Annotated in this window: 46 protein-coding genes (2 of these 46 cut by a window edge); 23 read left to right on the forward strand and 23 right to left on the reverse strand. The window is 71.8% G+C overall.

Features of this window, described 5'->3' with window-relative positions:
- Positions 1-293 carry the 5' portion of a helix-turn-helix domain-containing protein gene (locus tag ACFWYM_RS23620; RefSeq protein ID WP_384840511.1) on the reverse strand. 7 nt of this gene lie to the left of the window's left edge, so 293 of the gene's 300 nt are visible here — the first part of the coding sequence; its start codon is at positions 291-293; its stop codon lies off the left edge, out of view.
- Positions 294-726: 433 nt separating this feature from the next.
- Here ACFWYM_RS23620 and ACFWYM_RS23625 point away from each other — a divergent pair, with 433 nt between their 5' ends.
- The 4 genes from ACFWYM_RS23625 to ACFWYM_RS23640 all read left to right on the forward strand — a co-directional run bounded on the left by ACFWYM_RS23625 (position 727) and on the right by ACFWYM_RS23640 (position 5,455).
- Positions 727-948, forward strand: a complete 222-nt coding sequence (locus ACFWYM_RS23625; protein ID WP_384840514.1) for a helix-turn-helix transcriptional regulator — start codon at positions 727-729, stop codon at positions 946-948.
- Positions 949-1,507: 559 nt separating this feature from the next.
- Complete coding sequence (locus tag ACFWYM_RS23630; RefSeq protein ID WP_384840738.1) at positions 1,508-2,833, forward strand: DUF3631 domain-containing protein; 1,326 nt, start codon at positions 1,508-1,510, stop codon at positions 2,831-2,833.
- Between the two features lie 323 nt (positions 2,834-3,156).
- Positions 3,157-3,786: a hypothetical protein gene (locus ACFWYM_RS23635; protein ID WP_384840517.1), complete on the forward strand. Its 630-nt coding sequence runs from the start codon at positions 3,157-3,159 to the stop codon at positions 3,784-3,786.
- Positions 3,776-5,455 carry a relaxase/mobilization nuclease domain-containing protein gene (locus ACFWYM_RS23640; RefSeq protein ID WP_384840519.1) on the forward strand — a complete coding sequence of 560 codons (1,680 nt, stop codon included), beginning with the start codon at positions 3,776-3,778 and terminating at the stop codon, positions 5,453-5,455. Before ACFWYM_RS23635 ends, ACFWYM_RS23640 begins: the two co-directional genes overlap by 11 nt.
- Positions 5,456-5,474: 19 nt before the next feature.
- Here ACFWYM_RS23640 and ACFWYM_RS23645 read toward each other — a convergent pair whose 3' ends face one another.
- Genes ACFWYM_RS23645 through ACFWYM_RS23665 form a run of 5 tightly spaced genes read right to left on the reverse strand, consistent with a single transcriptional unit; the run spans position 5,475 to position 10,000 of the window.
- Entirely contained in the window at positions 5,475-5,999 is a 525-nt protein-coding gene (locus tag ACFWYM_RS23645; protein WP_384840522.1) for an AAA family ATPase, read from the reverse strand.
- A 38-nt stretch (positions 6,000-6,037) separates the two neighbouring features.
- Positions 6,038-6,913 (reverse strand): glycosyltransferase family 2 protein, encoded by an 876-nt coding sequence (locus ACFWYM_RS23650; RefSeq protein WP_384840524.1) that lies wholly within the window; start codon positions 6,911-6,913, stop codon positions 6,038-6,040.
- Positions 6,907-8,145, reverse strand: coding sequence for a hypothetical protein (locus ACFWYM_RS23655; RefSeq protein ID WP_384840527.1), 1,239 nt, complete (start codon positions 8,143-8,145; stop codon positions 6,907-6,909). Before ACFWYM_RS23655 ends, ACFWYM_RS23650 begins: the two co-directional genes overlap by 7 nt.
- Positions 8,142-8,846, reverse strand: coding sequence for a hypothetical protein (locus ACFWYM_RS23660; RefSeq protein ID WP_384840530.1), 705 nt, complete (start codon positions 8,844-8,846; stop codon positions 8,142-8,144). Before ACFWYM_RS23660 ends, ACFWYM_RS23655 begins: the two co-directional genes overlap by 4 nt.
- The gene (locus ACFWYM_RS23665) at positions 8,843-10,000 is read right to left on the reverse strand and encodes a glycosyltransferase family 1 protein (RefSeq protein WP_384840533.1); all 1,158 of its coding nucleotides are present in this window, start codon (positions 9,998-10,000) and stop codon (positions 8,843-8,845) included. Before ACFWYM_RS23665 ends, ACFWYM_RS23660 begins: the two co-directional genes overlap by 4 nt.
- A 146-nt stretch (positions 10,001-10,146) precedes the next feature.
- Here ACFWYM_RS23665 and ACFWYM_RS23670 point away from each other — a divergent pair, with 146 nt between their 5' ends.
- Entirely contained in the window at positions 10,147-11,121 is a 975-nt protein-coding gene (locus ACFWYM_RS23670; RefSeq protein WP_384840536.1) for a multiprotein-bridging factor 1 family protein, read from the forward strand.
- Positions 11,118-11,687: a peptide deformylase gene (locus ACFWYM_RS23675; protein WP_384840539.1), complete on the forward strand. Its 570-nt coding sequence runs from the start codon at positions 11,118-11,120 to the stop codon at positions 11,685-11,687. Before ACFWYM_RS23670 ends, ACFWYM_RS23675 begins: the two co-directional genes overlap by 4 nt.
- Positions 11,688-11,750: 63 nt before the next feature.
- Here the strand turns inward: ACFWYM_RS23675 and ACFWYM_RS23680 are convergent, their stop codons facing one another.
- The 4 genes from ACFWYM_RS23680 to ACFWYM_RS23695 form a co-directional block, all read right to left on the reverse strand.
- Positions 11,751-12,146 carry an STAS domain-containing protein gene (locus tag ACFWYM_RS23680; protein WP_384840542.1) on the reverse strand — a complete coding sequence of 132 codons (396 nt, stop codon included), beginning with the start codon at positions 12,144-12,146 and terminating at the stop codon, positions 11,751-11,753.
- A 95-nt stretch (positions 12,147-12,241) separates the two neighbouring features.
- The gene (locus ACFWYM_RS23685; RefSeq protein ID WP_384840545.1) at positions 12,242-13,240 is read right to left on the reverse strand and encodes an anti-sigma factor RsbA family regulatory protein; all 999 of its coding nucleotides are present in this window, start codon (positions 13,238-13,240) and stop codon (positions 12,242-12,244) included.
- Positions 13,233-13,580, reverse strand: coding sequence for an STAS domain-containing protein (locus ACFWYM_RS23690; protein WP_384840548.1), 348 nt, complete (start codon positions 13,578-13,580; stop codon positions 13,233-13,235). The genes ACFWYM_RS23685 and ACFWYM_RS23690 overlap by 8 nt, the downstream gene beginning before the upstream one ends.
- A 678-nt stretch (positions 13,581-14,258) precedes the next feature.
- The gene (locus ACFWYM_RS23695; RefSeq protein WP_384840551.1) at positions 14,259-17,600 is read right to left on the reverse strand and encodes a BTAD domain-containing putative transcriptional regulator; all 3,342 of its coding nucleotides are present in this window, start codon (positions 17,598-17,600) and stop codon (positions 14,259-14,261) included.
- Between the two features lie 204 nt (positions 17,601-17,804).
- Here ACFWYM_RS23695 and ACFWYM_RS23700 point away from each other — a divergent pair, with 204 nt between their 5' ends.
- Positions 17,805-18,566, forward strand: a complete 762-nt coding sequence (locus tag ACFWYM_RS23700) for an SDR family oxidoreductase (RefSeq protein ID WP_384840553.1) — start codon at positions 17,805-17,807, stop codon at positions 18,564-18,566.
- Between the two features lie 92 nt (positions 18,567-18,658).
- Here ACFWYM_RS23700 and ACFWYM_RS23705 read toward each other — a convergent pair whose 3' ends face one another.
- Both ACFWYM_RS23705 and ACFWYM_RS23710 read right to left on the reverse strand, forming a co-directional pair.
- A complete protein-coding gene (locus tag ACFWYM_RS23705) occupies positions 18,659-19,426 on the reverse strand; it encodes an ANTAR domain-containing protein (protein WP_384840556.1) in 768 nt (255 codons plus the stop codon).
- A gap of 1 nt (position 19,427) precedes the next feature.
- Positions 19,428-19,748: an ANTAR domain-containing protein gene (locus ACFWYM_RS23710; protein ID WP_384840559.1), complete on the reverse strand. Its 321-nt coding sequence runs from the start codon at positions 19,746-19,748 to the stop codon at positions 19,428-19,430.
- Positions 19,749-19,908: 160 nt separating this feature from the next.
- Between ACFWYM_RS23710 and ACFWYM_RS23715 the strand changes: the two genes are divergently transcribed.
- On the forward strand, positions 19,909-20,223 hold the full coding sequence (locus ACFWYM_RS23715; RefSeq protein ID WP_384840562.1) for a hypothetical protein: 315 nt from the start codon (positions 19,909-19,911) through the stop codon (positions 20,221-20,223).
- 270 nt (positions 20,224-20,493) lie between these two features.
- Here ACFWYM_RS23715 and ACFWYM_RS23720 read toward each other — a convergent pair whose 3' ends face one another.
- Both ACFWYM_RS23720 and ACFWYM_RS23725 read right to left on the reverse strand, forming a co-directional pair.
- Positions 20,494-21,456: a hypothetical protein gene (locus ACFWYM_RS23720; RefSeq protein WP_384840565.1), complete on the reverse strand. Its 963-nt coding sequence runs from the start codon at positions 21,454-21,456 to the stop codon at positions 20,494-20,496.
- 75 nt (positions 21,457-21,531) lie between these two features.
- Positions 21,532-23,082, reverse strand: a complete 1,551-nt coding sequence (locus ACFWYM_RS23725) for a hypothetical protein (RefSeq protein WP_384840568.1) — start codon at positions 23,080-23,082, stop codon at positions 21,532-21,534.
- Between the two features lie 167 nt (positions 23,083-23,249).
- Here ACFWYM_RS23725 and ACFWYM_RS23730 point away from each other — a divergent pair, with 167 nt between their 5' ends.
- Genes ACFWYM_RS23730 through ACFWYM_RS23750 form a run of 5 tightly spaced genes read left to right on the forward strand, consistent with a single transcriptional unit; the run spans position 23,250 to position 31,825 of the window.
- A complete protein-coding gene (locus tag ACFWYM_RS23730; protein ID WP_384840571.1) occupies positions 23,250-25,127 on the forward strand; it encodes a trypsin-like peptidase domain-containing protein in 1,878 nt (625 codons plus the stop codon).
- Positions 25,124-27,931 carry a tetratricopeptide repeat protein gene (locus ACFWYM_RS23735; RefSeq protein WP_384840574.1) on the forward strand — a complete coding sequence of 936 codons (2,808 nt, stop codon included), beginning with the start codon at positions 25,124-25,126 and terminating at the stop codon, positions 27,929-27,931. The genes ACFWYM_RS23730 and ACFWYM_RS23735 overlap by 4 nt, the downstream gene beginning before the upstream one ends.
- The gene (locus ACFWYM_RS23740) at positions 27,853-29,328 is read left to right on the forward strand and encodes a VWA domain-containing protein (protein WP_384840577.1); all 1,476 of its coding nucleotides are present in this window, start codon (positions 27,853-27,855) and stop codon (positions 29,326-29,328) included. The genes ACFWYM_RS23735 and ACFWYM_RS23740 overlap by 79 nt, the downstream gene beginning before the upstream one ends.
- A gap of 47 nt (positions 29,329-29,375) precedes the next feature.
- Positions 29,376-30,578 (forward strand): hypothetical protein, encoded by a 1,203-nt coding sequence (locus ACFWYM_RS23745; RefSeq protein ID WP_384840580.1) that lies wholly within the window; start codon positions 29,376-29,378, stop codon positions 30,576-30,578.
- Positions 30,575-31,825, forward strand: a complete 1,251-nt coding sequence (locus ACFWYM_RS23750; protein ID WP_384840582.1) for an extracellular solute-binding protein — start codon at positions 30,575-30,577, stop codon at positions 31,823-31,825. Before ACFWYM_RS23745 ends, ACFWYM_RS23750 begins: the two co-directional genes overlap by 4 nt.
- Before the next feature lie 24 nt (positions 31,826-31,849).
- Here the strand turns inward: ACFWYM_RS23750 and ACFWYM_RS23755 are convergent, their stop codons facing one another.
- A complete protein-coding gene (locus ACFWYM_RS23755) occupies positions 31,850-33,682 on the reverse strand; it encodes an MFS transporter (RefSeq protein ID WP_384840585.1) in 1,833 nt (610 codons plus the stop codon).
- A 233-nt stretch (positions 33,683-33,915) separates the two neighbouring features.
- Positions 33,916-36,807, reverse strand: coding sequence for a D-alanyl-D-alanine carboxypeptidase (locus tag ACFWYM_RS23760; RefSeq protein ID WP_384840587.1), 2,892 nt, complete (start codon positions 36,805-36,807; stop codon positions 33,916-33,918).
- 205 nt (positions 36,808-37,012) lie between these two features.
- On the opposite strand from ACFWYM_RS23760, the gene ACFWYM_RS23765 reads away from it, so the two are divergent.
- The 3 genes from ACFWYM_RS23765 (at position 37,013) to ACFWYM_RS23775 (ending at position 39,534) form a co-directional block, all read left to right on the forward strand.
- Positions 37,013-37,783: a GPP34 family phosphoprotein gene (locus tag ACFWYM_RS23765; protein ID WP_384840590.1), complete on the forward strand. Its 771-nt coding sequence runs from the start codon at positions 37,013-37,015 to the stop codon at positions 37,781-37,783.
- Between the two features lie 442 nt (positions 37,784-38,225).
- Complete coding sequence (locus ACFWYM_RS23770) at positions 38,226-39,083, forward strand: helix-turn-helix domain-containing protein (protein ID WP_384840593.1); 858 nt, start codon at positions 38,226-38,228, stop codon at positions 39,081-39,083.
- A 241-nt stretch (positions 39,084-39,324) separates the two neighbouring features.
- Positions 39,325-39,534, forward strand: a complete 210-nt coding sequence (locus tag ACFWYM_RS23775) for a DUF397 domain-containing protein (protein WP_384840596.1) — start codon at positions 39,325-39,327, stop codon at positions 39,532-39,534.
- Positions 39,535-39,661: 127 nt separating this feature from the next.
- Here the strand turns inward: ACFWYM_RS23775 and ACFWYM_RS23780 are convergent, their stop codons facing one another.
- Complete coding sequence (locus tag ACFWYM_RS23780) at positions 39,662-40,501, reverse strand: hypothetical protein (protein ID WP_384840599.1); 840 nt, start codon at positions 40,499-40,501, stop codon at positions 39,662-39,664.
- A 93-nt stretch (positions 40,502-40,594) separates the two neighbouring features.
- On the opposite strand from ACFWYM_RS23780, the gene ACFWYM_RS23785 reads away from it, so the two are divergent.
- Positions 40,595-41,377 (forward strand): SDR family oxidoreductase, encoded by a 783-nt coding sequence (locus tag ACFWYM_RS23785; protein ID WP_384840601.1) that lies wholly within the window; start codon positions 40,595-40,597, stop codon positions 41,375-41,377.
- Between the two features lie 271 nt (positions 41,378-41,648).
- Positions 41,649-43,247 carry a sodium:solute symporter family protein gene (locus ACFWYM_RS23790; protein ID WP_384840604.1) on the forward strand — a complete coding sequence of 533 codons (1,599 nt, stop codon included), beginning with the start codon at positions 41,649-41,651 and terminating at the stop codon, positions 43,245-43,247.
- Between the two features lie 78 nt (positions 43,248-43,325).
- On the opposite strand, the gene ACFWYM_RS23795 is transcribed toward ACFWYM_RS23790, so the two are convergent.
- Both ACFWYM_RS23795 and ACFWYM_RS23800 read right to left on the reverse strand, forming a co-directional pair.
- Entirely contained in the window at positions 43,326-43,667 is a 342-nt protein-coding gene (locus ACFWYM_RS23795) for a hypothetical protein (RefSeq protein ID WP_384840607.1), read from the reverse strand.
- 143 nt (positions 43,668-43,810) lie between these two features.
- Positions 43,811-44,929, reverse strand: coding sequence for an ADP-ribosylglycohydrolase family protein (locus tag ACFWYM_RS23800; RefSeq protein ID WP_384840609.1), 1,119 nt, complete (start codon positions 44,927-44,929; stop codon positions 43,811-43,813).
- Positions 44,930-45,140: 211 nt separating this feature from the next.
- Here ACFWYM_RS23800 and ACFWYM_RS23805 point away from each other — a divergent pair, with 211 nt between their 5' ends.
- A complete protein-coding gene (locus ACFWYM_RS23805) occupies positions 45,141-46,286 on the forward strand; it encodes a tyrosine-protein phosphatase (protein ID WP_384840612.1) in 1,146 nt (381 codons plus the stop codon).
- Here ACFWYM_RS23805 and ACFWYM_RS23810 read toward each other — a convergent pair.
- Complete coding sequence (locus ACFWYM_RS23810; RefSeq protein ID WP_384840615.1) at positions 46,283-48,814, reverse strand: tetratricopeptide repeat protein; 2,532 nt, start codon at positions 48,812-48,814, stop codon at positions 46,283-46,285. The genes ACFWYM_RS23805 and ACFWYM_RS23810 overlap by 4 nt on opposite strands.
- A 176-nt stretch (positions 48,815-48,990) precedes the next feature.
- On the opposite strand from ACFWYM_RS23810, the gene ACFWYM_RS23815 reads away from it, so the two are divergent.
- Together ACFWYM_RS23815 and ACFWYM_RS23820 are read left to right on the forward strand one after the other, a co-directional pair.
- Positions 48,991-50,454, forward strand: coding sequence for an FG-GAP-like repeat-containing protein (locus ACFWYM_RS23815; protein ID WP_384840618.1), 1,464 nt, complete (start codon positions 48,991-48,993; stop codon positions 50,452-50,454).
- A 112-nt stretch (positions 50,455-50,566) separates the two neighbouring features.
- The gene (locus tag ACFWYM_RS23820) at positions 50,567-51,622 is read left to right on the forward strand and encodes a hypothetical protein (RefSeq protein WP_384840621.1); all 1,056 of its coding nucleotides are present in this window, start codon (positions 50,567-50,569) and stop codon (positions 51,620-51,622) included.
- A gap of 10 nt (positions 51,623-51,632) precedes the next feature.
- Here ACFWYM_RS23820 and ACFWYM_RS23825 read toward each other — a convergent pair whose 3' ends face one another.
- Positions 51,633-54,257 (reverse strand): bifunctional FO biosynthesis protein CofGH, encoded by a 2,625-nt coding sequence (locus tag ACFWYM_RS23825; RefSeq protein ID WP_384840624.1) that lies wholly within the window; start codon positions 54,255-54,257, stop codon positions 51,633-51,635.
- Between the two features lie 95 nt (positions 54,258-54,352).
- On the reverse strand, positions 54,353-55,207 hold the full coding sequence (locus ACFWYM_RS23830; protein ID WP_384840627.1) for a TIGR03619 family F420-dependent LLM class oxidoreductase: 855 nt from the start codon (positions 55,205-55,207) through the stop codon (positions 54,353-54,355).
- A gap of 83 nt (positions 55,208-55,290) precedes the next feature.
- Between ACFWYM_RS23830 and ACFWYM_RS23835 the strand changes: the two genes are divergently transcribed.
- Both ACFWYM_RS23835 and ACFWYM_RS23840 read left to right on the forward strand, forming a co-directional pair.
- Complete coding sequence (locus ACFWYM_RS23835) at positions 55,291-55,626, forward strand: hypothetical protein (RefSeq protein ID WP_384840629.1); 336 nt, start codon at positions 55,291-55,293, stop codon at positions 55,624-55,626.
- A 101-nt stretch (positions 55,627-55,727) separates the two neighbouring features.
- On the forward strand, positions 55,728-57,284 hold the full coding sequence (locus ACFWYM_RS23840) for a CehA/McbA family metallohydrolase (RefSeq protein WP_384840632.1): 1,557 nt from the start codon (positions 55,728-55,730) through the stop codon (positions 57,282-57,284).
- Here ACFWYM_RS23840 and ACFWYM_RS23845 read toward each other — a convergent pair.
- A protein-coding gene (locus ACFWYM_RS23845; protein ID WP_384840635.1) for a hypothetical protein crosses the window boundary here: on the reverse strand, positions 57,281-57,671 show its 3' portion. 158 nt of this gene lie beyond the right edge of the window; only the last 391 of its 549 coding nucleotides appear in the window; its start codon lies off the right edge, out of view; its stop codon occupies positions 57,281-57,283. The two genes, ACFWYM_RS23840 and ACFWYM_RS23845, sit on opposite strands and share 4 nt — an antisense overlap.

Genomic DNA, 57,671 nt, shown 5'->3' on the forward strand with positions numbered 1-57,671 from the left:
TCCTGCCGAACGGAGCTGGGCCGCACGTGCGCGGGAACCGGTGGGGAGAGCGGCTGGAGCAAAGCGATCGGTGAGACGCCGAGGGCAGTGGCGATGATGACGAGGTCGTCGACGTCGCAGCGGCGGCGGGCGCGTTCGGTGCGGCTGAGCGCAATGTTGGACAGAGGGCGGCCGAGGGCGGTGCAGCGCTCGGCGAGGCGGTACTGGGAAAGTCCGCGCAGCAGGCGCAGGCGCTCGATATTGCGCGCGGTTTGGATTCCAGCGGGGCCTATTTCTACGGGTCGGGTTGCCATGACAGATAGCCTTAACTCGAAATGCACATCCGTGGCAAGGGTTTACTCAAGAGGTTGAGAAAAGTTGTTGGCGCCGCCTATCGACAGTTTTGCGCAGGTGGTTCGGCGGAGCCGGATTTCCGTGCTACGGTGCCGCGCCGCTGCGCCCGGGGGACTTAGGACACACGCTCCCATTCGGGCACTGACCTTGCACCTTGACCTCAGACTGTGTGCCACATGGGGTCGAGATGATCCGGGGAAAATCGGACAGATTCACCTTGAATTCCGACTTGATTTCGGCAACCGGGGATCGTGCCCTATCGTTCTGGGACCCATCCCCGCCCCTGACCGTTTGGGGCGACCGCGGAAATTCCCCAGAATGCCGCTGGATGGATCGCCAAAGGCGTGGCTATGTTGCCCACGCCGCATCTCGGCACTCAACCAGGAGGTCTCTTTGCCCAACCACACCCCGCACCGTGCTGCCGCGGAGCGCGGTCGGCTCGCCACTCCCGCCGACGTCGCGAGCTACCTCGGCGTGCCCGTGAAGACGCTCTACCAGTGGAAGTACCGGGGCACCGGCCCCAACGTCCACAAGGTCGGCCGCCACCTGCGCTACCGCTGGCAGGAGGTGGACGCGTGGCTGGACGCCCAGACCTCGTACGACCTCACCGCCTGACCGGCGGACTCATGGCGAAGCCCCCGGCGCGCCAACGCCGAGGGCCCCAGATTCCCCAACTGATTGCCCATCCCTGAACGAACGAGCTGGTGAGGGGCGGGACCTTGCCCGTCCTGCCTCTCACCGGAGAGGAACGTCTATGGAGGACTCTACGTCCTCGCCTATTTCGAGTGCATCCCCCGCCTCCTCCGCCGAGGGGACCGGGCCCAAGGTGGTCTGGCCTCCGGTGGCAGTGCCTGGCCAAGGGTTTGGTCCGCGCGATGCGGACCACGACAACGGCCGGTCCGCCGGACCACACGCGCCGGATGGCTCTGGTCCGCAGGATGGTCCGCAGCGTGCGGCAGTCGCGGACCGGTCCGCCGAAGCTACGCCGACCGCATTCCCGTCGCCGGACCGGATATCCACACCTGTGGAGGAGGCGCAGGTCAGCGACGCGCGGACCGGACCGGGCGCTGCGGACCAGGCTGGTCCGCACGAGGTGAAGCGGTCCGCTCCTTCTGGTCCGGTGGTTCGCGACGGTGCGGACCAGGCGCCGGATGCTGGTCCGCACGACCGGAACCTGGTCGGTGTCCCCGCCGCTGAGCGGACCAACGTCCCCTCACCGGACCACACCGACGGACCGGACCAAGGCCCGCGGACCGGTCCGGGGAAGCCGTTCGGACCGGCGGACCACACGGAGCCGTCTTCCGGTGACGGGGCCGCGCTGCTGGATGAGTTGCGGTCAGCGGTCGGCAAGTACGTGGTGCTGCCCAGTGAGGAGGCGCTGACCGCGGTCACCCTGTGGGTGGCGGCCACGCACATCCAGACCGCTCTGCAGCACGCGCCGCGTCTGGCGATAGTGAGCCCGACGAAGGGCTGCGGCAAGTCCCGCGTCCTGGACGTGCTCCACGAGACCGTGCACAAGCCGATGATGACCGTGAACATCTCCACGGCGGTCGTCTACCGCGTCATCGGCAAGAACCCTCCCACCCTGCTGGTGGACGAGGCCGACACCATCTTCGGTCCCAAGGCAGGGGACAAGGAGGACCTGCGCGGCCTGCTCAACGCCGGGCATCAGCGCAACCGGCCCGCCTGGCGCATCTCCGGCCCCGAGCACAAACCGACCCCGTACCCGACCTTCGCCATGGCCGCGCTCGCGGGGATCGGCGACCTCCCGGACACGATCATGGACCGGGCGGTCGTGCTGCGGATGCAGAAGCGCAAGACGGGCGAGAAGGTGGCCTCGTTCCGGCTGCGGGATTCGGTGCCGGAACTCAATGCGCTGCGCGACAAGCTGGCCGCCTGGCTGGGTCCGCTGCGCGGGCAGGCGGCGCGCATGGTGCCCACGATGCCGGTGGAGGACCGGGCGGCGGACACCTGGGAGCCGCTCGTCGTCATCGCCGACCTGGCCGGCGGCCACTGGCCCGCACGCGCCCGCGCCGCGTGCGTGGCCATGACTCGGCACGAGGCGGTCCAGGACGAGCAGAGCAGCCTGAAGACGCGGCTGCTGCGCGACATCCACCGCATCTTCGCGCAGGCGGACAATCCCGAGGCCCTGGCCACCCAGGACCTGGTCGCTGCCCTGATCCAGGACGCCGATGCTCCGTGGGCGGAGTACGGCACCAAGGGCCTGAACGCCTACCACCTGGGCAACCTGCTGCGGGACTTCAACATCGGCTCGGCCAACTACCGGTTCGAGAAGGGCAGGCAGGCCAAGGCGTACATGCGCAACCGGTTCCTGGACGCCTGGGCACGCAACTGCCCCGACCTCATCGAGGCAGCACCTGAGCCCGCACCCGGCAACGCGGCTGCCCGCCCGGCCCTGGGCAAGCCGCCCGCCGCCCCGACCGGGTCGCTACCCGTCGGCCCGCCCGGCGGCCCCGCCGGGCCCAAGCGCACTCTCTGATCCCACCAGGGGCGTAGTCCGTAGCACTGCGTCGCGTCCGTCCCCGCGCAGGTCAGCGCGGGGACGGACTTTCTCGTCGGGACGCACTTCTCCGTACCTGCCCGGCCGTCCGTACCTGTGCTGACCAGCCATGCGACGCATGCGACGCACGTGACACCGCCCCAGCCGATTGCCTCCGGAGCACCACGATGCACACTGACAACGACAGCGACACCGCTTCCTCCCGCCGCCGGGGATGGTTCGGCCTGGGCCGACGAACAGCAGCAAGCTGGAGCGTTCGAGCCCCTAATGGGGCTTCGTCCGCGCTTGCCTCCGCCCCTGGGGTGGCGGAGGAGGGGGAGGCCGGGCGCCAGCGGGCGCCCGAGCCAGAGGTGGGGGTGACCGAGCCCAGCACCACGCCCTCCGTCGCCAACGCCGAGCAGCCCGCTGCCGACTCCACCGCCCCACACACCGAACCGCCCGTCGACAACACCGACACCACACCGCCCTCGGGCAACCCCCCGCTCCTCGAGCAGCCCTCCTGGCGTGAGCCCGATGCCCGCACGCCGCCCGCACGGAGGAACCGCAAGCGCACCACCGAGAACCGCGACCAGGACAAGAAGATCCGCTTTACCCCGACCGCGGTCCGGATCATCGACGAGGCAGCCAAGCGGCGACGTCTGACGTTCGCCGGGTTCGTCGGCGACGCCGCCCTCGCGGTCGCGCTCGACAAGGCGAACATGGTCGGCAGCCCGGAGGACGATCCGATCCGCCCGCTGGTGGAGGCCGTCGAGGCGCACACCAAGGCGCTGAACCGCATCGGCACCAACCTCAACCAGATCATGGGCGCCATCCACTCCAGTGCGATACCCGAGCGCACCGAGGCCGTCCTCGGCCTCATCGAGCAGGCCGCCAAGGCCAGTTACGACCTGATGGACCAGCTCATAGAGGAAAGTGCCGCCCATGGTGCCTGACGTCTCCACCGGCTCCGACACCCGCGGCCTGATCAACTACCTCTTCGGGCCGGGCCGTCGGGACGAACACACCGACCCGCACATCGTGGCCGCCTGGGACATGGCCGGCGCCCCCGACCCCGGCCGCAACCCCGAGACCACCTACACCCAGCTCGCCAAGCGCCTCGACCACCACGTCGACCTGCGCACCCGCGAGCTGGGCGGGAAGAAACCGCCCAAGCACGTGTGGCACTGCCCGGTACGCACCGCGCCGGGCGACCGCTACCTGACCGATACGGAGTGGGCTGAGGTCGCTCACCGCGTCGTCGCGGCCACCGGCATCGCGCCCGAGGGCGACGACCAGGCGTGCCGGTGGATCGCGGTGCGGCACGCGGATGACCACATCCATATCCTGGCCACCACCGTGCGCGCCGACGGCCGCCGACCGCGCACGAACCGGGATGGCTGGCGGGCGCAGAAGGAATGCCGCAAGATCGAGGCCGAGTTCGGGCTGCGTCAGCTCAAGTCCGGTGACCTGACCGCACCCAAGACGCCCACCGGGGCGGAGCGGGCAAAGGCCGAGCGCCTGGGCCAGGAGACACCTGCGCGGGAGTGGCTGCGCGAGCGCGCGTACGAGGTCGCCGCCGCCGTGCGCAGCATCGACGACTACTTCACCGTGCTCAGCTCGCTCGGCATCCAGGTCAAGCCGCGTATCAGCGCCAAGACCGGCGAGGTGGACGGCTACAGCCTGGCCGCCCCCGGTGACACCATCTTCTTCGGTGGCTCCAAGCTCGCCCCCGACCTGTCCTACAAGCGCCTCTGTGAGCGCCTCCCCACCCAGGAGGTGGCCGACCGCCCGCAACCGGTGGCCTCCGACCCGGCCGAGCCGTGGCGTCGTACGGAGACCGCCGCGCGTACGGCTCTGGCGGCACTCGATGCGGGCGACGACGCCATCGCTCAGGGCCACCTGGATGCCTTCGCCGACACCCTCCACAACCTGGCCCGCGCCGCCCCAGGCCCGCACCAGGCCGAACTGCAAGCCGCAGCCCAGGCGTTCAACCGGGCACGCCGCTCGGCGATCCGGGCCGACCGCCAGGCCGCCGCCGAACTACAGCAGGCCGCCAGGGAACTCACCCAGGCTTCCAACATTCCGGGCGGCCTCGCCATCGCTCTCATCTTCACCGCCCTGCACCTGGCCCGAGCCGCCGCCAAGTGGCACCAACAGCGCGGACACGAGCAGCAGGCCGCCGCAGCGGAAGAAGCCTGCCGCCACCTCCAGGAGACCTACCGCCAAACCGCCGAGCCCGTCCTGGCGGACCTCACCCGCCGCGCACCCCGCCGTGCCGCAGCCCGGCGATTCGAGGCCGACGTGCGGGCAGCCATCCCCGACCAGGCCGACCGCATCCTCGCCGATCCATCCTGGCCCGCCCTGACCACCACCCTCGCCCGCGCCGAGACCGCCGGCCACAGCCCTCGCCGCCTCCTGGCCGAAGTGGCTGCCAGCCGAGAACTCAACACCGCCGAACGCCCCGCCGACGTTCTCAACTGGCGCATCGCCGCCCAGCCGAACAGGCGCGCACAGGCAGCACGGACCAGCAGCACCCGCCACACGACGCCGGCCGCGTGGGCGCCACAGCCCGCAACAGCTGCAGTGAACGAACAGCCTGCGGATCGCCGCCGACGCCGATAGCGGTCACGAGCCTGCTTCTTCAGCTCGGCCTGGCCGAGGCGAGCGCCATCAGGAGCTGGCTCGGATCTCCGGTGTATACGATCACCTCTTCGTCCTCGGCCGGGGCATCGAAGCGGGCGAAGAAGTCGTCGAGGGCTTCCGGGGTGACGGTGAGGGCGTTGGCGTCCTCGCGCTGGTTGCGCTCGGCCAGGCGTCGCAGCAGCTCGTCGCGGTCGGCGGGGAGGTAGACGACCACAGGATGGCCGCCCGCTTCGCGGGCGGCCTGTCGCCAGGCATCGCGCTCGTGGCGGCGCCACAGTCCGTGGTCCAGGACGACGTCGTTCCCGGCCTCGATCTCCTTGGTGAATCGCTGCCGGATCGCCTCGACGACGGGCCGTTCGCGCTCGAAGTAGGTGTGTTCGGGGTAGTCCACGCCGTAGCGGCCGTGGAGGCGGTGGACCTCCTCGTCGACGGACAGCCGGGTGAAGCCTTGGCTGGCCAGGGCCCGGGCGACGGTGGTCTTGCCGGAGCCGGTCAGTCCGGCCAGGAGGACGGCGAGGGGCACGTGGTCATCCCTTCCGCGACGAGCGTGCGCGAGCGCGGTCATTGTCTCCGATCCTGGCCGATCTGCACGTGCGGCCGCCACGTGGTGAAGAGGCCACGGGCCTCGGCGGGCCAGCCGAAGGGCATCCGGTCGAGGCTCACCCGGCGGAAGGCGAACCGCGGGTCGCTGATGTTGATCACGCCGCCGTGCTGACCGACATGCGTCAGGAGACGGCTGGCCTCCTCGCGCACGGCCGGGGTCTGTTCCTGCCAGGTACCGGAGGAGAAGTGCTGGATGCGGCGGCGGAGGTCATCGAGGACACCCGAGCGCCACTTGAAGTGGTGCACCGCGCAGATGCGGTGCACATCCGGCTTGTGGCCGGGTGCCCGGTGATTTCCGGAAGCCACCGTGACGTCGTGGCGAGCGAGGACGATCTTCCTGGGGTCGCCGTGCAGGAGCCGGTGGGTGAGGTAGCCGCCGAGGGGATAGGCAAGGTCCAGTCCGCCTTGAGGCTGCCAGCCGGTCAGGCGCCCGCTCGCGGTGACGCGGTCGAGCATCAGCCCGCCCACCACGCGGTGCCCGGACTTGTCGGCCTGGGCGATCGCCTCGTCCAGTGGAGCGGGGAACTGCTGGAACTCGTCAGCGTCCGCGAGCAGGTGCCAGCCGGGCCCGGCTCGGTGCCGCAGAGCGTCTCTGAGCTGGGTGTTGGTGTGCTCGTGCCACGGGCCGGCGCTGGTACCAGTGGGGGTGATGCCCAGCTCGCGGCTGGCGGCCTGGAGTTCGTGCCGCTGCTGGTCGGGGACGTGCTCGGGGAAGTGGAAGGCGATCAGGAATCGCTCGATGCCCAGTCGTCGGTAGTGGCGGACCCAGGCGGCCAGCAGCGGAGGTTCGACGGGCCCGATGACCGCGATCAGGGCCGGGGGTGTGCTCAGCATCGCGGCTCCTTCGTACGCAGGCAGGCGAAGGTGCAGGTGAGGAAGTCGGCCTGATCGGCGGCCGACGGCACCCCCAGCAGGCCGGGCGCCTCCGGGGCAGGGTGCTCGGGCGGCTGCCGGACCACGGTGTGCAGGGCGTCGGCGAGGCCGTCCGGTTCACCGGCGGGGAAGGTCAGTGCCCAGGGCAGGCCGTGCAGGCGGGCGGTCAGTTCGGAGTCGTGGTCGGAGACGACGAGGGGAACGCCGAGGCGTACGGCGTCCATCACGAGCCCGGATTCCTTGCCTACCCCGGGATGCCTGGCCACCAGGGCGGCGTCAGAGGCGCCGTACACCAGCCGCAGCACGCTCTCCGCGACGGGGCCGGGCACCGTGTGCAGTTGGAGATCGGGCAGGGATCGCCACCGCTCCAGCACAGAGTCATCGAGCGGGGCGCCCGCGACCACGAGGTGCAGCGGCTCCTTCAGCCGGGACAGGGCGGCGTCGATGGTGGCGATGTCCTTGTACGGCCACCAGCCGCCCACCAAGCACACCACGGCTTCGGCTGCGGGGATACCGAAGGCGGCTCGACCGCCGTCGCGTTCGGCATCGGTGAGTCGGCGGCCGTCGTCGACCGCGAAGGCGCGCACCACCGCAGGCAGGTTGGGGAAAGCGGTGGCGAACTGCTCGCCCACGGCCTGGGTCGGGTAGAGGGCGATCACCCGTTCCTCACCACGGCGGGCAAGTCGGCCGAGCAGCCGCACCGCGGCGTCCTCGGCGGTGACCGCTTCGTGGACGAACCGCAGGTGCGGCTGGCCGCCAAGGAGGGCGGCAGCCCCGTGCAGGGCCTCGCTCGCGGTCAGGATCACGACCGCCTCGGCGGCGGGCTCCAGGCGACGGGCGGTCCGCAGCGCGGCTGCCTCGGCCAGGCAGCGGGCGATCAGGGTGACCTGGTGCGGCAGGCGTCGCAGAGGGCGGGGCCAGCGGCGCGAACGGAACAGACACTGCCCGACTGCGGAGAGCCTGGCTACCAGTCGGGAGGCGACCAGCAGGACGCCCGCTCGGCGCCCGGCCGGGGAGGCCACCAGCCGGGCGCCGGCTTCGCGCAGAGCCGTGACCGCCTCGCGGGCGATCCCGTGCGGGGTGATGACCAGACTGCCGAGCCGGGCCTGGGCGAGAGCTACCAGCGTGCGCTGGTGGTGCCCGCCCAGCCGGTTCGCGTACGGCTCGATGAGCACGAGCGGGCAGTCAGTCATCCGGACACCGCCTGGTCCCCGTGGGCGGCGGTGAACCTCTCCCGAAGCCAGGTGGGGTCGTTGAGGTGGTCGAACCGCTTTGCGTCGCGGGCGGCCTCTCGGGCGAAGGTGACACCCTCACGGGCCCCTGCGGCGGCGTAAGCAGCGAACTCGCCGCTGTGACTCGTCGTCCACGCCTCCACCCGCTGGCGGGCATCGTCGTCGGCCATGTCGTACTCGCTGCCGCGGGCGAGCATCGCGCACTCCCGAAAGCCTGCCTTCCAGGCATGGAAAGGGCTCTGGTTGAACCGCGTGATGCCAGCGGTCCGCTCGGCGAACTCGATGCGGCCCGGGAGGGCGGCGAGCGCGTCCACGGCCTCGCCCATCTCGCGCAGGGCACTGCGGCGGATCAGCTTCAGCCCGCCGTAGCCGTAGGACAGGCCGTTGAGCGGGTTGACCGCGCGCCACACCCGCATCGACACCCCCTCGTCCAACGGCTCAACGGCAACCGGGGCGAAATCCGTATTGATGGCGAAGTCCCCGTCAGCGAGGAAGAACTGCTCGCGGTCGACGACCTCGGCGCACAGCCGGTAGGCCCGGCGCATCCCGTGCACCCCATGCAGGCGCTTGACCGAGCCGCCAAGAGTCCGCTGGAGCCGGGAGTGCAGGGAGTTGGCCATCGGCTCGTCGTAGGACAGGAACACCGCATCAAAATCGGTCACGAGATCGCCTCCAGGTAACGCGCAGCGACCAGGACGGGAGTGAAATCGGCCGTGGAGGCATGGGCCCGCTTGGCGTGCAGAGCGTGGAACTCGTCATCCGTGGCGAGCCGTTCGGCCAGGGCGACTGCCTCAGCCGGGGTGGTGAAGCACAGCTCGGGATCGATGTGCTCGGCAAGCCAGCCCAACTTGGGTGAGATGACCGGCAAGCCCATGCCCTGGCAGTCGATCACGCTCATCGACCATGGGCAGCCTGGGCGGAACGGGGCGATACCGAAGCGCGCACCGGCCAGCAGGTTCTTGTAGCGGACCCGGTCGCCCCGGTCGGAAACGACTTGGACGTGCGGCAGGGCGGCGAGTTGGTCGCGCATCTTCTCGGGGCTGTCGTCCAGCCCTTTGCGCTCGGCCCGGCGCTGGCCGAACAGGTCCATGACCCGTAGCCGCACCGTGCCGGACACGGTCAGATCGCGGGCCAGGTCCACGAACTGCTCAGTGCCGTAGTGCGCGTACAGCCGGTGGTTGTAGATCCCGATCGCCCCGGCGCCGGATACGGACTGGGTGGCGGTAGGGGCACGGACCAAACGCTCGTCGCGCGGAGCAGGCACCACTCGTAGCTTCTCGCCGAGTTCCACGGTCATGCGAGCGACAGCGGCCGACACCCACGAGGCGGCCGTGGAGGAGTGGACCATCACGCGGTCGCAGGCAGCCAGTCCGGCAGCGAACGCCAGCAGCACCGACCGCCCGAGCCCCGCGTCGTTCAGAGACGGATCGAGCAGGAGCTGTCCGCCAGCGGTGAAGGCGAACGGCAGGTAGTGGCAGTACCCGGCAAGCAGCGCGTCCGATCCGGCCTCCAGCAGGGCCGTACGGATCGCAGGGGCCTCCTCGATCTGGTTGGCCACCACCACTTCCGGCCTCTCCGTCCGGATCAGCGCCACCAACTCGTCGATGTCCGCGGAGAACCGAGCTCGGTACTTCGTGCCCGGCGCCCTTGTCTGGCGGAAGCCGCAGCGAGCATCCCCGGCCGCCGCCGGAGCCGCGACGGTCACCTTCGCCCCGGCGTCCGCGAGCGCTGGGGCGAGTAGGTCCGCGAAGATCCATCCCGAATCCGCCGACAGACGGTCGGGGTTGGAGATGTTGAGCAGGTACAGCACGCGCATGGTGCGTCGCCTCCCTTATCTGCCCGAAGGATCGATCCGGGCCCGTGAGGGAAGGAAAACGGCGACGAAGGCCGTGACGGGATGATGAACTTGGATCACTCACGGTTCATTCATGCTCACCAACGAGGACGCGGGGCGGAGCTTCGATGGACGCGCGCAGCGAGGAGATCACCGTCGAGCAGGCGGCCGAGGACTACGCGGCCGAGGTGGCCCGGTGGCGGGAAGTACGAGGCATGTCCAAGCGGGCGTTGGCGCGGGCCATGGGCTTCGACCCGTCCTACGTCAGCCACGTGGAGTCGGGCCGCGCCAAGCCCAGTGAGGAGTTCTCACGCCTCGCCGACGAGGCCCTCAACGCAGGGAAGGCCATCTGGCGGCGCTGGTGCGACTACGAACAGGCCAAGGCCCGCACCCGGCGCCCAGCAGCGTCACCGCCAGCCCAGCGCAGGTCCGAGCAGCCGTACGCCACCGGGTCGGCCCTCGTCGTCGAGCACGACGCTGCCAGGCTCCAGTACGACGGCAGCAACTACCGGCTCACCATGCGCCGAAGGCTGCGGAACACCGGGGAGGACCCGGTGACCCGCTACCTGATCCGTATCTCCGTCGACCGCTACCCCGGCGACCCCGAGCGGTCCAACGCGCACTATCGGGCCCACCCGCTGACCTGGGACGAGCTCGACCTGACGGCCACCTGCCGGGGCGAGACGATGCGGTGGGAAGCCAAGCACGACCGCGACGCCTTCAAGGAGGTCTGGCTGCTGTTCGACAACGAACAGGGCCGCTTCCCGCTCTACCCCGGCGAGTCCGTGTGGATCGAGTACACCTATACCGTCGGCGACAACAAATGGGGCAACTGGTTCCAGCGAGCCGTCCGCCTGCCCACCGAACAGCTCGAAGTCCAACTCGCCTTCCCCGCAGTCCTCGACCCGGTCATCTGGGGCACCGAGACCTCCATGACTGCCGAAGCCTCTCCGCTGCGCACCCCTCCCGTCCGCAGCGACGACGGCGAACTGCGGCAATTCACGTGGATCACGACCGCACCCGCGCTGCACGCTCGGTACCGTCTGGAGTGGCGGTTCCGGGCACGACCCGAACCCGACACGGACCAAAGGGAGTTCAGGTGATTGACGTGCGGCCCAGCCAGCGAATGCGCGACCTCGGAGTCGTCCAGCACGGCGCCGGCATCCTCGCCGAACCGGCCCGCGCCTTCGACCTGCCCGCCGAGCGCGACGAGGCCGAGCGCATCACCGACGAGTTGTTCGCAGCGATGGACCGGATCGGCCAGGTCCACCCCTTCGCCAAGGGCATGGGCATCGCCGCCCCGCAGATCGGCATCGCACGCGCCGCCGCAGTCGTCCAGCCGCCGGGCGACGCCCCCGCCATCATCCTGCTCAACCCGAAGATCACCACCCGCTCCGACGAGACGGACGAGCAGTACGAGGGCTGCCTCAGCTTCTTCGATGTCCGCGGCCTCGTCCCCCGCCCTCTGAAGATCACGGTGGAGACCATGGCCCTGACCGGCGAGACCGTGACCACCGTGTACGAACGCGGCCTCGCCCGCCTCATCCACCACGAATCCGACCACCTCGACGGCCTCCTCTATACCGCCCGCATGCGAACCGGAGTCGAGCCGATCCCGGTGGAGGAGTACCGACAGACCGGCCGTGCCTGGGTCTACGACGGAGCCTGACAGGCGTTGACTCACACGCGGGCCCCCATCTGCCGGGGAGGCACTGTGCCGCATCGCCCTAAGCTAAGCTGCGGGACCGAGCTCATCGTGGAGCGGAAACACTTGCCGCAACAGGCTGCGCTCGAAGGCGAGTCGGACCTCCGTGCTGGGCCTGCTCAGGCTAAGGCTGCCTCCGGCGTGGTGGAGAGCCTGCCGCACGCCAAGCAGGACATAGAAACTGGCGTTGTCGCACTGGGTCACCCCGTGCAGCACAAGCGTCACATGCCGACTGCCCTCGGCCAGCACGACGGAGACCAGTTCGCACAGTACGGGGACGCTGGCGGAATCCAGCTCGCCGGTCACGTACAGCGTCATGGAATGGCAGGGACCAGCGGGCACCCGCCGAAGCAGCAACCGTTGACCACCGCGCGGCTCGACATCCATCAGGATCACATGCCCCCGCAGTGAGAGTTCGTCCATCGTCTCACCTCTCGGGCCACCGCACGAGGGACGATATCCGTGGGAACACGGGGTCACCGGGGGCAAGATCCGGCGAACAGTGGCCATCGATCGACTCAGGGGCTGCCTCCCGTTCGGGTTGGAGGCGCGGGTATGGTCGAGCGCCGTCGGCTCATGCGGATGCGGATGACGGTGCCTGAGTGCGTGCTGCGCATGTCAGCGGCGTCGCTGAGCTGGCGGATGATCCACAGTCCCCGGCCGTCGAGTTGGGCGGTGCCAGGCGGCAGGTATCCGGCCAGGGCGGTGTTCAGAGTGCCGTTGGGGTCGGTGACCTCGCAGAACACTTCCTCGGCAGTGGTCCAGATCCGGCAACGGCCACCTCCGGCGCCATGCCGGACAGCGTTGCCGGCGGCCTCGTCCACACAGACCAGCAGGCTGTCGATCCGCTCGGGGGCCAGGGCCGCGTCGCGGGCGAGACGGGCGGTGAAGGCGCGGAGCTCGGAAAGCCTCCGGGTGCCGTCGAAACGGAACTCCGCGCAGCCTTTCGGCGGGTCGGGCAGGGGCACGGTGTCGCAGGCGGCGCTGAACTCCTCGGCGGCGATATGGGCGGGGTTGGGCCGGTGGGTCTGGCCGGTGGTCAAGGCCGGGTGAGTGAGCTGGGCGGCGTGCAGAACGCCGGTGGGCAGAGCGCGGGTGTCATACGGGCACAGGTGCCAGGCGCCGGTAGAGGCCAGGGCGAGGTTGAGCAGAGCGTCATAGCGGGTCCACTCACGGGCCTGGTCCTCACTCAGTCCGGCCCAGGGCGTCTCACCCAGGACCCGGGAAGGGCCCGCAGTGGTGTGGGCCCTGTCGTGGAAGGCCAACAGAGCCTGCGCCGGAGTGCGGTACCAGTGCGCGGGGGCGAAGACCACCTGCGCGGCCCGCCTCCCCAGATGCCGCCTGAGCAAGGCGGCGTTGTGCCGGGAAGTGGCGATGAAGACCGGTTCCCCGGCGGCCAGCCCGTCACGGGCGAACGGCAGGGCCGCGGCCAGGAACTGCTCGTCCCCGCCGTAGAGGAGCAGGTGGTGTGCGTGCGGCGCCGCCCCCGGCCGGGACGGTGCGCGGGAGTCACTCATCAGGGACCTCCTCAAGAAGCGTTAGGGGCAGCTCGGGCCGGTCCCAGCCGCAGGCCAGCAGCATCGCGGCGATCACCGGGGTGCGGGTGTGGAGGATCAGGCGCCGACCGGGCTCGAGCAGGGTCGCGAAGGACACCAGCGCATGCAGGGAGGAGAAGTTGAAGAACGTCACCTCGCGCAGGTCCACAGTGAGGTCGGCCGGAGTCCCGTCCACGGCGAGAAGGTGGCTCATCAGCACGGTCTGATTGGTCAGGTCGACCTGACCGCAAAGCCGCAGGCCCGGTGGGTCAACGGTGTGCCAGATCCGCAGCAGAGCATCGGAATAGGAGGGGCGGCGCACGCTGAACCTCATCCCTGCGCAGACCGCGCCCGGAGCTGGTGTTCCGCGCTCGGGACCGGCCGTCCATGGCCGTCCTGAGGCTTAGACAGGTGCGCAACCTGGCGGTTGACCGGCCGCTGGGGACCGGAGAAGTGTCCGCTGGCGGCATGGGCCCCCCTCGACAAGACCGCCGAACACCCGCATCAGCACGGTGCTCGTACCGGTGGAGGCATCCACGGATGCACCTCGAGCCTACGCCGAACCCCCGACACAAAGCGGACTTCGCCCCATCGGATCCCTCCCCGGCAAGCCCCTGTGAGCACCAGGGCCCCATGCCTGTGAGCGCCCCTCGGTGGCATCTGCCCCACCGCTGACGGAACGGATTCAGCACACATGAGGACGGGAAACCCCGCGAACACATGAGAACTACGGAGGGGAGTTTCCCCAGGCCAGACGTCACACGGCCAACGTTTTCCCAGGTCACAGCCTTGTTCAGGGAAAACTCCTAAAGCGGGTGTCGCAGGTTCGAATCCTGCCGGGGGCACACTTGAAGTAGGACGTCAGAAGCTCCTTCCTCCCTTTCGGGCGGAAGGAGCTTCTGATGTCCGGCACGGACTCCTCAGGGTCGGGGCCCTCGTCGTGCTCTCGGCACTATGGCGAATCCGCACCACGGCAGATCCGCACTACGACAGATCTGCACTACGGCAGATCCGCGTCCCTCGCGTACGCGGCCGCGAAGTCGGCGTCTTTCAGAGCTCTCCGTACGGCGGCCGTGATGCGGTTGACATCGCCGCGTTCGGCCGGTGGCAGCGGTGCTCCCACCGCGACGCGTGACCGGGCAGCGGTGCCGAGCAGACTGGCGGCGAGTTCCAGGTCGCCTGCGAGCTGCCATGCGCCCGCGAGCCCCTCCAGTGCCAGGGCCACTGCCCTTGGATCACCCGTGCTCCGGGCCGCCGTCAGGCCCTCCGTATGGAGTTTCAAAGCCGCTTCGGCGTCGCCGCGCTGCTCGGCGACGAAGCCGAGTTCGGCCAGGATCAGTGCGGCGCCGTTCGCCGCGTCGAACTGACGGTTCCACTCCAGCCAGCCGCACAGATACGCCTCGGCCGCATCGAGCCGCCCCTGCTTCCGCGCCCCGAGCGCGAGACCGACCTCGGCGAACTCCTGTGCCCGCCGGTCGCCGTGCTCGACAGCCACCCGCCGGCCCCGCTCGTGGAGCTCCTCCGCCCGCGGATGGTCCCCGGTCAGCAGGGCGATCCTGCCCAGTTCGGACCAGCGGGTGGACACCTCGGTCCACAGGCCGAGCTCCTCGGCGGTGCCCAGGGCGTCCCGGTGGCCGGCCTCGGCCGCCGGGTAGTCGCCCTCGATCTCCGCGAGACGGCCGAGCACGCTGGTGGCCTGGAGCCTGCCCCAGCGGTCGCCGGTCTCACGGAACAGGGCGAGGCTCGTCTCGCCGTCGGACCGGGACGCGGCCAGGTCGCCGCGTACGTACCGCTGCACGCCCCGCACGCTCAGAGCCGCTGCGATGCCCCAGCGGTCCCCCGTCGCACGGAGCTCGTCCAGCGACCGGCGAATGAGCTCCTCCCCGACCTCCATGGCGCCGAACAGCGTCGCGGCGTAGCCGAGGAACCAGCCTGCCCCGGCCCGGTCGCGTGGGTCGCGGATGTCCTCGTAGAACCGCAGGGGGGTGGATCTCCCCTCTTGGGAGGCGGTGCCGTCACCGCACAGCAGTGTCATTCCCGCGTGCCAGGCGGTGACCGACGCGCGGTCCGGGGCCTCCGGCTCGCCCCGCTCCTCGACGGCCAGGGCCTCGGCCATCGAGCGCCTTGCCTCCGTGAACCGGCCGCGCAGGAACCAGTACCAGGCCATGGCCCGGACAAGGCGTCGGGCGAGCCGGGCGTCGCCGGTCGCGGCCGCGGTGTCGAGCGCGGTGTCGAGCGCGGTGCGGACGTTGGCCGATTCGGCGTCGAGACGGCGCAGCCACCGCTGCTGGTCGGCGCCGCGCAACTGGGCGTCGGCCCGCTCGGCCAGTGCGGCGTAGTAGGAGGCGTGGGCGGCGCGCAGCCGGTCGTACTCGGAGGGCGGCGCCTCGGTGCGGATTCCCCGGTCGTACGAGGGGGTGTGCGGGGTGGTGTGTGCGGTGGTCTGCGACGTGGTGTCGGTGGTGTGCGCCGTCGCCGCGCGGAGCCGGTCCTGGCCGTACGCGGCCACCGACTCCAGAAGCCGGTAGCGGGGTCCGTCGGCGTGATCGACGACGACCACCAGGGACCGGTCCACCAGTCGGGCGAGCAGGTCGACGACCTCGGCGGCCTTCACCCCGTCCCCCGGACAGAGCGCCTCGGCGGCCTCCAGGTCGCAGCCGTCGGAGTGGATCGCGAGCCGACGCAGCACCATCTGTTCGGCCGCCGTCAGCAGCTCCCAGCTCCAGTCGAGCATCGCCCGCAGGGTCTGCTGGCGTGCCGGAGCGTCGCGCCGCCCTTCCGTCAGGAGCCCGAACCTGTCGTCGAGGCGCTCCGCGAGCCGGGCCGCGCCAAGCACCCGGACCCGCGTCGACGCCAGCTCCAGAGCAAGCGGAATCCCGTCCATGCGACGGCAGATGGTGGCCACGGCCTCGGCGTTGCTCTCGGACACGGCGAACCCCGGTGACGCGGCGGCGGCCCTCGCGGCGAACAGCCGGACCGCGCTGGATCGCTGCACGTCCGCCAGTTCGGCCTCCGGACCCGGTACGTCGAGCGGTGGCACCGGCCACAGGTGCTCGCCCGATACGCCGAGCGACTCCCTGCTCGTGGTCAGGATGTGCACCCCTGGCGCGGTCCGCAGCAGCAGCTGGGCCAGGCCCGCCACCGCCTCGACGACGTGCTCGCAGTTGTCGAGCACCAGAAGCAGGTGTCGGCCGCGCAGGGCGTCGGCCAGCCTCTGCGCCAAGGGCCTGGTACCCGTCGTCGGCAGCGCGCCGGACCACGCGTCGTCCCGGATGCCCAGGGCTGCCGCCACCACCTCGGCCAGCCCGGCCGCCTCCACCTCCGCGGTGAGTTCCGCCAGCCACACCCCGTCGGCGAAGGTTCCGGTCGCCCCGCTCGCGACCTCCAGGGCAAGCCGGGTCTTGCCGACCCCGCCGGGTCCGGTCAGGGTGACCAGACGCTCCGACGCCAGCAGCTCCCCCACCTCGGTCATGGCTCGTGACCGTCCGATCAGCGGGGTGAGCGGGGCGGGCAGGTTGGTGCGGTGGCGCGTCGTGCCGTCGCGGGGGGCGGGGTTCTCCGTGCGCGTACCGGGTCCTGTGGCCGGGGCAGTCCGCAGGGCGGCCGGGGGGTCCTGGCGGAGGATCTCCTGCTGCAGCGCGGCCAGCGAGGGGCCCGGTTCGAGGCCGAGCTCCTCAGCGAGGTGACGGCGCGCCTCCTGATAGACCTCCAGGGCCTCGCTCGGCCGCCCGGCGCCGTACAGCGCCCGCATATGGGCCTCCCGCAGCCGTTCCCGCAGCGGGTGATGGCTCGTCAGCTCCTGGAGTTCTCCTGCCAGTTGGCCATGGTCGCCGAAAGCGAGACGGGCCTCGGCGAACTCCTCCCAGACCAGCAGCCGTTGCTCCTCCAGACGCGTCACTCCCGCACGGGCGAACGGCTCGTCCGCGAAGTCCGCGAAGGCCGGGCCCCGCCACTGGGCCAGGGCCTCGGCGAAGCGCGCGGCCCTGGCCTCGGGATCCGAGGTCCGGCGGGCCCGGTCGGCCAGTGCGGCGAACCGCCCCGCGTCCACCGCGTCGCCCGGCACCTCAAGGAGATAGCCCGGAGGGCGGTGCACCACCAACTCGCGTCCCCCGGCCGCCGCCAGGGACTTCCGCAGCCGGGACACCAGAGTCTGCAGCGCGTTCACGGGGCGGGCCGGAAGACCGTCGCCCCAGAGGTCCTCGACCAGCCGGTCCGTGGAGACCACCCGCCCCGGTTCCACCAACAGGTCGGCAAGGAGCAGGCGGACCTTCGCATCAGGCACTGCCGCGAGATCACCGCCCGCCGTCCACACGGCCAGGGGGCCGAGCACTCCGAAGCGCATCCGGTCAGCCTATGGCCGGGCCGCAGGCCGGTGGGCGGCAACCCCCGCCGTACGTACCCCCGTACGCACCCCCGCGCCCACCTGCCGAAAGCCACCGACAGCGGCGTGAAAGGCAACCGAATGCGCCGCCCCGCACAGTCGTCCCGTACCGCCTCAACACCCACACCAACGCAACGCACACATCGCTACGCACAAGGAGTCACCATGAGCAGGTTCGCGGGCAAGAAGGCCGTCGTCACCGGCGGAACCCATGGCATGGGCCTGGCGATCGTCAAGGCGCTCCTCGCCGAGGGAGCCGAGGTCGTCCTGACGGGCCGCAACGAGAAGACCCTCGAGGAGGCGCGGACCGAGCTGACCGGACAGGCCGCGCACGTCGTACGTTCCGACGCCGCGAGCATGGCCGACATCGCGGCCCTCGCCGACCTCGTCCACAAGGAACTCGGCCGCATCGACCACCTCTTCATCAACCACGGCATCGCGGAGTTCGCCGAGCTCGGCGAGGTCACCGAAGCGTCCTGGGACCGGCACTTCGCCATCAACACCAAGGGCGCCTTCTTCACCGTCCAGGCCCTGGCGCCGTTGATCGGGGACGGCGGGTCGATGGTCTTCACGACGGTGGGCAACGACGTCGTCTTCCCCGGCCTGAGCGCCTACTCCGCGTCGAAGGAGGCGATGCGCGCGTTCGCCCACGTCCTGGCGGCCGAGATGCTGCCCCGGAAGATCCGGGTGAACTCCGTCGCTCCGGGATTCATCAAGACGCCGACGATGGGCGTGCCCGGTCTGAGCGAGGAGGAGCGCAGGGAGTTCGAGCGGCAGGGCGACGAGACGACCCCGCTCAAGCGGAACGGCACGGTCGAGGAAGTGGCCACCGCTGCCCTGTTCCTGGCCGCCGACGCAACCTTCACCACCAATGTGGAGTTCGCCGTCGACGGAGGCTTCGCCCAGGGGCTCGTCAGCACGCACTGAGACGTCCCGCCGATCAGAAGGAACGTCATGTCCCCTCACGGGACCGGATACGCGGACAAGCCCCTGGAACCCGTCGGGTCCCTCGGATCCGCTCATGGACCGAGGTCCTCCGGTGACAGGTGGCGCGTCAGGACTGCGTGGACCAGCTCCGACAGGGGGCGGTCGTGGGTGGCGGCGTGGGTGCGGAGGCGGGTCAGGGCCTGGTCCAGGGGGATGCCCAGCAAGTGGGCCACGAAGCCGGTGGCCTGGTGGACCTCGGCGCGGTACAGGCGGATGCCGTCCACCATGTCGCCGTGGTTGTGCTCCGCCGGGGGTGCCGTCTGGTGCAGGAGCAGGAGCAGCAGGACGCGGCCCAGGCTGTGGAAGTCCTGGAGTTGTCCGCCGGAGAGCGGGGTGGGCGTGGTGCCGTAGCCGGTGAGCACGCCGACCGTGGCCGCGCCGAGTTCCAGGGGGGCGGCCACGACGCCGCGCACCGCGACGTCCGTGCCCCCCACGACAGCCGTCAGGAACGTGGGCCAGCGGGTGGGGTCCGTCGATGTCAGGTCGGGCACCAGCACGGAGTGGCTCTGGTGCACCGCCTCCAGCGTGGGGCCCTCGCCCAGGACGTACTGGAGGTCGTCCAGGTCCGGGCCGAGGCCCTGGGGCGGGTCGCTCCACAGGAGTTCCAGGTGGCCGTCGTGGGCGGCCGCGCTCGCCGTGAGGGCGTCCAGGCCGATCAGACGGGCGGCGCCGGCGAGCGGGGCGGCGTCCAGGCCGAGGCCCGTACGGGCGGCGCGGCGGGCACGGGTGAGAAGGTCCGCGAAGGGGTCGCCGGGCGTCGCGGCCTCGGACGGCTCGGGCCCCTCGTCCGGGGCGGGCACGTCACGTGGTCCGGTCGAGTTCGGCCGGGACGGCCCCCCGTGCGACCCGTGCGGCCAAGTCGCCCAGCTTTTCCTGCCGGGCGCGCGCGTACGAACGCAGCCGGGCGAAGGCTTCCTCCATGTCGATGTCCAGGCGGGCCGACAGCACTCCCTTGGCCTGCTCGATGGTGACCCGGCTGTCGAGTGCGGCCTGGAGCTGGTGGATGGTCTCGTCCTTGGTGAGCAGGACATGCCGTTGCTGCAGGCAGTGCGCGGCGCCGGCCGCGAGGGCCAGGGCCAGGCGCAGGTCCCCCAGGGTCGGCAGCGGGCGGCGGTCGATCATGAGGTTGAGCGCACCGATGCTGTGCGTGGACGTGCGCACCGGGACGGCGGCGACGCCGATGATGCCGAGACTCAGCGCCCGGGGCGCAAAGCGCGGCCAGCGCTGGGAAGTTGGCCCCGGGGAGCCCCGTGTGCCCGGAGGCCCGGCCGGGGAGCCCCGCGTGCCCGGGGGCCCAGGATTCCCCGGAGGCCCCAGCAGCACCGGGGGCAGGGACGGAGCGGGCCCGTGTGCTGTCCACGCACGGGCCCTCGTCCAAGTCGATCTGGATCTCCTGGAGTCGGCGGCAGATCTCGTCCGAGGCGGTGAGGTAGTCCACCTGCCCGGAGTCGTCCAGGACGGTGACGCCGGCCGAGCGCACCGCCAGCAGATCGACGGTGCGCGAGGTCAGGTCGTGCAGCAGCTCCAGGGCGTCGAAGCCGTCTGCGCGTGCGGCCAGGTCGAGCACGACCTCGGCGATGAACACCTCGCGCTCTGAGGTAGGCATCGGAAGTCAGCCTGTCTTCCCTCTTCCCTCGGCTCCCGAATCCGCGGCCCCGGGCGAGGACTTGGCTTGCGGACGCACCGCGGCGGGAGCTGTGGGTTCGGCCCATGGAGGGCCCGTCGTGCCCGCTGACAGGGAGTTCGCCTCTCCGCCTCGGTTCCGTATCGGCCCGTCCGAAGCGCCGCTGCGGCCGCTTCCGGACGGCCAGGGCGCATCACGGTGCGCCCTCCACGATAGTCCGGCCGGGCCCGGAGCGAACCCCGCTCAGTGGCGGATCCGCACCCCGTGCCGCGTCCGCATCCGGCGCAGTTCCCACAGGGCCACCGCCGTCACGGACAGCGGGCCGCCGAGGACCGCCGACCACTGGGCCGCCGGGGGGCCGTGGGGCAGGCCGCCGTCCAGGGCGAGGCTGCAGAGCATGAGTTCCCAGACGAGTACGACGGTGAGGACGGCCGGGAGCGCGGCGTGCACGTTGGCCGTGTTGAAGGCGTAGCGGGCGGCGTAGGCGCAGGCGAAGGCCATGAACGGCAGCAGCCAGAGGAGGCCGATGAGCAGGATGAGCGCCACCAGGCCCATGACCAGCGTGCCGTAGTTCTGCTTCATGATCCAGGCGCTGCCCAGCAACGCAAGGACGACGCCCACCAGGATCCCGACCCACCAGCCCACGGCCTTGAGCGGGGCGCCCAACCGGGAGCGGAGCAGGCTCCGTTGGCCGGCGGGCGCGCAGCGGATGAAGACGAGGATGACCACGGGCCCGGTGAGGATGAGCAGCAGCGGGGCCAGGATCAGCTTCGCCACACCGTCGTTCGCGACACCGCTCCAGCCGTCGTCCGCGCCGTAGGTGTAGATGAGGTAGAGGGTCGCGGCCGCTCCGGCGAGCGCGCGCCACAGCTGCACCTTCGTGACGAGCGGGTCCACGACGCGGCCGCCGCCCGGCTGGTTGAAGATCGCCTCGGCGCGGTTGCGGGCGGAGCGGATCAGCGGGATGAGCGGTGAGACGAAGAGGAAGCCGCAGCCCGAGCGGCGCCGGCGCGGCGGTTGCGGCTGGGGCTGCCGGTACGGGTGGGGCTGGGGGTAGGGCGGCGCGGGGTGCGGGGACGGGTAGGGGGGCGGGGCCGGGGCGCCGCCCTGCGGGGGGACCTGCGGCGGGGGGCCGTACGGGTCCGGGCCGCCGCCGTGGGGTGGGTTGTTGCGTGGTCCCCAGCCCTGATGTCCCCCGTGTGCCACCGCTACCCCTTGTTCTCGCGCGACCGGCCGTCCTGCGGCGGCCCGGTGCCTACGACGTGTTCGAGCGCGCGCAGTTTACTCAGCGGAACGCGGTACGGGCGCGAACTTCCGTGTGGAGAAAGTGAGCTGGTCCTGGTCCGTCAGGCCCTTCGTGATCCACCACTGGACCGGGACCGTGCCGTAGGTGCCGTCCAGCGTCCTCGTCGCCCACGTCACGACGGTCTCGTCCGCGCCGTCGCCGTCGAAGTCCCCGGTCGCCGTCACGCTCGTACGGCGGTCGTCGGCGGGGATGCGGGCGCCGTCCAGGGTGGCGGGGCCGGAGCGGGTGAGGCGGGCCGACTCCTTGTCGCCGTCGAGCAGTACGGCGGTGGGGACCTGCTCCGGACCGGCCACCAGGAGCCCGTCCTTGCCGTCGCCGTCCGGGTCCGCGGCGAAGAAGGCGCGGCTGGAGGTGGTGGACTGCCCCGACTCCCCCGATTTCGGGAGCCGTTGGACGGCCGGTGCACCGCCCTTGCCGGAGTAGACGGCGTACGAGCCGTCGACGTCGGGCGGCTCCGTCTCGTAGCCGGGCTCGTCGTTGCGGCTGCCGCTGTCGCCGACCGCCAGGTCCCGCGCCCCGTCGCCGTCGAAGTCGCCGAAGGCGAAGGCGTTTCCGGCCCGCACCGGGCGCCCGGCCGCCGCGATCCCCCGGGCGCCGTCACCGCTGCCGCCGTCCACCGCCGCGAACAGCAGCCCGCCCGCCTGCTCGCCGTCGTCGCCGAAGTGCACGAGCAGGCCCGTGGCCCGCGGCCGCCCCGACGCCGCGATGTCGTCGACGCGCAGCGTCCCGTACGCCACGTCCTGGTCCTCCGGCAGGGACCGGGTGTCGGTCCGCGCCGGGGCGCCCGAACGCGCGAACGGGCCGTGCAGCACGACGAGTTCCCTGCCGTCCTGCCGGACTCCCGCCAGGTCGTGGTGGCCGTCGCCGTCGAAGTCGCCGCGCCGGACGAGGGTGAGGCCCTGCGCGGCGGCGGGCGCGGGCAGCCGCAGCCGTACCGCCTTGGTGCCGCGCCGTGGGCCGGAGGGGCCGCCCCAGGTGACGTAGGTGTCCGAGCGGTACTCCATCGGCGCGCCCGTGCGGCGGGCCTCCTCGTCCGACAGGTGCACGGCCGTCTGGGTCACGACGTCGGGGAAGCCGTCCCCGTCCAGGTCGGCCGTGGTCACCGGGCCCACCGAGCGGACACCGGCGGGCGATTCCCCTTGGTTCACGCCCTCGTCAGTGGGCAGGCCGAGGTCCGGGCGGCCGTAGAGGGTGCGGCGCGTCGGGTCGAGGCCGCCCGCCGAGCCGAAGACGACGGCGAGCCGGGTCTCGGTGCCCTGGCTGCCGGGCTTCGCCACGGGCACGGTGAGGACGAGGTCCCGGTGCCCGTCGCCGTTCAGGTCGTCGGGGTCCTTCGTGCCCTTGCCCGGCTCGGGCGGGCGGCTCGCGGTCGGTACGGGGTCCGGGGCGCTCGACCCGGTCGCCGGGCCCTTGCGCCCGCCCCCGCCATCGCCCCCGCCGCCCTCGTCCCCGCACCCGGCGAGCGGCACGAGCAGCGCGAGCAGGACGGCGGCGGCCCCTCGGGCGGCCGGGGTACGAGCGGTCATCCGCTCAGCACACACCGCACCCCGTGCGGCGGCAAGGTCCGTGCCGCCGGCGCAACGGGAACGAGACGTGCGGGCGACGTGGCCCGACGGCCGGCGACACGCCGGGTCACCGTCTCCTCACGCAACCCAGGCGTCATACCCCCGCCCCGCACCTATTCTGAGGAAGCATGAGGAACTCGCCGGTGGACCACCGGAGTTGGCGGGTCAGGCTGCGGGAGTGGGGGCCCTCGGGGGGCGGTGAGGTGCTCGGCGCCGGGGTGCTGCTGGGCAGCGACCGGGTGCTCACCTGTGCGCACGTCGTCCTCGACCCCGGCACCGGCCGCGCACCCGAGCGGGTGCAGGTCGACTTCCCGCTCCTGCAGGGGCTGCCCCGCACCCCGCAGCGCACCGCGACCGTGGTGCCCGGGCACTGGCTGCCCCCGTTCGGCCGGGCGCAGGGCGACCTGGCGCTGCTCGCCCTCGACACCGCCGCGCCCATCACCTCGCCCGTCACCCTGCACCGCACCCTCGACTACCGCGACACCTCCGTACTCATCGACGGATTCCCGGAGTTCGAGTCCGGCGGGCAGTGGCTGACCGGGGCCTGCCGCGGGCCCGGCGGGGCGGGGGACGAGCGGGTGCAGATCGACCTGACCGGGCCGCACGCGGCGGAGCGGGGGCTGCGCGAAGGGTTCAGCGGGGCCGGGGTCCTGGAGGACGGCACGGACCGGGTGCTCGGCATCGTCGTCCAGGCCGACGAGAGCGGCGGGCGCGGGTACATGATCCCGGCGGCGACCGTCTCGAAGTACTTCAGCCGGTTCGCGGAGCAGTACGTGACCGGGCCGCACGCCATCCCGGGGCCGCGCGTCGTCTCGGCGGACGCCGCCCGCGCCGCCCGGCCGCACGGGCTCCAGCGCACCGTCAACCGCTGGCTGGAGGGCCCGGACGCGGCCCCCGCCGGGCAGGCGCGCGCCTGGGACACCGAGGTGCTGTTCATCGCCGAGGACGACGCCCGCGCCCGCCAGGCCCTGGACGTCGTCCTGAACCTCGCCGCGTACGAGCAGTCGCCCCAACTCCCCCTCGGCAACGGCACGGTGAACCACGAGGGCGGCGGCTCCGGTGCGCCGCTCCTCTCCCGCGCGGGGCTCGCCCCCCGCGTCGGCAGCATCAACCTCGTCCTCGACGTGGAGGGCGTCGCCCTCGACCGGCCCGAGCAGGGCGAGACCCGCGAGGCCCTCGCCGTGCTGCGGCACATGCTGCGGCACGCGGGCTCGCGACGGCCCGCCGTCGCCGTGCTCGGCGCCGACCGGTCCGCCACCGACCCGGCCGCCGCCGTGCACGTCCTGCGCGAACTGGCCGACGCGGGCGCCCGGTTGCTGCTCGTGGTGCGCGACAGCAAGCACGGATTCCCGTACGCGATGGCGGAGCACCTGCTGCCCGCGGACCGCGCCGACGCCTGGCTGGAGCGGATCGGGGACCGGGTCGCCGCGCTCGCGGCCACCGAGCGGCGGGCCCGCGGGCTGTTCCGGCGCGTGGAGCGGCGCGTCGTCGACCCGCCCCGGGCCACCGACTACGCGGCCCGCGGCGCCGTGTGGACGGTGCAGCTCACCGACGAGCTGCGGGAGCAGCGCGGACAGGGCAGGGAGCAGAGCGGGCCGATATTCCTGGAGAAGCTGTCGTACGCCGAACAGGCCGTGGAGACCTACCTGTTGCGCGCCGAGCGGGCCGAGCGCGCGCTCCAGGGCGTCCTCGACGAGCATCTGCGGCTGCGTGCCCTGCTCGCCGACCACCAGGCCCGCCTGGCCGCGCACGGGCTCGCCGAACACCCGGGCGCCGTCGACGCGTTCGCGGAGGCCCAGCACCTGCTGATGGCGGGGCCGTGTCCGCTGCCCGACGCGGAGCGGGCCGTGGCGGCGTACGCGCGTGTCGTACGGAGGGTCGTGGGCGAGCACGACGGGCCTGACGAAGAAGGAGCCGAAGGCTCCGTAGAAGGAGAAGCAGAAGAAGCCGACGGCTCCGTAGAAGGAGAAGAAGCCGAAGGCCCCGTAGAAGGAGGGGAGTCGTGAAGCCCTGTCCGCACCCCGGCTGCCGGGGCACCCTCAGCCCCACCGGCTACTGCCGCCTCACCGGCGAGCCCGTGGACGCCGCGACGCAGCGGCACTCCTCCGTGGTCGCCCCGCGCACCCCGCCCTCCGTCGTGCCGCCCGCCTCCTCGCCGCCGCCCGACCACGGGGGCGCCGGCACGGCCCCCCGGGCCGCGCCCCGGGACCCGTACACCCGGACCCGGCTCCCTCGGACCCGCCTGTCCGGCATCGGGCCCCCACCACGCGCCTCCTCACCGAAGTTCACCACCGCCCTGGTGCGCACCCCGCCCGAGAACCCCGAGCCCACCACCCTGCCCGAGATCACCCTGCCGCGCCGCACGGACGCCGACGCCGACCCGGCCGCCGCCGACCCGGGGCGCGCCGCGCGGCTCCCGCTGCCGCCGGGAGAGCTGCTCGCGGGCCAGTACCGGCTGGTGAAGCCGCTCGGCTACGGCGGGCTCGGGGAGGTCTTCCTCGCGCTCGACACCAAGGTCGGCGGGCGCGAGGTCGCCATCAAGATCCTGCTGCGCCGCGACGACGACATCGCCGGCACCGCCGCCCGCCACACCCTGGAGCGGGAGCGCAGGGCCCTCGTCGAGCTCAACCACGACGCGTTCATCCGGGTCCACAACTACGGCCACCACCCGGACGTCGGGGACTTCCTCGTCCTCCAGTACGCGGACGGGCTCAACCTCGAGGAGGTGCGGGCCCGGGCGGCGCGGCACCCGGAGGAGTTCGACAGGGCGCGCTACCACGAGTTCGTCCTCGGCTACGGCATCCGCGTCCTGGCCGGGCTGCGCCATCTGCACGCCCCCGGGCGCGGCAAGGTGTACGGGGACCTCAAGCCGACGAACGTGATGCACGACGGCGCCAGCACCAAGCTCATCGACGTGGCGAGCGTCCGCGAGTCCGGCGCGCCCGGCGAGATCACCCCCGGCTACCACGCCCCGACGGTCGGCGCGCACGGCGAATCCACCAGCCGGGACGACCTGTTCAGCCTCGGCATGACGCTGCGCAGCCTGAGCGGCATCGGCATCGACAACGAACCGGAGGACCGCGCCCGGCTGCGCCGCCTCGGCACCCTCGGCCCGGACGGAACCCCCTCCGTGGCGGCGCCCCGCGCCATGTCCGAGCCCCCGGGCGGGCTCGGCCTGGTCTCCCTCGCCCGGGCGCTGTACCGGGCCACGGAGTCGAAGCCCGCCGACCGGTTCGCCACGGCCCAGGAGATGGAGGAGCAACTGCGGGGAGTCTTCCGGGAGTTGCGGTCGCTGCGGACCGGCGAGGAGACCTTCGAGCCGTCGCCGCTGTTCCTGCTCTCCGCACACGCCCTGGACGGCGGCCTCGGGGACGCACCGCACCCGAGCCACTGGGCGGTCCCGCCGACGGCCGTCGGGCCCGCGGCCACCGGGTCCACGGCCACCGGGACCACGGCCACCCGGCCCGAGGCACCGACGCCCGAGGCACCGACGCCCGAGGCGCGGGAGCCCAGGACGCACGCGTCGCAGCCACAGGAGCAGCCGAAGGCGGCAGGGCGGCCACAGGCACCGGAACAGCAGCGCGCACCGCAGACGACAGAGGCACCGGAGAGGCCGCGCACACCGCAGACGCCACAGCCGCCGCAGGCTCCGCAGACCCCGCCGACTCCGCAGACGCCACAGCCGCCGCAGACCCCGCCCTCCAACTACCCCCCGCCCACCCCCCTCCGCATCGCCCAGCAGCTCCCCGTCCCCCGCCCCTCCCCCGACGACCCGCACCACGGCGAGCTCAGCCGGCTCAAGGACGATGCGCCCGAGGCGCTGCTCCAGCACGTCAGCGAGTGGCGGGACTCCGCCGAGATCCATCTGCTCCGCTGCCGGCTGCGGCTGCGCACGATCGGCCGTCCGGACGGGGACGACGCCGCCCGCCTGGAGAGCGCCGCACGGGAGCTCACCCGCGCCGCGGCCGCCATCGGCCCCCGCGACGCCCCGCACGACTGGCGCCTCGACTGGCACCACGGCCTGCTCGCCCTCGCGGGCGGCCAGATCGGCGCGGCCCGCAACCACTTCGACCGGGTCTACAGCGCGATCCCCGGCGAGTACGCGCCCAAGCTGGCCCTCGGCTACTGCGCCGAGCACGGCGGGCGCGGACGCCAGGCGCTGACGTTCTACGAGGCGGTGCGGCTGCGCAACCCCTCCCTGGGCAGCGCCGCGTTCGGCGCCGTGCGGGCCCGGCTCGCCCTCGGCGGGCCCGAGGCGCTCGCGTACGCGATGGAGGCGCTCGACGCCGTCCCGCAGCACTCCCCGCACCGCACCCCGGCGCGCACCGCCGCGCTGCGGGTGTGGACCGACCACGCGCGCACCGCCGAGGACCTGGCCGAGGCGCTGCGCCGGCTCTCCCGGCTCTGCTACGCGCACGGCCTCACCGACGAGCCGGCCAGGGTGCGCATGAAGGCGGAGGTCTGGGGCGCCGCGCACCGGCTCGTCGGCGCGGAGGCGATGACCCCGCGGGAGCTGGAGCGGGTCGCCCATGAGGCGGACCCGCGCATCCAATTCCCGTACGGGCCGCGTGACTTGCGCAAGGATCTGGCACAGCTCTACCAGCGGCTCGCCCACCAGGCGGCGCGCACGGACGCGCCGGACGGCGGCCCGGTCGCCGCGCTCATCCTGGACCGCGCCTATGTGACCAGGCCGTACGCGCTCCGGCACCACCGATACCACGGGGGCACTCGATGGACCGAGAGAATCAGCACGTGGTGGACCCGGACGACGGCGCCCGCGCGCCCGGAGCCGCCATCACCCTCGAAGTGAGCCAGGTCCACGAACTGCCGCGCCCACAGGCGCCGTTCACGGACGATCCGCCGTGCATGTACGCGGTGATCACGGTGACGGTGCGCAAGAACGCACGGGCGGCGGCGCCCGTCCGGCAGGCGGACCCGGACCCTGTGGAGCCGCCGGGCGGCGCCGGACGCCCGCCGCTCGCCGAGGTCCTCCTCATCGACCACTCCTCGTCGATGGTGATCCCGCCGAGCCGCCTCGCCGCCGCCCGCGAGGCCGCGGTGGGCGCGCTCGCCCGGCTCCCGGACGGCGCCCAGTTCGCGCTCGTCGCCGGGCGCAAGGACTCCGACATGATCTACCCGAGGCGCCCGGCGCTGGCCGTCGCGGACGCCGTGACCCGCGCGGAGGCGGAGGCCGCGCTGCACGGCTGCACGCCGGGCGGCGGCACGGCGATGGGCACATGGCTGGAGCGGGCCCGCCGCCTCTTCCAGGGGGCCGAGGGGGACACGGCGGGGCCCGGCACCGCCCGGGCCCGGCACGCGCTGCTCCTCACCGACGGCAAGAACCTGCCCGCGTACGAGTCCCGGGAGGAGCTCACGGCCCGCGTCGAGCGGTGCGCGGGCCGCTTCACGTGCGACGCCGTCGGCATCGGCGACGACTGGGAGACCGAGGAACTCCTCCTGATCACCGGCCGGTTGGGCGGCCGCGCCCGCGCCGTCGCGGACCTCGCCCAGCTCCCCGCCGAGCTGGCCGCACTCGCCCAGCGCGCCGCCGAGCGCGATCTGACCGGGCTCCGCCTGCGCCTCTACCACCGCAAGGGCGTCCGTCTGCACTACTTCGAGCAGGTGCACCCGACCCGCACCCGGCTCCGCCCCGCCCACGTCGACCGCTCCGACGAGGAGTCGGGCCGGGGCGGCCCCGTCGAGGAGTACGACACGGCGCCCTGGGGCGACGAGACCCGCGACTACCTGCTGTGCGTCAGCGCCCCGTACGAGAAGGACCAGCGCGACAAGGAGCTGCTCCTGACGGAGGTGGAGGTCGACGTGGATCCCCCGTCCCCCGACATTCAACTCCCCCTGGGCAAAGCCGTGTTGATGCGCTGGTCCGACGAGGCGGACCTCTACAGCAGGCTGGACCCGAGGGTCGCCCACTACCAGCACGAGGAGGAGCTCCACGACACGTACGAACGGGCCTGCGCCGAGCTGAAGAGCGGCCGCCGCGAAGAGGCCCGCACCCTCCTCGCCACCGCCTGGAAGCTGGCCGCCACGACCGGCGACACGACGATGCAGGACCATCTGCGCAAGCTGGTCCGGGTCGTCGACCCCGACCGCGGCGAGGTCGAACTCCTCGACCGGATCGCCCGGTTCGACGTGGAGGCGGCGCGGATCCACGCGAGCACGACGGTGCTGCCGGGCGGGGCGGAGCGGTGAGCGAGCGGGGCCGCACACCGCGCCGCACATGGCGTCGGCACGCCCACATGGCCGGCCTCGTCGCCCGCGACGTGGGGCGGCGGGTGCTGCGCTACGCCTGGCCGCCGCCCGCCGGCGGCCGCCCCGGCCAGCCCCCGCCGCGCAGCAGCTCCTACCTCCGTGACCGCCTCGTCGCGCTGCCCCTGCTCACCGTGGTCGCGTTCAGCACCTTCGGCTTCGCGTACGCGGACGTGCGCGGGGACTCCGCGTACATCCGGGACGAGTACAAGCCCGCCCTCGTCGCGCTCGCCGACGCCCGGGTGTCCCTGCGGATCGCCGACCAGGAGGCGGAGAAGAGCCTCTCCATCGAGGGGGCGGTGAAGCTCAGCGGGATGAGCGACGGATACCGGACCCGCATCACGCGGACCACGCAGAAGCTCAACCAGGCGGCCCGCAGCGACGCCCTCACCACCTCGGAGCGCCAGGAGCTCGACGTCGTCTCGGGGCTCGTCGTCGACTACGCGAACTGGATCAGCTACGCGCAGCTGAACGCCGACGTGGACGCCCTGCGGCAGGCCGGTCTCGGGTACGCGCGCAGCATCCTGTGCACGAAGGAGCCCCCCAAGAACGGCACGGGCAGGAACGGCACGGGCAAGGCCGTCGGGCACGTCGGCTCCAGGGACCATCTGCTGCCGTGCTATCCGCCGCCCGCCGCCTCCGAGAACACCACCGTGGTGGACCGGATCACGGCTCTGGAGACGTCCCTGCGCGCCCGCCTCGGGGACCGGGCGGGACCGGGCGCCCTCGTGCTCGCCGCCCTGGCCGTCTCCGCCGTCGCCTTCGTGCTGCTCGCCGTCGGCCTGTGGCGCGCCCAGACCTTCGTGCGCCACCGGCTGCACCTCATCAGCTGGCCGCTGTGGGTGAGCCTGCTGCTGCTCCTGGCCGTGCCGGTGCTCGCCGTCGACGCGGTGTACGTGCAACGGGCACAGGGGCAGGTCACGGACGTGGCCACCGCCCTCGCCGAGGACGCCGGGCCGGAGCAGGAGACCCTCGCCGAGCAGCACCCGTTCAAGAAGCCCGAGGCGCCGGTGATCTCCGCACTCGACGCCACCGCGGCCCATGACCTGGCCGACGGCCGCCTCTCCGCGCTCGACGGGGTCGCGCCCTGGGTGGCCCCGGCCGGGCTGCTGAGCGCGGCCCTCACCGGCGCCGCGCTGTACGTCTACCGCCGCGAGTACGTCCTCATCTCCCGCCCAGGAGTCGCCACATGAGCCGTCTGCTGCGCGCGGCCCTCGTCTGCTGTCTGCTCGCGGTCACCGCCCTCGGCGCGGGCGGCTGCGCTGCGCCCGCGCCACGGAAGGTCGTCGTCCTCGGGCCGTGGACGGACGCCGAGGGCAAGGCGTTCCGCGCGGTCCTCGCGCGCCTCGACGCGGAGGACGACAGCGTCACGTACGAGTACGAGGGCACCCGCTCCCTGCGCGAGACCCTCATCGCGAAGCTGGAGGCGGGCGACCCGCCGGACGTCGCGGTCCTCAACAGCATCGGCGAGCTCTCCGAGTACGCGGCCGACAACCGGCTGAAGCCCCTGGACGGCACGGCCGCGTCCCGGGCCTTCGCGCCCTGGGTGCCGAAGCTGGTGGTGAACCGCGCGCGCTCCACGTACTGGGTGCCCCTCAAGGTCGATGTGAAGAGCCTGGTGTGGAGCAAGAAGGGCACGTCGGCGACGGACCCGCGCTGGTGCGTGGGCATGGCGTCCGAGGCCACCTCGGGCTGGCCCGGCACCGACTGGATCGAGGACATCGTGCTGCACCTGTACGGCCGGGACGTGTACAAGCGGTGGGCCGCGGGCGAGCTGCCGTGGACCGGGATCCGGGGCGCCTGGGAGAAGTGGGGCCGGATGCTCGAGGACGGCCACGGGACGTACGACCCCACGGGCCCGCTGGGCATGCCGTACAAGGGCCGCGACGAACGCGGACTGCTGAACTCGCTCAAGGGCTGCACGCACGAGCACCAGAGCGCCTTCATCCGCCATGTGTACGTGGGCGACCAGGTGCGGGTCCAGCCGTCGGCCGCCTTCATCGGGGGCGGCGCCGGGGCCGACACCTTCGAGGTGTCGGGGGACATGGCCGCGGTCTTCACCGACCGGCGGGAGGCCAGGGAACTCGTCGACCGGCTGTCCTCGCCCGCGGCCCGCAAGGAGTGGCGGGAGGCGGCCCAGCCCGGCCTCGCGCCGTTCTTCCCGGCCCGCTCCGACCCGCAGCCCGAGGACCGGGAGGGCGCCGCGATCACCAGGATCCTCACCCGGCAGGCGAAGACGCTCTGCTTCGACGCCTCGGACGTGATGCCGCCCCGGGTCCGGGACGCCTTCCACCGGGCGGTGCTCAGCTACTTCGGCGATCCCACGGCCAAGAACCTGACGCCGCTCCTGGACCAGCTGGACCAGGTGCGCGACGAGGAGCGCAAGAAGGCCCCGGCCCACATCCTGGCGAAGGAGATCTGCGAGTCCCCGGCCGACTGACCGGGGAGCCGACGAGGCGGCGGGCTACTTCGCCAGCTCCTCCGGACACGGCGTGCCCCGCGGCAGCTGGTACGGCGCCCCCAGCTGGTAGACCCCCGGCTTCGGGGCGACCAGCTCGGTCCACTTGTCGCCGTCGGAGTCCTCGGCCGCCTCCACCAGGCAGCCGTTGGGGTTGTCGAACTCCTTCTTGTAGACGTCGTGGTCCCGCTTCTTGGACTCGTCCGTCTCCTTGGGGCGCGCGACGCCCTTGCCGTGCTCGTCGACGATGCTCAGCCACGGCGAGTACGGGACGCGCAGCAGGACCTTGCCCGGCTTGTCGACCTTGATCCGCATGCGGTCCTGGTCGGTGCGCTCCATGGTGGCGGGCGGGTCGGCGAGCGGGGTGGGGTCCTTGACCTTGTAGAGCTGCCAGTTGTCGTCGACCCAGACCTGCTCCAGGTACGGCAGGCCGTCGCTGATCAGCTTCGCCTCGCGCTTGCCGCCGTCGCCGTCGGGCTCGCCCTTGGGCAGGACCACGTAGTGGATGGCCCAGCGCTGCAGCCACGCGTGGTAGTTCGCGGTGTTGAGGGTGTCGTCGTAGAAGAGCGGGTTGCGCTCCATGTCGGCCTGGCGGTTCCAGCCGCGGGCCAGCATCACGTACGGGGCGAGGGCGGACGCCTCGCGGTGGCTGCGCGCGGGCACGACCTCGACCCGGCCCTTGTCGGTGCCGACCTCCTGCAACTCGTTCACCAGCGGCGCCAGCTCGCGGGTCCAGGCGGCGTCGGGCCGGGCGTGCACGATGTCGTCGCCGGTCTTGATGCCGAGCCACACGGTGAAGCCGACGAAGGCGATCACCGCCGCGTACCACTTGCGGGACTTCGGCACCAGGAACGGCAGCGCGGCGAGCATCGCGACGCCCCCGAAGGACATCGCGAGCCGCGTGATGTTGGAGCCGATCTGCGAGTTGATCACCCAGACGCCGACGACGAAGACGCCGTACACGGCCGCGGTGATCCGCACGGTCTTCCAGTGCTTCGGCACCAGGACGACGGTCAGGATCGCGTACGTCAGCGGCAGCAGCGTCGACCAGAACATCATCGGCTGGGTGCCGGAGAACGGGAACAGCCAGGCGGACAGGCCCACCACGATCGCGGGCGCGATGCCGAGGGCGTACGCGCCGGGGTAGCGCTTGCTGAGGAACAGGGCGACGGCGACGAGGCCGACGAAGAGCCCGGCGACGGGCGAGCCCATCGTGGCGAGCGCCGCGAACGGCGCGGCGACCAGGGCCTTGGCCCACCGCTTGTAGCGCCAGCGGTAGGGCCAGCAGAAGACGGCGGCGACCGCCATGAGCGCGAACATCTGGCCGAGGCCGAAGGTGACGCGGCCCGAGATGGCGTTGCAGATCAGCGCGAAGACGCCCGCGAGCGAGCAGGCCAGGGGGTTCTTCACGGCCCGGCTGCGGATCAGGATCATCGCGAGCAGGCCCGCCGAGACGGTCCCGGCGATCATCATCGTGGTGCGCACGCCGAGCACCGACATCAGATACGGCGAGACCACGCTGTACGAGACCGGGTGCATCCCGCCGTACCAGGCGAGGTTGTACGCGGAGTCGGGGTGGCGGCCCACGAACTCGGCCCAGGCGTCCTGCGCGGCGAGGTCACCGCCGCTGCTCGCGAAGGTGAAGGACCAGATCAGGTGCAGCGCGGCGGCCGTGAGGACCGAGATGGTGACGGGGTGGCGCAGCAGGGCGCGGAAGCGGGAGTCCGGGTCGCCGGAGCGGGTGGCCGGACCGGTACGGCGCTGGGCGGGCAGCCGTATTCGCGATCCGGTGCTCGTGGTCCCGGCATCGTCTGCGCGCGTCGGCTCCGCGGTGGCCACTGAAGGCTCTCTTTCCCCGTGTTGTTCTGTGCTGGTCCTGCGGGTCGCGTGGTCCCTGGTCCGGATCCCTGGTCCCGGATCCCTGGTCCCGGATCTCTGATCGCGTCCCCAGCCGCGTGGTGCTGTCCCGCTCGTACTGTCCCGCTCGTGCTGTTCCCCGAACTTGTGACGCTAGCACGCACGCCGCAGGGGGAGGCCCGGAGCGGCCTCCCCCTGCGGGTTCACGGGCTTGCTCAGCTGATCCGGGTCAGCTTCGCCCCGAAGCCGGGCTCGCTGAGGTCCTGCTGGAGTGCGACGGGGACCTCGACGGCGCCGGCCTTGCTGCCGTCGCCGATGCGCAGGACGCCGACCTTGGTGCCCGCCTTCGCCGAGTGCGGGATGGTCTTGCCCTTCTCCGTGTCGAGCTGGAGCTTCACGGTGAGTCCGGGCCAGCCGACGGCGGAGACGTCCTTGGTGGCGACGACAGGGGTGGTCCCCCCGAGCCCGTCATCCACATTCCCGACGACATCGCCCTTCTTCACGACGGTCTTCGCGGTGAGAGCGTCCCCGCCCGCCTTCATCAGCTCGCGGCTGACCTTGGTGACCTCGTCGATGTTGGCGACGCCGTTCTTGCCGTACTGGCCGAGGGCGGCGCCGATGATCAGCTGCTCCTTGCCGTCCTTGCCGCCGACCTTCACCTTGGAGGCGAACAGGAGGTTGCCGCCCGCCGCGGTGGTGGTGCCGGTCTTGATGCCGACCGCGACGGTCGGGACGAGGCCGTTGAAGTTGCCCCACTTGCCGTCGTTGCGGGCCGGGTCGCCGCGGCCGTTGCTCGGCTTGTAGTTGGGCTGGGCGGCGATCTCCTTGAACACCGGGACGTCCATGGCGGCGCGGCCCAGCTTCACCAGGTCCTCGGCGGTCGACACGGTGGTCTTGTCGAGCCCGCTGGGGTCGGTGTAGGTCGTGTTCTTCATGCCGAGTTCCTTGGCGGTGTCGTTCATCTTCTTGACGAACGCCTTCTCGTCACCGCCCGAGTCCCAACGGGCCAGCATCCGCGCGATGTTGTTCGCGGACGGCAACATCACCGCCTGGATCGCCTCGTACTCGCTCATCTTCTCGCCCGCCTTCACATCGACGACGGACTCGTTGTCGGCCTTGCCGGACTTGTAGTGCGCCTCAGCCTTCTCGTCGACGGTGAGCGTGGCGCCCTTGGTCCCAGGCTTGATGGGGTGGTCACGCAGGATCACGTACACGGTCATGACCTTGGCGATACTGGCGATCGGCACGGGCTTCTGCGTGCCCGACGTACCGAAGGACCCGATGCCGTTCACGTCCATCGCGGCCTGGCCCTGGGTGGGCCACGGGATGGAGGGCTTGCTCCCGTCGAACGACACGGACTCCTGCGCGGTCAGCGCGAGCGAGGGGTCGGGCAGCGGCCGCACGGCCTGTACGACTGCAAACACGATCGCCAGGAGCAGCACGAGCGGCGTCCAGATCTTGACGCGCCGCACGGCGGTGCGGACCCGCGTCTCGGGCGGCGGCGGCGTGTTGGTCAGCTCGGCGAGCAGGTCGATCGGGGGCTTGGGCGGGAGGGGCTGCTGGCGGGTGCGCTCGGGGGTGTCGGGGACGCCGTGCTCGGGCGCGGGCGCCTTGGACTCGGCCTGCGCCCCGGCTCCGGCTCCGGCCCCGGACTTCGGCTGCCCCGGTGCCGCCGCCGGCTCCGACGGGGCCTTGGGCTGGCTCTCGGAGGAGGGACTCTGCGGCTGCCCCGCGGGCTGCCCCTGAGGCCGGCGCTCGGGCTCGTCCAGCGGCTTCAGCGCAACGAACTTGCTGGTCCGCTCGGCCTCGCTCTCGACCGCCTTCCCGGCGCCCGCCTCGGGCTTCTGGTCCCCGAGCTTGAGCATGGTCGTCGGCTGATCGACTTCGGTCCGCCGCATGGTCTTGAAGACGGCGGTGGCCTGGTCGACGGGGGGCTTGGCGTCGGACTCGGCGTCGGACTCGGCGTCCGGCTTGGCGTCCGGCTTGGCGTCCGACTTGGCCTCGGGCTCGGGCTTCGCCTCGGAGTCGGACTTGGCGTCGGGGCCGGGGCCGGGGGCGTCCTCGGGCTCGGCGTCGGCCTTGGCTCCGGAGGCGGACCCGGGCTTCGCGCCGGCGCTCGCCGAGGGGCCGGCAGCGTCCTGGACTCCGGAGTCGGTGTCCGTGTCGGTGTCCGTCTCGGTGTCCGTCTCGGTGTCCGTGTCGGACTTCGAGGCGGCCTCGCCCGGGGCAGTCGCACCGAGCGCGGACGCGTCCCCGGCGGCGGACGTCGACGCAGGCTCGCTCTCGGCGCGAGCACCGGACTCGGCCTCCGGCACGGAGCCGGAGTCGGACTCAGGCGCGGACCCGGACTCCGAGCCAGACCCGGACTCCGAGTCCGAGCCGGACGTGGACGCGGAGCCAGACGCGGAGCCGAACGCGTCAGCGGCGCCAAGTCCCGCTCCAGCGGCAGCTTCCGGGCGCGCACCGGACCCCGGCCCCGGCTCCGGCTCCGGCTCCGGCTCCGGCTCCGGCTCCGGCTCGGAACCCGACACCGACCCGGCATCGGAGCTGTCCGAGGAACCGGCAGCCGCGCCGTCCGACCCGGCGTCCGCCGAGGAGTCGGCGGCGTCCTGCGACCGCGGCCCGGCATCCGAGAGGTCCCCGCCCCGCGCACCGGAGCCGGGCGTCGAAGCCGGTGCGGCCCCGGCCCGGGCGCCGGTCTCGTCCGCCGGGTCGCCCTCCGAGTGCGACCCGGCAGCGGCGTCGGCGTCCGCCGGGGAAGCCGACGAAGGCTCCTGCGGCGCCTCCGCGGGCGGGGCGTCCTCCGGGGACGTCTCGTCGTCCGTGGTGGCGACCCACGCCGCCACCGCCGCCCGCAGGCGCGCGTCGCCGCTCTCCCCGGCCGGCGCCGACCCCGCCTCCGGCTCCGTCTCCGGCTCCGGCTCCGGCTTCGGTGCGGAACCGTTTCCCGTTCGCGCCACGTCCTTCGTCGAGAACACCGCAGTCGCCTGGTCCTCGCGGGTCACCGCGAGCCTCGGGTCACGCGGGGCCTGGCTCGCGCCTTCGTCCGCAGCCGGGGTCCCCGACGACTTCCGCTGCTCCGACCTGTCGGGGGACTCGCCCGCCACCGATGCCTCCTCGATATGCCGTAACGCCGTTTTTTTTGGACGGACGCGCTGTCCGAACCATGTACCAGTGTCCTGTGTGAGGGCTTAACCCCCGTGGTAGACGAGAACGACATACCTACTGGTTCCCGTACTTACCGGTCACGCACTCTCGACAGACCAATGTGAGAGGGGTCACCCTGTCATTCATCCACGCGGGGAGGCATGGATGGGCAGGAGCCGCAGAACAATTCCGGAGGAGCTTCTGCTGCTCGCTTTGGACCCGGCCACGGGCACCACAGCGCAGCCGCAGTCGCTCGACCTGGGTCTGGCCGGAGCACAGCTAGTAGAGCTGGCGCTGGCCGGACGGATAGCCCCAGACGGGGATCGTATCGCCGTGGTGATGCCACGGCCGACCGGAGATCCGACTCTGGACTCCGCACTGGAACTGCTGCGCAGGCGCGGCAGCCCGGTTCGGGCCGTCCACTGGATCGGCGGGCCCCGGCTGGGGCTGCGCCAGACGTATCTCTCGCACCTCGAGCGGTGCGGCATGGTTCATGCCGTCGCCGGTCAGATGTGCGGAGTGCTGCCGACGACTCGCTACCAAGCGACGGACACGGCCATCAGCCGGGAGATCAGGTCCCGGCTCGACAGCGCGATCCGCACCGGCGTACCACCGGACCCGCGGACCGCGGCGCTCGCCGCACTGGCCCACGCGGTCGGCCTCGGCAAGCACCTGTATCCGGGGAACGAGGGGCGTTCATCGCGCTCCCGGCTCCGCGATCTGATCAGGCACGACCCCATGGGCGGCCTCGTGGCGCACGCCGTGATGGACGTTCAGAACGGTGTGGCGGCTCAGCCACGCCGCAGCCCGGCGCCGGCAGCCGCTGCCGGACCGGTCGGCCGCAAGGCGGACCGGACAGCTCCGGATCCCGGTCGCGTCGACCAGGTTCCGCTGCAGTCGCGCCGCGGAGCCATGGCTCGCGCCGTGGCCCACTGAGCGGACGACGGGCGACGGGCGACGGAGGACGGGTCACTGACGACGGGTTACGGACACCGGGCGACCGGTCGTCCGGCGATGACCCGGCGGCCCGGCAACCGCCGCACCGGCACCACCTCTTCACCCGCTGCAGCACCGCCGCAGCAACCATCACCGCTCACGCACCACCTGCACCACACGCACCATCCGCACCACATCGCACGACCCGCAGCACCATGCACCAGCGCCGCACCGCAGTCCCCCAGACCCGGTTCGGGAGCCGCTGGGCCGCGCGGGGCCGGGGCCCCCCGGGGCCCCCCCCCCCGCCGCCCCATCCCGTTTGTCCCCAACGCAAACACGGGCCGCACAAACGCATTTTTCCAGCGGTACGAAGCCCCTTGGTGGCACTCTGCTGAACAGCAGATACGCAAAGTAGAGGCACGTAGCCGGAGGTGCACGTCCCGTGGCGTCCAATGTCAATCCCACTGTCAGGCGGCGCCGGTTGGGCCAGGAGCTGCGTCGGCTCCGAGAGCTCAAGGGCATGACGGCGGAAGAGGTGGCGGAGAAGCTCCTCGTCTCGCAGTCGAAGATCAGCCGCCTGGAGAACGGGCGTCGGTCGATCAGCCAGCGCGACGTCCGCGACCTGTGCGCGGTGTACGAGGTCGAGGACCACCGCATCGTCGACTCGCTCATGCAGATGGCCAAGGACTCGCGCCAGCAAGGCTGGTGGCACTCCTTCGGCGACATCCCGTACAGCGTCTACATCGGACTGGAGACCGACGCGGCCTCACTGCGCGTCTATGACCCGCAGGTCGTGCCGGGACTCCTGCAGACCCGGCCGTACGCGGAGGCGCTGATCACCGGCGCGCTCCCGGAGACCACCCCCACCGACATCGAGAAGCGCGTCCAGGTGCGCATGCGCCGCCAGGAGCGCATCGCGGCGCCGGAGAATCCGCTGCGCCTGTGGACCGTCCTCGACGAGGCCGCGCTGCGCCGCGTGGTGGGGACGCCGCAGCTGATGGCCGAGCAGCTGGAGCACCTCGTCGAGCAGTCCCAACTCCCGCATGTGACCGTGCAGGTGATCCCCTTCCACATGGGGGCCCATCCCGGCCTCAATGGCCAGTACGCGATCCTCGAGTTCCCCGACGCCTCCGATTCGAGCGTCGTCTACATCGAGGGCGTCACCAGTGACCTGTATCTGGAGAAGGCCAACGACGTTCAGAAATACAGCGTGATGTACGAGCATTTGCGGGCACAAGCCCTGAATGTGGACCAGTCGCGCGAGTTCATCGCCGACATCGCCAAGGATTACACGCGCTGAGTCCGTTTTGTGAGCATGGGGCCGCCCCGGGCGGGAAGGCGCCGCACGGTACACCTTCGCCGCGTCGGGGCGGAAGACCCCCCTGGAATATGCCATCCGGTTGAGTGAACGACCCCTTCACGCGCCGATGTTGGCGAGTAGCGTCATTCACGCCAACAGGACAGAACGTTGGCGGATACCGCACTCATGCGGTGACAACTGGTGACACCACTCATCAACAACTGCGCGAATCGGAGCAAACATGGCAATCAAGCAGGGCACTTCGCATGCGTGGATCAAGTCCTCGTATTCCACGGGAAATGGCGCATGCGTCGAGGTGAAGTCCCCGATCGTGGAGGCGATTTCCGTCCGTGACTCCAAGGTCACCGAAGGCCCGGTCCTCGCCTTCCCCGCCGCATCATGGACCGCGTTCGTGACCGAGGTCAGCCGGGGTGCCTCCGACCTCCGGTGATGACCGAGATCCCGGCGATATCCCGAAGATCGATCAGCTCGGATCAACAACTGCATACGCTCCACCGAAAGAGCCCTCTCGACTGGCCCGCCGTCCCGGCCGAGGGGGCTCGGCCTTTCCCGGAAAGTCAGCGCAGCCGGTCCACATAGCGATCGGTGCCCGGCACCGTCGGGATGAAGGGCGCCACCAACTCCACTGTCCCCAGGTCCCCTTCGGCCACTGCCGCATCCAGCCCCGTGAAGTGCTGCTCCCAGCACTCCCCCGGGTCCTCCTCCAGGAACCACAGCAGCGTGAGGCGGGTGTCGACGCCCTCGACCTGCTTCACGTACGTCATCCGGTCCCCGGGCAGCGGCGTCGGACGGAACAGGACGACCATCGCCGCCGGCGACCCTGCGAGCCGCTTCGGCAGGTGCGAGGAGCGCAGCCAATCCACCAACTCCGCGCGCTGCGAGGCCCCTTCGGCGTCGATGACCTGGACGACGAGCCCCCGGTAGGGGTGGTCGAGCGCGTGCAGGTCGCGCGGGCCCGCCGCGCCGTCCCGGTAGACCGTCGCCGCATGGTCCTGGAAGGAGGTGAAGACATGGGTGCGGTCCTGGTAGACACGGCCGTCCCGGTTGAGCCGCTTGTTGATGCCGACGGTCCACTTCATGTGGTCGTCGTAGCGCCCGTCCGTGATCCAGTACGTGGAGATGTAGCACCCGGCCGTCACCGGCTGGGCCACCGCCGACTGCTCCGGGTAGCGCAGGAGTTGGAGCTCCCTGGTCGCGACCCAGCGCCGCCCCGCGTACATCCAGGGCATCGCCATCGCGCCCGCGTAGTAGTGGTCGTCCTCGTACCAGCGGTTGTACGCGTACTCATGGCCCGGGTGCGGCTCGACCATGGTGATCAGCGCATGGCCCGGATGCGTCCCGTACGGGCCGACGGCGGCCAGCTCGGCGTACACCTCGCTGCGCGTGTCCTCACTCATGCCTCCACCCTTCCTTCTTCCGGCAGTGGCCCATACTCTGACGCCCCGTCAGACAATCCGCCAGACGTCGCCACCGACTTCGGAGGGCCGCCCATGCTCCTCGCAGACAAGACCGTGATCGTCTCCGGAGTCGGCACCGGGCTCGGCCATGAGGTGGCCGCCGCCGTCGTGCGCGACGGGGGCAACGCCGTGCTCGGGGCGCGCACCGAGGCCAACCTCGCCAAGTCGGCGGCCGAGATCGACCCCGACGGCACCCGCACCGCGTACAAGAGCACGGACATCACCGACGAGAACCAGTGCGAGGCGCTGGCCGCACTGGCCCTGGAGCGGTTCGGGCGGATCGACGCGGTGGTCCATGTGGCCGCCTGGGACAGCTACTTCGGCGGGCTCGCGGACGCGGACTTCGCCACCTGGCAGGGCGTGCTCGACGTCAATCTGCTCGGCACGCTGCGGATGACGCGCGCCTGTCTGCCCGCCCTCAAGGAGCGCGGCGGCTCGGTCGTCATCGTGGGCACGCAGTCGTCGGTGGCCGCGCCGAGCGAGGTGCACCAGGCGGCGTACGCGGCGTCCAAGGGCGCGCTGACCTCGGCCATGTACTCCCTGGCGCGCGAGCTCGGACCCGAGCGCATCCGGGTCAACACCGTGCTGCCCGGCTGGATGTGGGGTCCGCCGGTGGAAGCCTTCGTGCAGTTCCAGGCGCACACCGAGGGGGTCCCGGAGGACCAGGTCCTGGCCCGGCTCACGGACCGGATGGCGCTGCCGGAGCTGGCCACGGACGGGGACGTGGCGGACGCGTGCGCGTTCCTCGCCTCGGACCGGGCGCGGGCGATCACGGGGCAGTCGTTGCTGGTGAACGCGGGCGAGTTGATGAGGTAGGCGGACAGCACGCCCCCAACGGCCGTACGGGACCCGTCCCGTACGGCCCTTTTTGTGGCCCGTGAAGGGTCACGTATCTGAACCGAGGTCACCAAGTAGAACGATTTTACTCCCCCTTGACTCGTCGGGCGGTTGTCCGGGCCCTGTGACCCAACCCACGATGAGCGGGCGATTCGCGACCGACACCGGGCTGCGCGGCGAACTGGCAGCCAGTTCACGGGAGTTCAGCTGGGAGCAGCTGGGTTCACAAGACGGACCCCAAGGAGGGCGCATGAACGGTCTCGACTGGGCCGTGCTCATCGGCTACTTCGGCGTGATGGTCGCCATCGGCGTCTGGTCCCACAAGCGCGTCGACAACGTCAGCGACTTCTTCACCGCGGGCGGCAAGATGCCCTGGTGGCTCTCGGGCATCTCGCACCACATGTCCGGCTACAGCGCGGTGATGTTCACGGGCTACGCGGGCATCGCCTACACCTACGGCGTCACCTCCTTCGTCACCTGGTCGTTCCCGATCGCGCTCGGCATCGCCATCGGCGCGCGGCTGTTCGCCCCACGGATCAACCGGCTGCGCTCCCGCCTGCACGTGGCCTCCCCGCTGGAGTACCTGAAGAACCGCTACAACCTCGCGACACAGCAGGCGCTCGCCTGGTCCGGGATGCTTCTGAAGATCGTGGACGTGGGCGCCAAGTGGGCGGCGATCTCCACCCTGTTGTCGGTGTTCACCGGCGTCTCCCTCAACCAGGGCATCCTCATCACGGGCGTGATCACCGCGATCTACTGCACGATCGGCGGCCTGTGGGCGGACGCGCTGACGGAGCTGGGCCAGTTCATCATCCAACTCCTCGCGGGCATCGCCATGTTCATTGCCGTGGTCGCCAAGCTCGGTGACTTCGGCGGCTTCTTCGGCGTCTGGGACCGCCCCGAACTGGACGGCCACGCGAAGCCGCTGGTGGGCCCCTACGGCACGGTCTTCCTGCTCGCCTTCCTCTTCATCAAGCTCTTCGAGTACAACGGCGGCATGCTCAACCAGGCCCAGCGCTACATGGCGACGGCAAGCCCGCGGGAGGCGGCGCGCTCGGCGAAGCTGTCCGCGGCGCTGTGGCTGGTCTGGCCGGTGGTCCTCTTCTTCCCCATGTGGATGTCACCGCTGCTGGTGGACGCGGAGAAGCCGGACGGCTCGGACGCATACGCCCTGATGACCGAGAACCTGCTGCCACACGGCCTGTTGGGCCTGGTCATCGTCGGCTTCTTCTCCCACACGATGGCGATGTGCTCCTCGGACGCGAACGCGATCGCCGCGGTGTTCACGCGGGACGTGGCACCGGTCCTCGCCAAGTCGGCGCGGTCCTGGACGGAACGGGCCGGGCTGCTCGCGGCGCGGCTCACCACGGTGATCTTCCTGGGTCTGTCGATGGCGGTGGCCACCCAGGTCAACTCGCCCACGTTCAAGGACATCATCTCGGTCGTCATCCGCTGGGTGGCGGGCCTGATGGGCCCGATCGCGATCCCGATGATGCTGGGCCTGCTGCGCCCGTTCCGCCGCTGCGGCCCGACCGCCGCGCTCACCAGCTGGGCCCTGGGTCTGCTGGCCTTCTGGCTGGTCAACTACCCGATCAGCTGGAACGTGGAGGGCGGAGTGCCGCTCCAGTACCAGGTGTCGGTGCCGCTGGCGGTGTCGCTGGTCCTGTACGTGGTGATCGGGTACGTGAAGCCGGAGGACACTCCGGAGCGGGACGCTCTCATCGAGCGGATCAACACGGACGGGGACGGGGACGGGGACGGGGACGGGAGCGGGTTGCTGCCCGGGGCTGCGGGGGCGGCCGCCGTGCCCGCGCAGGGTGCGCGGGACGGCGTGGCCGACAAGGGGTGAAGCCCTGCCCCTGGTTTCCGGTTCAGATCAACCGGTTCAGACCCTCCGGTTCAGATCAACCGGTTCAGATCAACCGGTTCAGAGGATCGATGTGCTCGACGTGATGTCGGAGTCGAGGAGCGCGTCGCTGTCGCCGCTGGAGCCGTTGCCGGTCGCCGGCGGCGGGCAGTGGGGGGCGGCGGCCGGGGCGGACGGGGCGGACGGGATGGCGCGGTCCTGGTGGGCCTTGGCCCTGCTGAAGAAGTCCTCGTAGAAGGGGTCGGCGCTGAAGGGGGCGCCGAAGGGGACGGAGGACGCGGCGGGGCCCTGGCCGGAGTTGGGCCAGGGGTTGTGGGCGGGGGCGGCGGTCGCGGTGGCGGCCGCGGTGCCGAGGAGGGTGAGGGCGAGGAGGGGGGCGGTGAGGATGCGTCGTGCGTTCATGGGGGCGACGGTAGGTCACCCGCTTCGCGGGGCTTGCCCCTAATCGCCGGGGTCACCCGTTTTCCCCCGCTCCGACCAACTCCACTGGGTCAGGCGGCGGTACGGGTGCGGGCCCTGCGGGGCTTTTCCCCAGTCCCGCCCCCTCAGCCGCGCGGGTACCGCGACAGCCACCCCGGCGCCGAGGACGCCGGGCCGTGCAAGGCCGGGCCCTGGGTCATCTCCATGGCGAAGTCGTCCGCCAGCTCAAGGATCGTCGCCCGGCCCTCCAGTTCGCTGAGCCAGGCAGGCGGAAGCGCCGTCTCACCGTGAAGGGCACCCAAGAGGGAACCGCACAGCGCACCCGTCGCGGACGAGGCACCGCCATGGTTCACCGCCAGGCGCAGACCGTGCCGGATGTCCTCCCCCACCAGCGCGCAGTACACCGCCACGGCCAGAGCCCCCGGCGCCGACCCGTCCTCCCCCGCCAGCTCCTCCACCCGCGCAGCCGTCGGCATCCCCTGCCGCACCGCGCCCAGCGCATGCTGCAACGCGTCCGTCACCGCCTGGTGGCCCGGCCGCGCCGCGAGGAGCGCGAGGGTGCGCTGGACCGCACCGTCCAGGGATTCGCCCCGGGCGAGGCCGTGGACCAGGACCGTGTGCGCCCCGGCGGTGAGGTACGCGCCCGCGTGGCCGTGCGTCTGCACCGCGCACTCGACCGCGAGCTGCAGCACCAACTGCGGCTCCCAGCCGACCAGAAGGCCGAAGGGGGCGGAGCGGGTCGCCGCGCCCGGGCCCCGTTCCTCGGGGTTCTTCGGAGCGTCCAGCGAACCCATCGCCTCGTCCGCCAGCGCCAGCAGACAGGCCCGCTCAGGAGTCCTGCGCGAATACAGCCACTCCTCCCGCGCCAGCCACCCGTCCTCCTTGCGCCGTTCGTCGGGGCCCCAGTCGCTCTGGGTCGCGGCCCAGCGGCGGTACGCCCGGTGGATGTCGGTCGGGGGGTGCCAGGCACCGGTGTCGCGGCGGACCTGCGCCCGTATCAGGCCGTCCACCGTGAACAGGCTCAGCTGCGTCGCCGCCGTCACCGCGCCCCTGCGGCCCTGCGCGGCCGCCGGTTCCGTCAGGCCCTCCGTGCCGTGCGCCGACCTGATCTCCGCCAGGGAGAGGGCGTCGACCGCCGACCCGAAGGCGTCGCCGATCGCCGCGCCGAGGAGAGTGCCGCGGACGCGGCTGCGGAAGTCCTGCTGTTCTGCGCGCCCCCAGACGCCGGTCGTCGCTGCGGTCACCGAGCCCTCCCTCCCCGCGCTGCGCCACCTGCCATGCCTGCAACACCTGCTCCACGCCGTTCTCCGGCGTCTCTGGCTCAGCACTGTAATCGACCAGGAACGTTCGGTTCAGGCACCAAGTGTTATGAGCGAAGTCCCCCTTCAGGCCGGTTTTGAGCGGCGTTCACCGGAGATTTCCCAGGCCCTCGCCTCACCCTCAAACCATCCCCCCATGCATCCCATCCAGCCCCGCCCCATCAGCAGCTCCGGCTCCTTGACTCGTGTCATGCGCTCCTCGGGCGTCCTCGCCGCCGTCGCCCTCACCGCTCTCGCCGCCACCTCCACCGCCACCGCAACCGCCACGCCCGCACACTCCCCCGCCCACGGGACCGGGCACCCCACCTCCCGCATCCCCTTCACCGAGGCCACCGTCACCGCCGACCGGAGCGAGCCGGGCACGTACACCGTCGCCTGGTCCGCGCCCGGGGTGCGGCGCGTGGCCATCCGTACCGACGAGGGGCGCACCGTCGCGTCCGGCGGTGCGCACGGGCGGGTCACCGTGCGGGGACTGCCCGCCGGGGCCGACCGGCAGTGGTTCGACCTGGTGCCCTCGCGCGGTGGCTCGCTCCGGCTCGCGGACCGGCTCATCAAGCTCGACGGGACCGTCAACTTCCGTGACGCGGGCGGCTATCGGACCGCCGACGGGCACTGGGTGACGATGGGCGCCGTCTACCGCTCCGACGCCCTCGACAAGCTCACCGCCGCCGACCTCGCCAAGCTCCGGCGGCTCGGCATCGGCACCGACATCGACCTGCGCATGGAGTCGGAGCGCGGCAAGGACCCGGACCGGGTGCCGCAGGGCACCTCGTACGTCGTCGCGGACGTCCTCGCGGGCTCCGGCACCTTCACCTCGATGCCCAGGACAGCGGCCGAGGCCGTCGCCATGATGACCGAGGGCGAGAAGTTCATGGTCAGCGGCGACAGCGCCAAGTCCGCCTATACGGACGTCTTTTCACGGATCGGAGCGGCGCGCGGGCAGCGCGGGGTGCTGTTCCACTGCACCGCCGGAAAGGACCGGACCGGGTGGGCCAATGCCGCCCTGCTCACCGCCCTCGGCGTGCCGCGCGCCACCGTCATGGACGACTACCTCGCCTCCAACGACTACCGCGCCGAGGCCGATGCCGCCGCCCTCGCCGCGCTGCCGCCGGAGCAGGCCGCCGTGTACAAGCCGCTGCTCGACGTGCGGCCCGAGTACCTCAACTCCGGGTTCGCCGAGGTGGAGGAGAAGTTCGGCTCCTTCCGCACGTACGAGAAGCGGGCCCTCGGGCTCGACGCGCGCGAGCTGCGCGAGCTGAGGCGTGAACTGCTGGTGGGCTAGCCGGGGTTGGGGGACCTGCCCGGTTCACCTGTCTCGCCCGGTTCACCCGTCTCCCCCGGTTCTCCCCTGAGGCGGTCCAGTTGCTGCCGGGCCCACTCGTAGTCCGGCTTCACCTCCAGCGCGCGTTCCAGGTCCGCGATCGCCGCCGCCGTCCGGCCGAGGCCCTCGTTCGCGAGGGCGCGGCTGCCCCAGGCCCAGGCGTACCCGGCGTCCATCCCGAGGGCCCGGTCGTACGCGGCGATCGCCTCCTCGTACTGTCCGGCGAAACGATGCACGTCGCCCCGCTCCCCCACCACCGTCGGCTCGGCCGGGTCCGCCTCCTCCGCCCGGTCCAGGTCCGCGAGCGCTCCGTCGACGTCGCCGAGCACCGAACGGACGTGGGCCCTGCGGACCAGGGCCCATCTGTAGTCGGGCCACAGGGAGACCGCCCGGTCGAAGTCCTCCAGGGCTTCGTGGGCGCGGCCCAGCAGGAAGTACGTCTGGGCCCTGCTGGCCAGGGACTTGGGCTCGCGCGGGGCGAGCGCGTGGGCGCGGTCGAGGTCTCGCAGGGCCTCCTCATGACGCCCCATCCTGCGGTATGTGTCGCCGCGCTCCCTGAGCACCCACTCCTCGTCCGGACCCGTCAACTCCCCTGCCCTGTCCAGGTGGTGGAGCGCCTGCTCGAAATCTCCCGCCGCGCGCCGCAGGATCGCCAGGCCGTGGTGGCCCCAGGGGTCCTGCGGGTCCACGGCGAGCGCCCGCTCGTGGTCGGCGAAGGCGAGGTCGGGCCGCCTGGTGATGAAGTGGTGGTAGCCGCGGGCGTTGTAGGCCGCCACCCGGCCCTCCTGGTCGAGTTCCGAGCGGGAGAGGAGGAGCGTCAACGCCTCGATGGGACCCTGCCGGTCGTCTTCGAGGAGGGCGAGCAACTCCCCTCCCAGATCAGTGAGTTCAGCCGCTTCTGCGTCATGAGATGCGCTGTCCTGCCCCGCGTCGGCCACCGCCCGCGCCCATTCGCGGGCCGCCGCCACCTCGGCGCGGCACGCATCCACCCCGTCCCGCAGGACCTCCGCGAGCGCGGCCCGCGGCGCGGCGCACAGCCGGTGGTAGAGCTCCTCGACGCGCAGGGCCACCCAGTCCGGCCACAGCCAGGGGCGCCCGTACACGTCGCCGCTCAGCTCCCGGGCCCGCTCCTCCCGCCACGCGCCGAAGGCGGACGCAAGCCGGGCGTGCCCCGAAGTCGCCTCTCTGAATGCCGAGTTGAGCTGCTGCCTCAACATCGGGGCGCGCACCACGTCGTGGTAGCGGGTGACGCCGCGCCGCTCGGTGACGAAGGGCAGGGTGCGCAGCCACGCGTACAGCTCGGCGTGGCCTTCCTGGGAGACGTCCGCCAGCGCCACGCGCGCCACCTCCCCGTCGAGCCGGCGCGGCAGCGCGCACGCGAGGGCCGCGGCCCGGCGGACCGGGTCCCGCTCCCACTTCAGGAAGCGGTCGACCGCCGTCGCGCTCGGGTCGTCGATCCCCTCAAGTCCCCGTCCCTCCGGGGCACTTCCGGCCAGGGTCGACACCAGGACGGGCAGGCCGCCGGAGAGCCGCAGCATCTCGCGTACGACGGGTTCGTCGGTGACCCCGCGCGCGGTGAGCAGCTCGCGCGCCTCGGCCTCCGTGAACTCCCGCAGGGGCAGGTCGGCCACATAGGCGAGGGCGCCCTCCCAGCGAGCCGGGTCGAGGGGGCGCTGTCCCGCGAGGGTGACGACGACGTTGCCGGGCAGGGGGCCGTGGCGGTCCGTCGTCATGACGTCGTGCAGCCAGGCGTCGAGGAAGGGCGCCGTGCGCTCGTACGTGTCGAAGAAGAGGGCGATCCAGGGGGCGTCGTCCGCGGCGTCGGCCAGTTCGGACAGGAGCACCGGGGTGAGCGCCCGCTCCGGCTCCAGGACCAGGCGCACATCCTCGTGGTTGCGGAAGCGGGCCGCTATCAGGTCCCTGAACCGCTCGGCGCCCTGGGCGAGTTGGGCGGGGTCCAGGGCGCCCGTCACGGCTCCGGCGCCGGGCACGACGGCGCCGATCCCGGCGAGCCCGATGCGCGCGACGGCCACGCTCCCCGCGGAGGGACCGCCCGCGGAGGGGCCGCCCGCGGAAGGACCACGCGTGGAAGGTCCACTCGCCGAAGGGCCGCCCGCCGAAGCCCCCGAAGGGTCGCCCACCGCCACCACCGCCTCATGGCTGCGCTCCCGGTACGCCGCGAGCGCCCGCTCCAGCGACTTCAGCGTCCGGCCCTGCCGGGCGAACTGCTCGGCGATGTCCGCCATGACCTCCGGCACGGAGCCCGCCGACTCGTCGGCGTACGCGGTCAGCGCGCCCCGGTCGCGGGCGATGCGGATCAGCTCGCGGACGAGGGAGGACTTGCCGACCCCGGCGTCGCCGTGGACGTGGAAGAGGAAACGGTGCCGGTCGTCGTCCGGCGCCGTGTCCAAGTTGTCCCGGTAGAGACGGAGTTCATGGCGTCGGGCGATGAATCCGGCGGCCGTGCGGCGGCGGATCAGCTCCTGCATGGACGGTCGCCGGTTTCCTCGCATGCCTGACCTCTACCCCGCCTCTGCCCGCCGCGTCGACCGACTGCCCAGCCACCCGGCCACCCGGCCACGTAACAATGAACTACCGGTGTACAACCGTGCGTTCGAGTCACTCGTCTTCTCCTACGTCACAGTCTTACCCCACAGGAGAAACAGTGCGTCGTTCAGTCATCGCCGCCGTCGCCGCCGCCGCGCTCGCGACGCCCCTCGCCCTGGCCGCCGGCGCGGGCAGCGCCTCGGCCGCCGCCCCGGTCCCGCCCCGCAAGCCCGTCGTGGACTTCAACCACGACGGCTACCCGGACATCGTTGTCTCCGCCCCCGAAGGCACCCCTGCCGGACAGCCCGAGAGAGCCGGATACGTGTCGGTGGTCTACGGATCCGCGTCCGGCCCCGACACGGCACACACCCAGGTCATCAGCCGGGGCACCGAGGGGGTGCCGGGGGACGGCTCGGCCTACTTCTCGGCGGGCGGGGCCGCCGACCTCGACGGCGACTCGTACACGGACCTCGTCGTGGGCGAATACAACAACGGGGCCCCCGACGTCGTGCTGTGGGGCTCCAAGGAGGGCCTGTCCGGCCGGAACAGCAGCGAGCTCCCGCCGCTCACGGGCGGCGCCACCGGGGACTTCAACGGCGACGGCCACTATGACCTGGTCACGTCGGAGTACCCGGAGAACGACGACCCCAATGACACCGAGTCGGGCATGACGGTCTCGTACGGGCCGTTCCAGCGCGACGGGAAGCCCGCGCGCCAGGACTCCATCCTGGTCGACAACAACCCCTACGGACCCGGCAGCCCCGTCGTGGGCGACATGACGGGGGACGGCGCCGACGACGTCGTCCTCACCAGCCGCGGCCACGAGGAGATGGCCAACGGCAGCCTGTTCTACAAGGGCGGCGCGAACGGCCTGAGCCACACCGACAAGAGCATCAAGTCCACGTCGGGCGGCACCATCGCGGACTTCAACGGCGACGGATACGGAGACTTCGCCGCCCAGGACACCGGCACGTACACGGAGGACGACTGGCAGGACAAGGGCACCGTCCGCATCGAGTACGGCAGCGCGAACGGACCCTCCCGCGTCCAGAAGATCACCCAGGACAGTCCGGGCGTCCCCGGCATCGGCGAGGCGGGCACGGGTGACTACCCGGACCCCCGCTACCAGGGCGACCGGTTCGGCGCCGACGTCAGCGGAGCCGACGTGAACGGCGACGGGTACGCGGACCTCGCCGTCGGCATCCCCGGCGAGGACCTCAAGGCCGGTTCGCGCACCGTCTGGAACGCGGGCAGCGTCGTCCTCCTCAAGGGCGCGAGGAACGGCCTGAGCGGCACCGGCGCGCAAGCCTTCACGCAGACGACGGCCAACGTGCCCGGCGCGTCCGAGACGAACGACATGTTCGGCACGACCGTTCTGCTGCGGGACCTGAACGGCGACAAGAAGGCCGACCTGGGCGTGGGCGCGCCGGACGAGGACGGGACGTACGAGGACTCCGGCGCGGTGTGGACCCTGCGGGGCACGGCGGGCGGCCTGACGACGACGGGCATCGGATCGTTCGGGCCCAAGACGCTCGGTGCGCCCGAGAAGAACGCGCGGTTCGGGCAGTCCCTCGGGCAGTGACCTGCCTGCCGCTGCCCCCACCCGTCGGACGGACGGTCCGTGTGCGGAAGCTAACGTGTCACCTCGGCACGTCAGCTTCCGCTGCTGACCCATCGACCGTACGGGGAACTCCATGCTCACGCGGCACAGCAAGCGCATAGCCCTCCTCCTCTCGGCGGGCACGGCGCTCTCCCTCGCCCTCACCGGCTGCTCGTCGGACTCCGACGACGGCGGCACGTCCGGCGCCGACGGCAAGCCCGCCGCCGACAAGGCGCCCAAGGGCGTCGTCACCGAGGCCGAGGCGAAGAAGGTCGTAGACAACTATGTGAAGGTCAACAACCAGGCCAACGCCAAGCGGGACGCCGGGATCCTGTCCGCCGTCGAGGGCGACGGGCTCTTCGAGCAGAGCAAGAGCATCTTCAAGCAGGACAAGATCGCCTCCAAGAAGGACATAAACCGTGAGCCGTTCTTCTACGTGAAGCGCGAGTACCTCATCCCGTCCCGTTCCTCCGGGGCCACCTGGTTCGCGATCCACGCGAACACGGCGGACGCCAAGGGCAAGAGCGAGAACGACAAGGGCGCGCGGGCCACCGTCATCTTCGACCGGAGCAACGGCGGCCCGTGGAAGGCGGTGTGGAGTGGCTGGACCTACAAGTCGGACCCGAAGGTGCCCGCACTCGCCAAGGACGCGGACGGCTTCCTCCAGCCGGTGGCCGACACCTCCAAGAAGACGGGTGTGCTGGCCCCGGACCAGATGGACGACGCGCTCGTCGCCCTCTACAAGGCCGACAACAAGCTGGGCGACAAGGTCGGGGCCTCGCAGACCACGAAGTGGATGACGAAGTTCCCGCTGGACCAGAACAAGATGCTCAGCCCGTACGGAAAGGCCGAGTACCGGGCCGGGAAGAACCGGCACGACAAGGTCTACGCGCTGAAGACGGCGAACGGCGGCACGCTCACCTTCTTCAACGCGGTCGTCCACGAGTACATGCACGGCACCCGGCCCGACGCGGAGATCACCCCGTCCAACCAGATGGGCGTCTTCCTCGGCAACAAGAAGTCCGAGCTGGTCTTCGTCAACAACTACCGGCACCTGGCCGAGGCGTACATCCCCGCCAAGGGGAAGACGGACATGGTCACCAGCGACGCCGAGATGATCTCGTCCGAGGGCCCCAAGCGGGGATTCTGACCCCGCCCCGTCAGTCCAGCACCGGCAGCAGCTCCGGCAGATGCCCGTCCGAAGCCGCCGCGGCCCGCACCCGCTCCTGGGGCACCTCCCCGTACAGCGTGGTGCGCGGCCGGGCCGGGCGGCCCGCCGCGTCCGCGACCGCCACCAGGTCCTTGACGGACTTGTACGAGCCGTACGACGAGCCCGCCATGCGGGAGATGGTCTCCTCCATCAGCGTGCCGCCCAGGTCGTTCGCGCCCGAGCGGAGCATCTCGGCGGCGCCCTCCGTGCCCAGCTTCACCCAGCTGGTCTGGATGTTGGGGATGTACGGGTGGAGCAGCAGCCGCGCCATGGCGGTGACCGCCCGGTTGTCGCGGGTCGTGGGGCCCGGGCGCGCGATGCCCGCCAGGTACACCGGCGCGTTGGTGTGGATGAACGGGAGCGTCACGAACTCCGTGAACCCCTCGACGTTCTTGTCGAGCGCCGCCTGCTGGACCGACGCCAGGGTGCGGAAGTGGCCGAGCCAGTGGCGGGGCTGGTCCACGTGCCCGTACATCATCGTCGAGGACGAGCGGATGCCGAGTTCGTGCGCGGTCTGCACCACCTCGATCCAGGTGGCCGTCGGCAGCTTGCCCTTGGTGAGGATCCAGCGGACCTCGTCGTCGAGGATCTCGGCGGCGGTGCCGGGGATGGAGTCCAGGCCCGCCTCCTTGGCCGCGCTGAGCCATTCCCGGATCGAAAGCCCGGTCCTGGTCGCGCCGTTGACGACCTCCATCGGGGAGAAGGCGTGCACGTGCATGCCCGGCACGCGCTCCTTCACGGCGCGCGCGATGTCGAAGTAGGCGCTGCCCGGCAGGTCCGGGTGGATGCCGCCCTGCATGCACACCTCGGTCGCGCCGACCTCCCACGCCTGCTGGGCGCGGTCGGCGACCTGGTCGAGGGAGAGCGTGTAGGCGTCGGCGTCCGTGCGGCGCTGGGCGAAGGCGCAGAAGCGGCAGCCGGTGTAGCAGACGTTGGTGAAGTTGATGTTGCGCGTGACGATGTAGGTGACCTCGTCGCCGACCACCGTCTTGCGCAGGTCGTCCGCGACGGAGCAGAGCGCGTCCAGGGCCGGGCCGTCGGCGTGCAGCAGGGCCAGCGCCTCGTCGTCCGTCAGCTTCGTCGGGTCGTCGGCCGCGGTGGCCAGGGCGGCGCGGACGTCGCCGTCGATGCGCGAGGGCACCATGCCGGGGGCGGCCTGCTCGCGCAGGGCCTCCCAGTCGCCGTACACCTCGTCGAAGTCGTCGCGCCGGTCGGCGGTGCGGCCCTCGGTGTCGATGGTGCGGTGCAGATCGGTGCGGCCCGATGACTTCGTGGCGACGTAGCCCTCGTCGGGCTCCTGCCAGGGGTGTCCGGTGACGGGCGCGTCCGGCACCGCGAGGCCCGTCTCCTGGTCGGCGAGGGCGCGCACGTGCGGGAGCAGCCGCGGGTCCAGCCAGGGCTCGCCCCGGGTCACGAACTCCGGGTACACACACAGCCGTTCACGCAGCTCGAACCCGGCGGCCGCCGACTTCTCGGTCAGCTCGTCCAGCTGCGGCCAGGGCTTCTCGGGGTTGACGTGGTCGATGGTGACCGGCGAGACGCCGCCCCAGTCGTCGATGCCCGCGCCGATGAGGCGGGCGTACTCGCCGTCGACCAGGTTCGGCGGGGCCTGGAGGTTGCCGGCCGGGCCCATGATGTGGCGGGCGACGGCGACCGTGGCGACCAGGTCGTCCAGCTCGGCGTCCGGCATGCCGCGCATCGCCGTGTCCGGCTTGGCGCGGAAGTTCTGGATGATCAGCTCCTGGATGCCGTGGTACGAGCGGGCCACGCGGCGCAGCGCGAAGAGGGACTCCGCCCGCTCCTCGAAGGTCTCGCCGATGCCGATGAGCAGTCCGCTGGTGAAGGGGACCGAGGAGCGGCCGGCGTCCTCCAACACCCGCAGCCGCACGGCCGGTTCCTTGTCCGGGGAGCCGTAGTGCGGCTGGCCCGGCTCGCTCCACAGCCGCTCCGCCGTCGTCTCCAGCATCATGCCCATGGAGGGCGCGACCGGCTTGAGGCGCTGGAAGTCCGTCCACGTCATGACGCCCGGGTTCAGGTGCGGGAGCAGCCCCGTCTCCTCCAGGATCCGGATGGAGATCGCCCGGACGTAGGCGATGGTGTCGTCGTAGCCCTCGGCCTCCAGCCACTCGCGCGCCTCCGGCCAGCGCTCCTCCGGCTTGTCGCCGAGGGTGATCAGGGCTTCCTTGCAGCCCAGTTCGGCCCCGCGCCGGGCGATGTCCAGGACCTCGTCGGGGGACATGAACATCCCGTGCCCGGCCCGGCGCAGCTTGCCCGGGACGGTCGCGAAGGTGCAGTAGTGGCACTTGTCCCGGCAGAGCCGGGTCAGCGGAATGAAGACGCTCTTCGAATACGTGATGACGCCGGGCCGCCCCGCGGCCTCCAGCCCCGCGTCCCGCACCCGCGCCGCCGATGCGGTCAGGTCGTCCAGGTCGGCCCCGCGCGCCTGCAGCAGCACGGCGGCCTCGGTGGCATCGAGCGCGACCCCGTCCCTGGCGCGCCTGAGCGCCCGCCGCATGGCGTTGGCGGTCGGTCGTTCCTGCTGGCCGGGGTGCGGGGTCGGCTCGCTGTTGGTCATGTCATTGAGCATACGAGCGACAACGTTTGAGGCGTACAGGTACTTCCGCTGCCCATACGTGGCCCTTTCACAGGTACGTGCTCATAGGTACGTGCTCACAGGTACGTGTCGAACTCGTCGAGCGTGGCGAGGACCTCGCGCTCCCCGCCCGCGGGCAGCTGCACGATCACCTCGTCCACGCCGAGCTCCGCGTAGTGCGCGAGCTTGCCGTGGTCGGGGGTGACGGCGGTCAGGGCCACATACAGGTCGGCCGGGTCACGGCCCGCCCCGGCCCAGGCCGTACGGAGCGCGGGCAGGGTCTCGCCGAGTCCGGCGCCGCCGATGGGCATCCAGCCGTCCGCGTACTCCGCGATGTGCGCGAACAGCTTCGGCCCGGCCGCCCCGCCGATGAGTGTGCGGGGCCCGAACAGCGGCCCTGCGCGCCGGGAACGGGGCTTCCGCAGCGGCTTCGGGTGCACCTCGCTGGCCCGTACGCTCGCGAACTCCCCTTCGTACGCCGTGGGGCGGTCCGCCCACAGCGCCCGCATCACGGCCATCCGGTCCCGCACGAGGGCGCGCCGTTTCGGCCAGTGCACGCCGTGGTCGGCGGCCTCCTCGCGGTTCCAGCCGTAGCCGATGCCGAGGGTGACGCGGCCGCCGGAGAGGTGGTCGAGGGTCGCGATCTGCTTGGCGAGGTCGACGGGGTCGTGCTGGGCGATCAGCGCGATGTTGGTGCCGAGCGCGATCCGCGCGGTGACGGCGGCGGCCTGGGCGAGCGCGACGAAGGGGCTCAGCATCCGGGCGCACTCGGGCGGCAGCTCGCCGCCGGGGTAGGGGGTCTCGCGCGGGACGGGGATGTGGGTGTGCTCGGGCAGATAGAGCCCCGCGTAGCCGCGCCGCTCCAGCTCGCGGGCGAGCGGGGCAGGGGCGACGGTCTCATCCGTGAGGTAGAGCGTGGCGGAGATGAGCATCGCCAACTCCTATACGAGCGGAGCGTGTTAGTCCATGGTGGTGAGCTGTGAGCCTGAGCGTGCGGGCCGAAGGGGGCGTTGCCATGCGGATGCGATGGATGGCCGTGGGGGTCTTGGCCGGGGCGCTGGTGTGCGGGGCTGCTCCCGCCGGGGCGAGTGCGGCGCCGTCGAGGGCGGCCGCGGCAGCGACGGCGACGCCCGTGCCGTACGACGACAAGGCCCGGGAAACCGTCGTCGAGGTGACGCTGAAGGAGCGGCCGGCGGCCAAGTCCAAGCAGTACAAGCAGTACAAGCCCAAGAAGAAAAAGAAGAAGAGCAAGGGCGGCTTCGTGGGCGGCCTCATCACGGCGCTGTTCGTCCTCGCCGTGATCGTCCTCATCGTCTACATGGTGCGCAGGATGCGTCGGCGCAACGGCTGACGGAAAGCTCCAAGCCCCCTTCCCTTACAGGGGAGTTCACGGCTGAATACCAGGGTTGCCCGCACCACCCATGTCACTCACCGACCCTGGGGAGCCGCAGCATGTGCCAGGACGAGCACCAGACCGCAGCGGAGCACGCACACCACCTGAACAGACGCGGACTGTTCGTGACGGGCGCCGCCGCCGCGCTTACGTTGGGCAGTGTGAGCTTCGCGAGCGGCGCCGAACGGCGCGCCCCGGCGTCGGGGCAGCAGGAGACGAAGACGGTGCGCGGCACCCTCCCGCCGGGGTCGCCTGACTTTGTGTACCTCCCGGTGGAGATCCCGTCCGGGGTCCGGGAGCTGCACGTGGCGTACACGTACGAGAAGCCGACGGTCCCGCCCGGAACCACCGGGAACGCCCTGGACATCGGAATCTTCGACGAGCGCGGCACGGCGCTCGGCGGCAAGGGCTTCCGCGGCTGGTCGGGCGGGGCGCGCACGGAGTTCTTCATCCGCGCCGACGACGCGACGCCCGGCTACCTCCCGGGCCGCATCCGCCCCGGCACCTGGAGCATCGCGCTCGGCCCGTACACGGTCGCGCCCGCCGGACTCCCCTACACGGTGACCATCACGCTCACGTACGGGGAGCCGGGCAGCACCCCCGAGCCGACGTACCCGCCGTCCCGCGCCAAGGGCCGGGGCCGGGCCTGGTACCGGGGCGACTGCCACCTCCACTCCTGGTACTCGGACGGCCGCCGGACCCCCGCCGAGATCGCGGCCCTCGCCCGCGCGGCGGGCCTCGACTTCATCAACACCTCGGAGCACAACACCCACTCCGCGCACGCCCATTGGGCGGACCAGGCGGGCGACGACCTGCTGATCCTCATCGGCGAGGAGGTGACGACCCGCAACGGCCACGTGGTGGCGCTCGGCGTGGAGCCCGGCACCTTCATCGACTGGCGCTACCGGGCCCGCGACAACCGCTTCGGCCACTACGCCCGCGAAATCCGCCGCGCGGGCGGCATCGTCGTCCCCGCGCACCCGCACGCCACCTGCGTCGGCTGCAACTGGAAGTTCGGCTTCAACGAGGCGGACGCGGTGGAGATCTGGAACGGCGTCTACACCCCCGACGACGAGATCACCCTCGCGGACTGGGACAACACCCTGGTGACGGGCGTGCGCGCGGGCCGCCGCGAGTGGCTCCCCGGGATGGGCAACAGCGACGCGCACCGCGACCCGGACCGCGTCGGCGGCCCCCAAACGGTGGTCCTCGCCGACGACTTGACCCGCGAGGCGATCCAGGAGGGCATCAAGGCGGGCCGCTCGTACGTCGCCGAGTCCAAGTCGGTGGAGCTGACGTTCACCGCGTCCGGCGGCAAGGGCAAACAGGCGGGCATCGGCGGCCGCCTCGACGTCGGCCGCGACGACCCGGTCACGGTGCGCCTGGACGTGAAGGGCGCCCCCGGCTGCACGCTCCACATCGTGACGGACCAGGGCACGCTCCACACGAGCCCCGCGCTCCCAGAGTCGGGGGCGGGCACGGTGGAGTGGCACACGACGGCTTCGTACGCGGCGTACGTACGGGCGGAAGTCCGCCACGCCCCGACGGTGCAGGGCCTCCCGGGCGCGTTCACGGCACTCACGAACCCGATCTTCCTGGGGCGCGGCAAGGGCTAGGAAGCGTCTCCCGCCGAGCCCTCTCCACCGTCGGCTTCCCCGGCCGGAGAGGGCTCGGACTCGGGCTCGGACTCGGCGAAGAGCTGGGCTCCGGACTCGACGGTGAAGGCCCGGTCCAGCCAGCGGTCGAGCGTGTCGAGGTCGTCACACGCCATGAGCCGGTCACGCTCGCGCGTGGTCAGCCCGATCCCTCGCCGGTCGAGGATGCGGATCACGGCCTCCACACGCCCCTTGATCAATCCCTCTTCCAGACCCTTCACACGGCCTTCCTCACGGCCTTCCGCCCGCAGCCGCATGGACGTCTCGGACCGGAAGAAGGAGAGGTCCACAGCCATCATCTGCCTCCAGATCTTCGCGGCCGGGGTCTTTCCCAGGCCGAGTTCGGTG

The sequence above is a fragment of the Streptomyces sp. NPDC059009 genome (genome assembly GCF_042740175.1).
Taxonomy (GTDB): Bacteria; Actinomycetota; Actinomycetes; order Streptomycetales; family Streptomycetaceae; genus Streptomyces.

Bases quoted from the DNA above. Each gene is read 5' to 3' on its own strand.
- ACFWYM_RS23775 (WP_384840596.1), top strand. From the start codon at position 39,325: ATGGCAATCAAGCAGGGCACTTCGCATGCGTGGATCAAGTCCTCGTAT.
- ACFWYM_RS23795 (WP_384840607.1), bottom strand. From the start codon at position 43,667: ATGAACGCACGACGCATCCTCACCGCCCCCCTCCTCGCCCTCACCCTC.
- ACFWYM_RS23665 (WP_384840533.1), bottom strand. From the start codon at position 10,000: ATGCGCGTGCTGTACCTGCTCAACATCTCCAACCCCGACCGTCTGTCG.
- ACFWYM_RS23750 (WP_384840582.1), top strand. From the start codon at position 30,575: ATGAGCCGTCTGCTGCGCGCGGCCCTCGTCTGCTGTCTGCTCGCGGTC.
- ACFWYM_RS23685 (WP_384840545.1), bottom strand. From the start codon at position 13,240: ATGAGTGACTCCCGCGCACCGTCCCGGCCGGGGGCGGCGCCGCACGCA.
- ACFWYM_RS23840 (WP_384840632.1), top strand. From the start codon at position 55,728: ATGTGCCAGGACGAGCACCAGACCGCAGCGGAGCACGCACACCACCTG.
- ACFWYM_RS23730 (WP_384840571.1), top strand. From the start codon at position 23,250: ATGAGGAACTCGCCGGTGGACCACCGGAGTTGGCGGGTCAGGCTGCGG.
- ACFWYM_RS23655 (WP_384840527.1), bottom strand. From the start codon at position 8,145: ATGACTGACTGCCCGCTCGTGCTCATCGAGCCGTACGCGAACCGGCTG.
- ACFWYM_RS23745 (WP_384840580.1), top strand. From the start codon at position 29,376: ATGGCCGGCCTCGTCGCCCGCGACGTGGGGCGGCGGGTGCTGCGCTAC.
- ACFWYM_RS23790 (WP_384840604.1), top strand. From the start codon at position 41,649: ATGAACGGTCTCGACTGGGCCGTGCTCATCGGCTACTTCGGCGTGATG.
- ACFWYM_RS23710 (WP_384840559.1), bottom strand. From the start codon at position 19,748: ATGATCGACCGCCGCCCGCTGCCGACCCTGGGGGACCTGCGCCTGGCC.
- ACFWYM_RS23780 (WP_384840599.1), bottom strand. From the start codon at position 40,501: ATGAGTGAGGACACGCGCAGCGAGGTGTACGCCGAGCTGGCCGCCGTC.
- ACFWYM_RS23725 (WP_384840568.1), bottom strand. From the start codon at position 23,082: ATGACCGCTCGTACCCCGGCCGCCCGAGGGGCCGCCGCCGTCCTGCTC.
- ACFWYM_RS23825 (WP_384840624.1), bottom strand. From the start codon at position 54,257: ATGACCAACAGCGAGCCGACCCCGCACCCCGGCCAGCAGGAACGACCG.
- ACFWYM_RS23805 (WP_384840612.1), top strand. From the start codon at position 45,141: ATGCATCCCATCCAGCCCCGCCCCATCAGCAGCTCCGGCTCCTTGACT.
- ACFWYM_RS23820 (WP_384840621.1), top strand. From the start codon at position 50,567: ATGCTCACGCGGCACAGCAAGCGCATAGCCCTCCTCCTCTCGGCGGGC.
- ACFWYM_RS23835 (WP_384840629.1), top strand. From the start codon at position 55,291: ATGCGGATGCGATGGATGGCCGTGGGGGTCTTGGCCGGGGCGCTGGTG.
- ACFWYM_RS23700 (WP_384840553.1), top strand. From the start codon at position 17,805: ATGAGCAGGTTCGCGGGCAAGAAGGCCGTCGTCACCGGCGGAACCCAT.
- ACFWYM_RS23810 (WP_384840615.1), bottom strand. From the start codon at position 48,814: ATGCAGGAGCTGATCCGCCGCCGCACGGCCGCCGGATTCATCGCCCGA.
- ACFWYM_RS23650 (WP_384840524.1), bottom strand. From the start codon at position 6,913: ATGCTGAGCACACCCCCGGCCCTGATCGCGGTCATCGGGCCCGTCGAA.
- ACFWYM_RS23740 (WP_384840577.1), top strand. From the start codon at position 27,853: ATGGACCGAGAGAATCAGCACGTGGTGGACCCGGACGACGGCGCCCGC.
- ACFWYM_RS23765 (WP_384840590.1), top strand. From the start codon at position 37,013: ATGGGCAGGAGCCGCAGAACAATTCCGGAGGAGCTTCTGCTGCTCGCT.
- ACFWYM_RS23640 (WP_384840519.1), top strand. From the start codon at position 3,776: ATGGTGCCTGACGTCTCCACCGGCTCCGACACCCGCGGCCTGATCAAC.
- ACFWYM_RS23670 (WP_384840536.1), top strand. From the start codon at position 10,147: ATGGACGCGCGCAGCGAGGAGATCACCGTCGAGCAGGCGGCCGAGGAC.
- ACFWYM_RS23680 (WP_384840542.1), bottom strand. From the start codon at position 12,146: ATGGACGAACTCTCACTGCGGGGGCATGTGATCCTGATGGATGTCGAG.
- ACFWYM_RS23695 (WP_384840551.1), bottom strand. From the start codon at position 17,600: ATGCGCTTCGGAGTGCTCGGCCCCCTGGCCGTGTGGACGGCGGGCGGT.
- ACFWYM_RS23785 (WP_384840601.1), top strand. From the start codon at position 40,595: ATGCTCCTCGCAGACAAGACCGTGATCGTCTCCGGAGTCGGCACCGGG.
- ACFWYM_RS23830 (WP_384840627.1), bottom strand. From the start codon at position 55,207: ATGCTCATCTCCGCCACGCTCTACCTCACGGATGAGACCGTCGCCCCT.